The following is a 57,671-nucleotide window of genomic DNA, read 5'->3' on the forward strand; positions in this document are numbered from 1 at the left end:
ACTGCAAAAACTGACGATATGTTCTTTGGGTCGTTAGCTATATATCGCACAGTATTTGTACCCGTTAAATTGGTAATACTCGAATTTAAATTTACATTTTTAGTTATATTATATTGAGCACTCAAACCAAATATTGCATTTCCAATCGTATAATGAGATTGATCTTGCCCTATATAACCAAGACCTGCAAGACGGCTTAAATAATTACTTCTGTAAGATCCTGTAGCTCTAAATGTAAAACCATATTTTTGGTAATATAAAATTGCTTTTCCACTATATTTTGATGTTCCAGGCAAGCCTAGTGCTACATCTTCTCCTGTTGCTGATATAAATTCACTTTGTGTATACGTAAAGTTAGCAGAAAAACCGAAACCACTAGCAAAACCTGGTAAAAAAGTAAAATGTTGATTTAACCCAGCTTCAAACCCGTATACCTGCGCGTTAGATGCATTATTTACAGGTTGTCTAATATCAAACAAGCTATCTTCTAATCCTTCAGGTAATGAAATACCTATTTTTTCTATACCTGGAAATGGTTGCTGATACTGCCATATTACACCCGCATAATTTCTAAGGTCTCTATAAAACCCACCTACTGTAAAAATACCTCCATTTTTGCTATAATAACTTACAGCAGTATTAAAAGACCAAGCTGTTCTAGGCACTAAATCAGCGTTTCCAGATCTAATTGTGTTAAAATATTCACCTGGCGCATAGCTTTCAGAATCAGGGTTTAATACTTCTGATGATGGATCTATAAAACTAATTGTATTGTTAGGTAGTAAATTTCTAACTCTAGGTCTTGTCAATCTTTTACTAGCAGTTAATCGAAATTTTAAATTTTTTCTTAAATCTATTGTCCCATTAAAACTTGGTAAGAAATTTAGAGTAGTATTATCTGTTACAAGGTATTGAGAAAAACCAGTATCCTCAGTTTCCGTATCATCTATAGGGTCATAATATACAATGGTTGAAAATCCTGAAGATGCATTATTATATTTAACAAGTGATGACGAAAACCTTAAAACTGCTTTACGCCCGAAAATTTTAGTAGTTAACCTTACATCTAAATATGCTTTAAGGTTACTTTCTAAAACCTGATAAGATCTATTTGCATTAAACCCAACGTTATCCTCTTCTCCTGGAATTTCCGAAAGTGATTTGTCAAAATTAAAAATTTCACCTCCATTATAAGAAGAAAATTCTGGATCTGCATTCCAAAGTGCTAAACCCGAACTAGCTAGCCAATTATCTAAACCAGTACCTCCTTCTAAGAAAACTCCATCTGTTCTAGTACCTTGAGAAGAAAAGTTTTTATAAGCAATTAACTGTGCTGCAGTAAGGCCAACACTACCATTTTCTTTTACATAACTATTTGTGTTTATCCCAAATCGTCTAGACTGAGTATTGCTATAATCATAACTTAAACCTCCAGATACTCTAATTTTTTTACTCATTCTATAATCCGCATCTATTTTAGCCTGAAATTTATATCCTAAATTTTTTGTAACATTATTTCCTATATTCGGAGCAGCGGTAGCTAAGACCTCACTACTGTATATATTAGGAAATCCATAAGAAAAATTCCCGCTTCTTATATCTAAAGATAAATCTTGACGATTAAAATCTTCAAAATCCTGATTATAAACTATAGTTCCACTATTTACTGTCTGTCCAATAAAATTAATACTAGAATAAGAAACATCTCCTACTAAGTTTAATTTCTTATTTGCATTGTATCTAATGTTTAAACCACCTAAGCCACTTTTTGTAGTATTCTTAACCTGTGTATTTCTACTTCTTAAAGTATACCCAGCATCTGGAGCACCTTCTAGGTCGAAATATGTTAAATGCTGCCCATTAAAATCAAGAGAACCTGGCGCCCATAATGTGTGACTAGTAATACCTGTATTATTATTAGTAGTCGTATAAAGATTATAAGTTGTTTGCAAAACATCTCTTTGAGAATCAGCTACAAGACCAGTGAATGTATAATCCAGCATAATGTCTAATTTCTTATTCGGTTTGTATTGAATTCCTAAGGAGGTTGCCGTTCTTGTATTTATTCTTTTATTAATACTATTACTATTATTACCAGGCCCATAATGTGTACTATCAGTAGCAGCATAAAAAGTATCAATACCTTCATCATACACGCCATTTTCATTGTTATCTATTGTATAACCTCTAGGCAAGTGACCTCCTAGACCAGCTGAATTTTGAACCGTTAAATCTTTTGATTTTAAAAAAGTAACAAATGCCCCCAATTTATCATTAATTTTACCACCAAATGCCATTGAAGATCTACTTCCCAATTCTGGTTTTATACTATTGGCTGTAGTTCTAGAAGATACCACACCAAAATATTTTTTCCCTCCTTTGTAACGCATATTTAAAGGTCTTATAGTACTAAAGTTTACATTTCCTCCAATACCACCATTACTACCTGCACCCCCAGTTTTATTAATAGAAGCACCACTAATAATCTCTGTTGGTATAACATCTAAGTTAAACTGTCTTAAATCACTATACCCATCAGTTCCTGCAGAAAGTGGAGACCTACCATTAATGGTTACCTCTACAAATTCTGGTCCTAAACCTTGCACAGAAATTCTATCTCCAGTTGTACCATCTACATTTCTTTCTATTTGAACACCAGCAACTCGCTCTAAAGCATCTGCAGTATTATTATCTGAAAAGGCACCAATGTCTTCTGATGTAATAGACTCTATGATATCATCCGAGTCTCTTTTATCTTTAATAGACTTTAATTGAGCTGCCCTTAAACCCACAGTAAGAGTAATTTCCTCTAATTGGTTTGTACTTGGAGCCATTATTATATCTATAACTTCTTTATTTACAAGTACTGTTTTCTTTTGATAACCTATATAACTAAATTCTAACTGATTGCTACTTCCTTTTAATTTTATAGAATATTCACCATCAAAATTTGAAGTAGTTCCGTTCTTAGTTCCTTTTTCTATAATGCTTACACCAAATAACTCTACACCTTCATTATCAACAATTTTACCTGTTACGGTTTTTTGTTGCGCAAATGCAAAAAAAGTATTTAGAACTATCAAGATAAATAATGTGTTTGTTTTCATTTTTGATATATATTTAGTTTTAGTTAATTGTTTCGTATATAAAATACTTAATCCCAATGTTTTATTTGTATGATTAATTAGTTCAAAGATAGCACGGATGTGTTTTTTATCATTGCTGAAATAGCCCATTCAGTTGCTTAAATCTACTTTTTAATAAAAAATAATAGTTGAGATGTTTAGTTGATCTGAAGTTGGCAAACCGATAGAGGCTTTTAAAAAAAATAAGTGAAGAAAGAGTTCTGTATTAGACCTATTTGATAGATTATCTTTATCACATAAGACCTTAAATACTTCTCGAAAATTTCTAAGATATGGATTCGAAACTTTAACTATTCATTTTTTTTAATCTTCAATAAAAATAAAAGTTAATTATATCAATATACAACCATTAAATTTACTTAAACAAGTACAAGAACTCTTGCATACATCACAGCTCTCTTTTATACCTTGACTCAAAAACCTTCCTGGAAAAAATAAAAAAACTTCCAGGAAAGCATCACTTTTTATATAATTCTACTATGTATTCCCGTTTCTATCACTCGAAAATTAAATATTAATATTTAATTTTTAAAGCATAACCATTTGGGTCTACTACTTTTTTGTCTAAGGTTACTTCTAAGCCTTCTTTAGTCTGTTGCCAAGATAATGCTGAATCATCACCCAATAAAGTTACACTTTTTATTTCTGCTAAATTTTCTAGAGTTAAGCTTTGAATAATTACCTTTTCGTTTTCTTTAGGATACGCTAACGCTATAGCATATATTGTATTTTCTTTTTGAGTAAACCAAAAATCTTGTGGTGTAAACTCAAATTTTAAATCGGCTTTTTCTGCTCTATCATGAGTTCCGTTCATTTCTATTTTGGTAGGACCTTCTTGTGTTACTTTCCATTTTCTGGTATTGTAAATAGCTTCACCATTTACTGCTAAAAACTTCCCTACTTCTAATAAATTATTTGCAGATTCTACGGGAACTTCTCCTGATGCTTTAGGACCAATATTCAACATATAATTACCACCTTTACTAACAATTTCTGTTAACCAAAACAACAATTCTTTTACAGATTTCCAATCGTTATCATACGAATTATAGCCCCAAGAATTATTGGTAGTACCCACTGTTTGCCAAGGTTTGGTAATTGCTAAATGATCTTGTGGAATTTTATTATCACCAGGAATATCAAAATCGCCTAAATCGTTACCAACTCTTGAATTTACCAACATATTTGGTTGTAAATCATAGGCTATTTTGTAAAATTTATGACTTTGTTCTGGTGTTACATAATGTGGAAAATCATACCATAGCGTGGTTAAATTAGGAAATTTTGTTAGTATTTCTTTTACTTGTGGATACGACTTATTTTCTAAATACTCTGAAAAAGTATTTGGACTTGGATCCCAAGTATTCACTCCTGCTTTACGTTTTACTCTGTCATGCATTTCTCCTCTAGATGCAATATATTCAGAAAGACCACAATCATTTGCATCCATCCAATCAATATTATGTGAATAATACAAACCAAAATCTATTTCGTATTTTTGACAAGCATCGTATAATTCTTGCACAATATCTTTTGGATATGGACTTGCATCAGTAATATCATACTCACTTACTTTAGAATCATACATGGCAAAACCATCATGATGTTTAGAGGTAATTACCAAATATTTCATACCTGCATCTTTTGCTAATTTTGCAATAGCATCAGCATCAAATTTATCTGGGTTAAACTGATTTGCTAATGCTGCATATTCTGCTCTAGGTATTCTAGCACCAAACTGAATCCATTCTGCTACTTTTGGTCCTTTAAGTTCTTCCATTTTTTTACCTTTCCAAATTCCTCCTGGAATGGAGTACAATCCCCAATGAATGAACATACCATATTTAGCATCATTAAATGCTTCATTAGATTTTTCTTTGGATGAACTCATTTGTTCGTAAGTAAGAGCAGGTTCTTGTTTGCAACCTAAACTTATTGCAAAAAGTAGTGTTAAAAATATTTTAGTTATATGTTTCATTTTGTTTAAAATCTATTTTTAGAAAGCCACAATTTTGTAGCAATTTAATTATAAGGTCTATATCTTTTTTAATGGGCTAAATAATTTAAATTTATAACTTTCCCGTACAGTTTGTCACTCCGTAGTGAGTCTTTTTATTATTAAGCCAATCAAACTTAATACTCCTATGGCGTGACAAACAAGGTGGTAAAGAAACTGAACTGTTCATGGAAAAATTATTATTCCTATAAACACTCTTTTTTCAAAAAAAGTTGCCTTACCATTATAAATAACTTTGGTTAAATTTTATTTATTAACCTTCTTTTTCTTTTTAACTTTTTTACCCTTTTTCTTAGTAGTCTTTCCTTTTTGTCTAACAGAAGATAAAGTACTTGCTTTTGGTTCGGTTGGTAATGTTGCTTTCCATTCTTTTACCATTACTAATAATTTAGCCGCTTTTTCTGGATTATTTTTTGCTAGATCATTTTCCTCTTTCCAATCTTCTTTAATGTTATACAACTCATATTTATCACCGGTTACATCCACAACAAGTTTCCAATCTCCTTCTCTAACTCCAAGCGAAGGCCATGTATAATCATGACTAGCTCCACCTCTCCATTCCCAAAAAATTGGCTTACTTCTTTCCAATCCTTTTCCTGTAAAGGCAGACATCATACTTTCTCCATCTGGTTGAAAATCATTTGGCATTTTAATACCTGCTGCTTCAAAAAATGTAGGCAATAAATCTACTGCTGTTACCACAGACGTTTTATCTTCTACACCTGCTGGTATTACTTTTGGCCATTTAGCAACAAATGGTACACGAATTCCACCTGCAAACAAAGATCTTTTTTGACCTTTTAACCCTCCTGTTTCTCCTACAGAATAATATTTACCAAGACCCGCTACTCCGTCTTCTTCATTACCTTTATGCAGTTTTTCTTTTTCTGAACCTTCCCATTCTGGACCATTATCGGTAGAAAAAACCACTAAAGTGTTTTCATCTAAGTTTAATTCTTTTAATAACTTTGCGATTCTACCAACTGCTTCATCTCCTTCAGCAATTATAGAAGCATATACTTGTTTTTGTGCATCTAGCTTACCAAATTTATCCATGAATTTTTTTAATGGATAATGTGCTGTATGTGCTTCATGCAACCATAGATTTATAAAAAATGGTTTGTCTTTATTTTTTTTGATAAATTTTTCAGCATAATCTACACCTACAGAACCACCTTTAGGGATACTTATTGTACCTGAACCATTAAATGTGGCATACTCATCATAACCATAATCGCTTTCTATTGGCCCATCTTTTGCTTTCCATCCTAAATGCCATTTACCAAAATGTCCTGTTACGTATCCTGCTTTTTGAAATTCTTTAGGAAAAGACATCCCATTAGGATCCATCCAATCTGGCATGCCTCTTTTTTGATGTGCTTTCCATCCTTGAAAGTGCTGATGAATAGATTGTCTTGCAGGAAACTGACCAGACATAACAGCTACTCTACTTGGTGAACAAACAGGGCTATTTACTGTAAAATTAGCGAAGTCCATTCCTTCAGAAATCATTTTATCAATGTTTGGGGTTTCTACCCAAGTACTTCCATGGTCACTAATATCTCCATAACCCCAATCATCAGCAAAAATGAAAATGATATTTGGTTTTTGTGCTTTGGTTTGATCTTTGGTTTGTGCTTTTGTAAATCCTGCACAAGATGTCATCAAGTATAGGAAGCATAATATTGTTATTCTATTTGCCATTTTTAAAAATTTAATTTTCATATTAGATATTATAAAATCTTAAGTTATATTTATTCTTTTATTATTTTATTGAAGAAGATATCACCTTCTTCGGTTTGCACTCTAACGATGTATATTCCGTTTTTTAACGTTGAAATATCAATTGTTTTTTTTCTTGTAATATCAATTTTTACCAATTTTCCTGTAACATTAAAAACTTGTGTCTTTACTGAATAGCCATTAAACGTAATTTGATTTTTTGTTGGATTAGGAAAAACAACAAAAGATTTTCCTGACTTTTCAATAATTTCATCAGTACCTAAAGTTAAGGTTGATACATCTACACGCGCTTGCACAGATATATTTTCTACAGACCATTTATCATTTGTTGCAGTTGATCCGTTTTTAATGGTAAACGACAGAATATTTGTATCTGTTGCTTCTGCTACTAAATCTACTATTTTTGTACCTTCTCCATTAAATCTTCCTAATTCAAAATCTGTAGATCCATCCGCAGAAAATGTAAATCTATCACCCACATTATGTGCATTTACTATAGTTATAGACTTAAAAGTGTCTATAGTAATATCTTCTGATGTTAAACCGCTTGTTCCTGTAATATTTCCAACCGTTGCATTTGAAATGGTTGCAGAAAATCCTTGATCTCCTTGAAAAATTCTATCTCCGTAAACATTGTTTGCGCCATCATCACTTATTGCCCAACTTTTTGAAGTTGATGTATTATTACCATCACTAACTCCAGATACAATTACGGCATTCGGATATGTTTCTGCATTAAAACTAGGTGTAACTGTAATGTTTATTTCAAACGTTGCATCAGACCCTTCTATGTTTCCTACACCTGTCATAGTAACTGCTCCTGAACTATACGTAGTATTTTCTGTTGCTTTAATATGAACTTCTGTTGTAGTACTAGAAGTATCTATTACTTCTTCCATTGTACTGCTATACATGCGCTCTTCACTATTAAATACATTAATGTAAAAATATTTTGTTCCCTCTGGCAATGTTGCGGTAATTGTATTTGTTGCTTCTGCCACTTGCGCATCTATCACTAACCAATCGTAAGAATCTTGTTCCCAACTTGCTACTTCACCTGTGTAATATAATACAGCACTTTTTACATCACCTTCAAAAGAAGCTGTAACTGAATCTTCAGAAACATCGTTAACAACTACCTTTAAAGGAGCTGTTCCGTTTTTGGTAATATAATCTGCAAAATCATATATTTCTTCTGGTCTGTATCCTGCAACTGTACTATGAGACATTAAGTGTTGAAAACGCACATATTTTTCACTATTGATAAGATTGTAACTTTTAGAAGCAATATTCATTGCAAACTGCTTGTCATTATCACCGTTAACATAAAAAACTGGTAAATTTTGCAAAGGCATATAAAGAGAAGGTTCCCAATTGGCAAAATAAAATTCTTTTTCAGCTTCCGTATTTACTAGCATGTCTACACTATACTTAGGACTTTCGTATAAATAACCACAACCGTAAACCGGAACTGAAAATGAAAAACGATCATCAATACCAGTAATTACATTGGTTAAAACACCTCCCCAAGAAATACCGTTTATTCCAATATTAGAAGCATCAACTTCAGGAAAACTTCTTAATAAGCTGTTGGCCAAAATAGCATCTGCCGTTGCATGATAAAACCATTGTTCATCTAAATTTTCATCAGCATCTCTAAAAAAACCAGCCCTTCTTGGCCCAGAATATTCCCATGTTTGATACCAACCATTTTCTTTTTCTCCTGGTAACTGTCCTTCATGTGCAATTGCAATTGCAATATACCCACGGCTTGTCCATTGGTTTACCCAGTTAGGAAAAGCTGTTCCACCACCACCGTGAACTAAAACAACGGCTGGAGCTTTTTCTCCTTCTGCTAAATTTTCCGGAACTCCATACCAAGCAAATACTTTTGATGGGTTTTCACCATAATCTAGTGCATCAATAAACATTCCTTGTATGTTATCGTACTCTCTATAAGCATCATAATCTGTGGTAAGATTATAATTTGGCGTATTAAAAACACCTGCGTCTGTCAAAGTATTTTTGATAAACTGAGGACCTTCTGTCTGAGCTCTAACAACAGTTATAGCTGTCATAAAACAAACTATAAAAACTATGTTAAGCTTTATGGTTTTAATGTGATTATATGAAATATCGATTATATTCATTTATTCTATTAATAATTTTTTGAAGTAAATATTACCTTTTTCAGTTTGTACTTTAACAATGTAAATTCCATTCTGTAGCGTTGAAATATCTATTGTATTCTTTCTATTATTTTCAACTTTCACCAATTTTCCAGTTAGATCAAAAACTTGCGTCTTTACTGAATAACGATTAAATGAAATTTGATTTTTTGCTGGATTTGGAAATACACTAAAAGGCTCAATTTTATTTTGATTTATATCTGAAGTTGATAACCTATTCTCTTCAAATTTAATAATAACATTAATTCCTTCTATAGCCCATTTATTAGTAGCTTCTGAATTTCCAACGCCTATAGCAAACTCATTAATAGAATCTGTATTTAAAATAGTTTCTAAATCAATTTCTTGTGTTTGATTTTCTAATCTACCTACATCAATATTAGTGTCATTATATTTTAATGAAACAAAATCGTTTGTAGATTGTGCATTAACAATAACAAGAGATTTAAAATTGACGATTATATTATCTGAAGTAAAAGATCCACCATTGGCATTAAAATCTACAATTTGAATATTATTAATACTTTCTACCCATTCGTTATCACTACCTGTAAAAATATCATCACTATTACTGTTTGTTCCATCTCCTAAACCCCAAGAATTTTCTGTTGCTGTGCCTCCTGAAATACCAGAAATTACGGCTTTATCACTGGAAGGTGTAACATCTATTGAAATTCTATAGGTTGCTAATCCATCTGGTGCTGTTTGAACATCAGAATACATTACAGCCTTGGTATTGATACTATAATTTGTACTTGCCGTTGCTTTTATTTGAACAGCTGTTGAGGCAATTTCTGAAAAAACATTTAATGTTACTTTTCTATCAGTTCCTCCGGAAGCATCATTCACTTGTAAATTAAATTCATACTCGGTATCTGTTGTTTCTGTTGGAGTTCCGGTTAAAGTCCATTCACCAGATGCTGTTTCTGTAATAGTTAACCATGACGGAAAACTGCCAGTAGCAATCAATGATGTAATTACATCTCCTTCCGGATCCCAAAAGTCAATACCTTCTTTTAATGTATGTGTGTATAAGAAACCTTTGTAAGCCGATGGTAAAATAGTATGAGCTCTTGCCCAATTTGGTGGTCCTGGATTTTCGTATTCTGCAAGGTAATTATCCATACCCTCCAATAGCACATATACCCAATCATAAATTGTAGTTTCTGCTCTATTAAAAGATCCTCCCCATGTCATAGAGCCACCTGCATGCATTGCCTCTAAGTTCCATTGATTAAAATCTTCTTGTTCCCATGCTTGTGTAGGTCCATATTTCCATGCTGTTGTTGATAATTTTGAATGAAAATTCCCAACAATCTTATCATCCCAATCCCAACTTCCACCTGAATGTACAAACCCATTGGTTTCTGTCATACGGGTTACATATTGGTAATTAAGGTTGAATTGATTTCCATTTTCTTTTTCTGCATGATTATTATTTCCTCCAAAAGCATGTCCAAAGGTAAAGTCTTCAAATCTAACGGGATGTGCATAAGGATAGGCATTATAGCTTGTTGTACTCCTTCCATTATTAAAAGCAATTGGAATATCAGGATTACCTGCATGCACAGCATTTGCAAAAGCTTGATATATTCTTTGTTCTTCTACAATACCACTTGTGGCATTATCTCCATTTTGTCCCATAGTACTGCCGTCATCAAAAATCCATGAATCTAAGTATTTACCATAACGTAATGCATAATCTTTCAGAAAATATTCTGCATAACAAAACATATATTTTCTCATAGGAAAATTATCAGTGGCATCTTCATAGGTTTCAGTATCTCTATTCCATATACCAGTATGGTAGGGTTTACTATTAATAAAGGCCTGTACTTCTGGGTCTGTATCGCAATATGCTATCCAACTATCTACAAATGGTTGAAGATAGTCTGCATTTGGACCCACAAAATTTTCAGAATTTGTGTAGGTTTTTACATAAAAACCAGCAGCTTTAATTTTTAAAATATCCGCTAGCATTTTATCATTATCAGGTGTATCTGAATTTAAATCTCCCCAAGCCGGGGCAGCTGCATCTCCACCAGCTAACATATCAAACAATTTATGAGGCACTTTGTGTTCTGCTGATAATACAGCGCCGTTTGTAAAACTTACACCTAAACGATCTAATGTTTTAAGGTTCTTGATCCTGTCATCTACTAAATCTACTAGAATTTCTGAATTCCAAGTTCCTCGTAATTTTACTGCGCGTTCTCCTAAAGCATATCTTTTTTCTAATGTTATAGACTGAATTGATTTTCCATCACCATTATCACTTTGCCCATACACTGCAACATGGTAATTTTTATTGAAATCAAAACCTTCAAGTAATACACCAGATTCTTCATAAACATCATTAATACGATAAGACCAATAACCACCAATACCTATTTCTATAGTAACTTTTGTGGTTTCATCTGTGGCAAACTGTACGCTGGTTCCAGATTCATCTAAAGTAACCCTTTCTGTAGTGTTGGTAAAATTTAATCCTCTTGCTGTTGCGTCTTCATTAGTTGTTAGATTAGCTCCAACACTATATACTGATGTTTCTGCTCTAAAAGGATTAAAACCTGAATACGTTGCTAAATCAGTTTCATCACTTATTAAACCAAAAGAAAAATTATGCCCAGCAACATCCTCAATAGATCCTGTGGTATATTCTATTGTTAGCTTAAAACCATCTTCAGATTGATAGGCTGATGTAGAATACAACAATGCTCTATTTTGAACATTGGTACCATTATTATTGTATTCAAAACCTCCATTTGATGGGCTAGCCCAAGTAGCACCGCCTTCTATAGACAATAACTCATTTGATGATGTTTCATCGTAAAATACTTGAGATTGTATGTTATACATTCCAAATAACAAACAAAAAAGTATGACTAAGAAATTACGCTTACCCACATTTATCAATATTTTTTCTTTGTTATTCATTCTTTAATTAGATTAGTTTGAAGTTTGTTTTATAAATTTTTTTATAATAGTTTTTCCCTCGGAATTAATTCCTTTTAGGATGTATATACCCGACATAAAATCTGAGATATCTATATTTTTTGTTTCTTTTGAAAAAGTTTTCAATTCTTTTCCGGTTACATCTATAATTTTAACCGTATGCAATGGCATGTTAAATGAAATTTGATTATTTGCAGGACTTGGAAATAAAACAAATGGGACTATTTCTTCTTGATTTATTTCAGAAGTAGATAAACTACTATCATTAATTTCAATAGCTATATTTATTCCTTCAACTGACCATTTATTAGTTGCTGAATCATTTCCTGTTCCAATAGCAAAATCAGTAATATTAGTAGTTGAAGTTTCTAATTCTAAATCTAGGGTTTCTAATTTGTTTGCTAAACGTCCTGGATTGTACGTTGTAGCATCAACTATTAAGGAAACAAAATCATTTACGGATTGAGCATTCACAATAGTAATAGATTTAAAAAAACCTGAAAAGTTGTCTACAGTAAGAGATCCTCCATTGGCATTAAAATCAACAATTTGAATATTATTAATACTTTCTACCCACTCGTTATCACTACCTGTAAAAATATCATCGCTATTACTGTTTGTTCCATCTCCTAATCCCCAAGAATTTTCTGTTGCATCACCTCCTGAAACCCCAGAAATTACGGCTTTATCACTTGTAGGTGTAACATCTATTGAAATTCTATAGGTTGCCAATCCATCTGGTGCGGTTTGAACATCAGAATACATAACAGCCTTTGTATTTATTCCATAATTAGTACTTGCTGTTGCTTTTACTTGAACCTCTGTTGAAGCAAATTCTGATAAAACGTTTAATGTTACTTGTCTATTAGTCCCGCCAGTTGCATCGTTTGCTTGTAGATTAAAATTATAATCTGTATCTACTGTTTCTGTAGGAGTTCCGCTTAATGTCCAAACTCCAGGATCTGTTTCTGTAATGGTTAACCAAGAAGGAAAACTACCTGAAGCTATAAGTGATGTAATAACATCTCCTTCTGGATCCCAAAAATCAAACCCTTCTATTAATTTATGTGAGTATAAAGAACCTTTATGAGCAGGTGGTAAAATAGTATATTGTCTGGACCAATTTGGTGCTCCGGGAGACTGAAATTCTTTTAAATACGTATCCGTAAGCTCAAACTGAGTTAAAGCATAAGGTTGTAATGTTAGAACTGGCGAATTTTCTAAATTTGTTCTCACTAAAGGAGTTCCCCAAGTAATTGCTCCTCCACTTATAAGACCTTTGGTAGTCCATTCTACAAATTCTTCGTCTGTTAAACAAGGAGTATTGCCTGCATTCCATGATGTAGAACTTTGTTTTGGAAAAAAATGCGAAACAACATTATCATTCCAATCTCTTGAATCATCTCTAAAAGCATATCCATTATAAGCTATCATCCATTCAATAATTCCAAAATTATAGAAATATAAAGGATCTCTTGGTTCCACCATGTTTCCTGCTCCTCCAAAAGGATGTCCAAAAGTATAGTCATCAAAAAGAGTGGCTGTTGTAAACGGGTTTCCTTCTCTATCACCAACACTATTATTAAATGAAATTGCTGCGTTTGGATTTCCTGAACGACAAGCTTCAGCAAAAGCTTGATAAACTCTTTGTTCATTTACATCATCAGATGCAGGATCGTCTCCACACTCATTTTCCATAATATTATCTGCAGAATCAAAACACCATGCATCAATTAAATCTCCATAACGTTCTGCATAATCTTTCAAAATAAATTCAGCATAGCAAAACATGTATTTTCGTCTGCCATCTCCATTATGGTAGGTTTGACTGTTTATAAAAGTTTGCGCTTCTGCATTGGTATCACACCATTCTTTCCATCGATTTGAAACGTCTGGATAATTAGTTTGCGTATCATCTGGATTACGAGCTAATAAATTATATGAATTTACATATATTTCCGTTTTTAATCCTGCTGCTCTTAATGCTTTTAACCAGCTTAAAAGAGGATCATCTACTGCTTCTCTAGGAACTGCCAAATTAATTATATCACCATTTGTATCAGTATCTCCTTGCCATAAACTTTCTATTATAGGATGAGGTCCAACATGTATTGGAGAAAAAATATTTGGACTCGTTAATGGAAGTTGTACATAATCAATGGTTCTAAGGTCTTTTATTTGAGTAATAAAATCATCAATTCTAATACCTTCAATATTACCATTGTAATTGCGCTCAGGCAACCATAACAAACCTAAAGCACCTTTCATCCAATCTGCTCTTAATCCTTGATCTGGATCTGGAATCTGAGCTTCTGCCTTTGGCAAAATAATTAGGGTGCATAAAAAAGTAAATAGAATAACTATTTTTCTGTTTTTTATAAATTTCGGTTGTGAGCTCATCATCTATATAATTTATTTTACAAACTTTTTAATCATTTTTATTCCATCTGTACTAAGCCCTTTCAAAATATAAATACCAGATTGTAAATTGGAAACATCTAACTTTTTTATTTCTGAATCATAGGTTTTAACCACCTTACCTGTTAGATCTATAATTTTTGCTGAATGAATTGGAATGTTTAATGAAATAGTATTATTTACAGGATTAGGAAATAAATTAAAGGATTCCTTATCTAATTCTTTGGTATCGGTAGCAAGTACTCCACCATTAACTTTCAAATTAACCCATCTATTATTTCCACCAGTTGCGTCTTCTACTCTTAATCTAAAATCATAATCTGCCAATGCTGTTTCTGTTGGTGTTCCGCTCAAGGTCCAAACACCAGCTTGTGTTTCTAGGATGGTTAACCAAGACGGAAAAGTATCTGTTTCTACAGCAAAAAGTTTAGTTATTATATCTCCTTCAGAGTCCCAAAAATCAACTCCATCAATCAAGTTATGCAAATAAGGTTCTCCTACAGTAGCATCAGGTAAAACGGTATGTTGTCTTGCCCAATTTGGTGCACCAGGAAATTGATGTACACTTAAATAATCTTCTAATAATTCTAATTGAACCATTGCCCAATCTTGACTTAATAATTTATTTTCAAAATTATATCTGCCATTCAAAGGTATACCGAAGGATACGGCACCATTGCCTAACATCATTTTACCATAATACTCTGCAAACACATCATTAGAAACACCAGGTTCTGAACCAGCATTCCATTTTGTGCTGCTCATTGGTGGGTCATAATGTCCTACTACCTTATCATCCCAAGTTCTGGTTTTACCATCATTTATATGAGCATAACCATTTCTGTCTGCTGTCCATTTAATGATAAATTCATTCGCTGGATTGTCTCCTACGTTTTTTCCTCCGTTAAACGGATGTCCAAACATATAATCACAAAAAAGTGTAGCAGGCGTAAACGGATTGTCTACCAAATTATTACTACCAGGTGAATTTTGAAAAGAAACTGCTGCTTCCGGATTACCTGCATGACAGGCATCTGCAAAGGCTTGATAAATTCTTTGTTCGTTCACATCATCACTATCTTGATTATCTCCACCATATTGCCACATATAGCGTCCTGAATCAAAACACCAAGCATCAATTAAATCTCCATATCTAATGGCATAATCCTTTAGAATATATTCTGCATAGCAAAACATATACGGACGATTTTCATTATCACCATCTGTATGATAAGACTTGCTATTTAAAAAAGCTTGAGCTGTTGCGTCTGTATCGCACCAATTCATCCATCTATTAGTTACATCCGGAAAATCATCTGGTGACGAGTTACCTACTCTTCTAAGCATATTTGAACTATTCACATACACTTGCACTTTTAGTCCTGCAGCTTTTACCGCTTTAATTACCTCTAAAAAAGGGTCTCTACCTATAGATGCTCTAGGAACAACTAAATTTATTGGATTTCCACTACTAGTATCACCTTCCCAAAATGATTCTATTAATGCATGCGTACCCGCATGAACAGGTGAATATATACTTGATTCATTTAAATGAACCTGAATATAATCAACTGTTTTAAGATGTTTAATTTGATCTAAAAAATGTTCAATCGTATAATCTCTGCCTTCATATACACCATTAGCACCTCTACCAGGTTTCCAATTTAAACCATAGGTTCCTCGCAACCAATCTGCTCTCAGACCTAATTCTGGGTCTAGAACTTGTGCTTCAAAACTTATGTTAATTGAAAACGAACATAAAAGAAACACCAATATATGAATTGTATTTTTTTTCATCTTTTGATAAAAAATTGCAGATTAAAAAGTTTCATAATTTAAGTAAACCGAAATTTTATCCTTTTTACTTAAATTATGAAATGGTTTTTATGATTATTTAACGATTAATTTACCTGTAGAAATTGCACCAACTTCCGATTGAATTTTAACAATATAAAGTCCAGAACCAATTCCTGATACTTCTAAAGCATCAGAAGATTTAAATGTTTTAACAGCTTTACCCGTTAGGTCAAAAAGTTGTAAAGTTTCAAAGGCTTTGTTTACAGAAAAAGCTCCATCTGTAACTGTTGGAAAAATAGTTAAAGCATCATCTTTTTTATTAATAGTATTTACTCCAAGAGTGGTATCTTTAGTAAAAGTAAGAGCCCAATTAGTACCAATAATTTGGTAAGAATCATTCGCCTCTGTAGAACCATTACCAAGTGTAAAAGCAGTTACCCCAGTAGTACTTCCTACTGTTGTTTCTACTGCTGGATCTGCTCCATTTGTATAAGGAGTCCCAAATGTAATCGTTCCAGATCTTGCTGCTCCCTGTCCTATGTTAAAAGTACCAGGATTAGTTCCTCCAACAATCGTAAATAAAGGTTGATCATTAGCACCATTCATATTAAAAAGAGTAACTCCCGTAAAATGTATATCTGAGATAGCATCTACTGTATAAGATGTTTCACCTGGATTAAAATCAATAACTGTTAAATTACTAGTGGTAATAGTTTCAACCAAGTCTCCGTCAATTGAAGCCCCATCAACTCCATATCTATTATTACCATTACTCTCAATATAAGCACCGCTACCTGATGCAGTTGAATTAGGAGTAAGAGTGACTTGAATTTTAAATGTTGTCCCTTCTACTGTTTGTTCAGATGTTACAATATCAATTGCTCCTCCTGCATATACAGTAGTACCCACAGTTCTAATATTGCTACTTATAAGTACCTCTTCCGTTTGTGCGTTTGCATTTGCAAAGCTAAATACCATCGCAAAAATAGCTAAGCCTGTTTTAATTGTTTTAAATGTGTAATTTTTTTTCATGATAAATTTATTTTAATTATTAATATTTACTGTTTATACTTTAAAAAGAAGTCCACAGTTTTTTGTGTGATTACTTCTAATGTTGGCTCAATGTTACCTCCTGCTTTTCGCCAATTATGTTCTGCATTTTTTATGGTAAATACATCAACATTAGCTTCTATTGTGCATGTCAAAGAAGGTTTTAAATCTACTTAACAATCATTTTGCTAGTAGATGTAGCACCTGTAGCAGATTTTAACGTTACTATATACAAACCTTGTACAATACCAGATACTTCTAAAACATCAGAGCTTTCAAATGATTTTACTGTTTTACCTGTTAAATCAATGATTTTTAAAGTTTTAAATTCTTTGTTTACAGAAAAAGTGTTTTCAACTATAGTTGGAAAAATAGAAAAAGCATCTTTTTTTACATTATCATCTACAGAAGCAGTTGCGCTTGTTGTAAATGTATACCCTACATTCAAGCCTAATAATTGAAAATTACTTACTCCGTCTGTTGCTCCATTAGTAGCAGTAACAGTAGTTATATCTCCCTCTTGTGATCCAATAGTAAAAGGAGTACTTGCTTGGTTGGTATATTCTACACCAAATTCTAAAACTTCATTTATAGTTGCTAATTGTCCTAACTCAAAGGTACCAGCATTGGTAGCTCCATCAACAGTAATACTAGCATTATCTGCAGCTCCATGACCACTTCTAATCGTTATTGCTCTAAAATTTAATTTTGAAATGGCAGCTTCCGTATACCCTGTTCCATTATCATTAAAGTCGATAACTTCTAAAGTATTAAACGTTATCACATCACCAAAATCTGAGTTAAGGAAATTGGGAGTATTAGTAGCATCTGTACTATCACCAACACCAAATCTTCTATTTGTTGCATTCCCAATAAATGCATTGTCATTTCCTGAGGGAGTTGCAGTAAGTTGTAGTTTAAAAGTTGCTCCTTCATGGGTTATTTCACCTGAAATAAAGTTAGCTGCACCGTTAGGATATGTTAAAATAGTAGCATCAGGTCTTATACTAGTAGCATATTCAGTTTCAGTTTGCGCATTTACCTGTGTAAACCCTGCTAAAATAGCCATAATCACTATTCCTTTTTTAATTGTTTTTAAGGTGTAATTTTTTTTCATGATATATTTATTTTAATTGTTAATATTATTGTTTATACTTTAAAAAGAAGTCCACAGTTTTTTGAGTGATTACTTCTAATGTTGGGTCAATGTTTCCTCCTGCTTTTCGCCAATTATGTCCTGCATTTTTTACAATAAACATATCTACATTGGCATTAATTTTATCTGCTTTTTCTTTTATATGATAAGCATGCCCTACAGGTATGGTGGTGTCATTATCAGCAGCCATCATGTACAAAGGAGGACTATTTTTTGTTAAATAAAATATAGGACTCATCTCTTTATACATTGTTAACATTTTAGAAGGGTTTGTTTCTTTTTTTGTAATTCTAGAACTAAACCTATCTGGATTTTTACTGGTATCTGTTGTTTCAAATAATTTTTTAATGGTAAAATCTGAAGGACCATACCAAGACACACCAGCAATAACTTTATATGAGTTACCAAAAAGCTTTTTATCACCTTTAAAATCATTTGGATTTGCAAGTGTTATCATTTGAGCTATATGACCTCCTGCAGAATCTCCTATGGGATAAACGCAGTTTGTGTCTAATGCAAATGCATCGCTATTTTTTGATAAAAAACGCAAAGCATCCATAGCATCTATAACACAATCGCGCATTAATACAGATTTTCTTCTTGTCAATCTATAGTTAATAGAAACTACTGCAAAACCTTGTTCCAACAACTTATAAAAAGGAGCTGCCACAGGATTTCTTGTAATATTTTCTTTACTTCCATTAAACCAACCTCCACCATGGGTATAAAATACAATTGGCAATTTTTTATTACCTATATTTTGTGTCGGATAATATATGTCTAAATACAAATCTTCTGCTTCTGTAGTTTTGTATTTTATATTTAGATTTTTCTTCCCTCTGGTTTTTAAATAAGGAATTTCAAATTTTGAAAATTCTTCTAATGATAGCTTTTTGTTATTGTCAGTATCATATTTTCTTAACTGTTTCCAAATCTGAAAGACTTCAGTTATATCTAGTTCTCCATTAGAATTACCATCTAATTTTTGGAATTCAGTTTTTGAATTTACTTCTGTATAACCTACTATTTCTTGCGCAACAGTTGTTGGAAGAATTAGTAAGTTTAAAACAAGTAGTATTAAAACTTGATGAATTTTTGAATTGAAAAATATGATTTTCATAATTTGAAAATATTATTGTTTATCTATTAATTATTTTTTTTCTTCTTCTTTTTCTTCTTATTATTATTTTTACACTTATCTCCAACTTCTTTAACAAAAGTCATTACCTCTTTTTTAGACTTCCCTGTTAATTTGCCTAAATCAGCAAAATATTTACGATTAATTCCTTTCGTTTTTCCTTTCACTTGATCTTTAGCAATTTCTCCAGCTTTAACGCCTTTTTTAATTTCAGCACGATCTTCTGAAGCCTTTACTAAAAGGTCATTTAGTTCACTTTTTTTATCATCAGATAGGTCAAATGTTTTGGCTGCTTCTGTTAAATAACAATCGTTATTTGCAGGTTTTCCTTTTTTCTTTTGTGCTGATAATGATATTGTAATAAACATTACAAATACTAAAGTTGCGATTTTCTTCATTTTTACTGGTTTTTAAATTATTAATTATTATTACTATTTATTATTACTATTTATATTAGTTGATACTATTTTCTACATTAATATAGAAGGCATTACTTAAGGTTCCATCTTCCATTTCAAACCAAGCTAACAGCTCTGTTTTTCCTGCTTCAACTGTAAATTGAAGATCTGCAGATTGCGCTGTATTGTCTACCTTTACAGATATTTCTTTGTCTCCAATTTTTAGAAAGGCTTTTTTAAATTTCATTGATTGTCCTTTGACACGTATATCTGTACTAGCAGTTTCTGGTCTTTCATCATCAATTTCAGCCCCTAATGCTACTCCACTTTCCATTGGCCAACGTCTTAATTTAAAATTATAATTTCCTGGTTTTACAAAATTCACAAAAAACGGAGCTGGTTTCATTGGTTCTCCTGTTCTTATCATTCTTTGGTTCCATGGTGGAAAATAATCTACTGTTCTTGCATCATGACAGGTAATAACTTCCATCTCATCTACACCTAAATCTATGGTAGAATACTTAGTTTCTTTGATTACACTTGTCCACCAAGATTCATAAAAAGCATTCATTTTTGCTACTCTTTCTGGATGTTGAGCCGCCAAATTATTTGTTTGTCCTGGATCGTCACTTAAATTATACAACTCACTTCCATTTACCAAACGCCAGTTTCCATCCATTACTGAACTTTGTTTTCCTTTTACAGGCCAAGAAATACGTTGTGTATCTGTAACTAAATAACGATCTTTAATTTTAGATTCTCCTTTTAAATACGCACCTATATTTGTTCCGTCCATTACTTTATCAGACGTAAAATTAATTCCCGCTAAAGACGTTAATGTTGGTAAAAGATCTACATGTGCAGTTAAATCTGAAAGTGATTTTCCTCCTTCTAATTTTCCATTTGGCCATCTAATAATAAAAGGCACTCTATGTCCGCCTTCATACTCACTTGCCTTAGTACCACGCATTTCTGCATTATACCCATGTATTTCGCCTGTTTTTTCATCAACTTTATAACCTCCAGAAGTACCATTATCCGTAGTAAAAATTACAATGGTATTTTCTGCTATTTTTAACTCATCTAATTTTTGTAATAGTCTCGAAAAATTCTCATCTGCATTCGTAATCATTCCGTAAAAACGCTTTTGGCTTTCTAATAAACTGTCTTCGTTTTTATACAAATCATAATATTTTTGAGGAACATTGTATGGCGAATGAGGTGCATTTAAACTTAAATAACATAAAAATTGATCATCTTTTTTGCTCTCTATAAACTTAATTGCTTCATCAAACCAAACATCTGTACAATAACCTTCTACTTTTTCTGGAACTCCATTTCTGTGGTATGTGTCATCAAAATAATCATTATTCCAATAATCTGGAGTTTGACCTACACCACCACCACCATGGTAAAAAGTTTCATCAAACCCGCGGTCTTCTGGTAAAAATGGATGATTGTCTCCTAAATGCCATTTACCAAACATTGCTGTTTTGTAACCATTCTCTTTAAAAACGTCTGCCATTGTTACTTCTTCTCTATTTAATATAGAAGCTCCCATAATGGTATGCCATACGCCATTTCTGTTACAATTTCTACCAGTAAGTATTCCTGCACGAGTTGGTGCACAAGTTGTACCTACATGATAGTTTGTTAAGCTAATACCTTGCGTTGCAAATTTATCTATGGTAGGTGTTTTTATTATTTTGTTACCAGTATGCCCTAGATCTCCATACCCTTGATCATCTGTAATTACAATAATTACATTCGGTTTTTTCTTAACTTCTTCGCTTTTTTCAGATTTTTCAGTTTTACATGAAAAGCCTACGATTAAGAAGGTTACTAAAACTATAAATTTGTTAAATTTTATCATTCTTTTATTATTGTTAATTATTCAACTAGCTTTGATTTTACAGTAGTGTCTATAACCAGTTTAATCTTTAATATCCCATTGAATAAAACTAAGTATTTTAAATCTTATTCAATGGGTCTTTAAATTTAAACAATTAAAAACAAACTACAAATCAAATTATTCCCATAATGGGTTTTGCTTTAAAGCGCCACCAATAGCTTCACTTTGTAAAATATCTACAAGTGGTACTGGATATTGTGTATATCTTCCTGCTGGAGCATTTGAAATAAAATCTGCCTCATCTTGTGCGCGTTCAATAGCCACTGTAGATGCTCCTGCAGCCGTTTCAGCAGCTGGTAAACCAATTACTGTAGCATCTAGTATTCCCCAACGAATAAGATCTCTTTTTCTACCCCAGAAACCTTCACCACACAACTCCCAAGCACGTTCATTACGTATGTCTTGCATTGTAATTGAAGTATAATCTGGCAAACCTACTCTCTCAGTTCTTTTGTAATTAATGGCTGCAAGTGCTGCTGAAGAGGAACCTCCTATCATAAACTCTACTTCTGCAAGCAATAAATAAGCATCTGATAATAAAAAGATACGTTCTGGAGCACTTGAGTTATTTTGTGCTTCATGTTCTAGCATTAAAGGATCACTTGGTGGTACAAGCCCACGCATTAACTTAGGAATATAAATCTTTGCAAATTTATAATTAGTAGAGGAAATTGTATCTTTAGTTACCTCATCAATTTGGTATATTGTATGATTGTCCCATACATTATAAAGTTTTCTTTTATCATCATCATCATACGTATCAGCAAAACTTTTTCTTAAGGTAAAAGGTGCAGAACCATTGGTCATTCCTACATCTTTAAAAGCATTATTCTTTACACTGCTACTCTCTGCTGCTAAATTCGGACGGGCTGTTGTATTATTAGTACTTAATACATCTGTAAGGTATTCTTTCCCAAAAATAATCTCTGAATGAATTTCATTACCTTCTCTATACATATCTGCATAATCATCATTCAACGTCTGTGGAGAATTCGTAGTTACCTCTATAAGTTCTGTACGAGCTGCAGCCCATTCTTTTAACCAAACATGTGCATACGCTTTTAACATGCGTGCTGCCCAAACAGTTGGTCTTCCTTCATTATCTCCCCAAGTATCTGTAGATAAATATCCAGATTTAATTGCAGAATCTAAATCTGCAATCATATCTTGAAGAATTAATGTAGCATCTGTTTGCCCAATTAAGGAAAGTTCTTCAAGATTGGTTAATTCATCTCTCCAATAAGGAACATCTCCATACGTAGTTGCAAGATTTATATATTGAAATGCTCTAAAGAAATATGACTGAGCAACTACATTTCCTATTACGGCATCTGATAAATCAGACTTCACAATACTTGCCAAAGCTAAATTAGCATCTTTAATGTTAGAATATTGAGTTAACCATTTAAGTCTATTATCACTCACATCAAAATCGTAAGCACCAAACTTGTGTGATGCTGCTAAACTTATTCTACCTGAAACACCAACATCGGTTCCCAAGAAGAAAAGAAATCCTGAAGAACCAACACCTTCATTTAACTTGTTTAAGGCTAAAGTTGCTTCAGCTTCATTTTTGAAGAATGTTTCTGGGGTTAACAAACCTTTTGCATCTTCATCTAAAAAATTACTACAACTGATGAATATACCTAAAAAGGCAAACATCAAAACTTTAATTATATTTATATTTTTCATTTTAAGTGTTTTAATGGTTTAAATTTGAGTTAAAAGCTAACATTAATTCCCAAAAGAAGAGACCTGTTTTGTGGATACCCAATGGCATCAAAACCACGTTGAAGTTTACCATCGGCACCTGTACTTACATCTGGGTCAAAACCTACATAATCATTAGATTTTAATAAGAAAAGATTATTACCTGTTGCATAAACTCTAAACTTGGCCAATCCTTTAATTAAATCTTCTGGAAAATTATAGCCTATTTGTAAAGTACTTAATCTTAAATAACTAGCATCTTGTACATACAAACTACTAGAAAGATCATAGTTTTGACTACCAAACGCTGGATACAATGCGTTTTCCGTATTGTTTACAGAGTACATATTATTACGGATGGAAGCAAAACTATTCACCGAAATTTCATTTACTCTAAAAAACTCTTCACTATAGCTCTCATTACCAACACTAAACGCAAAGAATGCTGATATATCGAAGTTTTTGTAGCTAAAATTGGTTTGCAGTCCTCCAAAAAAGTCAGGGTTTGCATTTCCAATTACTTGATCGTCATATTCTTCACTATAAATACCATCTGGCTCACCATTTGGTCCACTTATATCTTCAAAAATAGCATCACCTGTAGTAGGATCAAAGCCTAAATATTTTGCTCCCCAAAATATTCCAACAGGTTGCCCAACCATTAATCTACTATTTTCATCAGTAGCTGGCGCACCTAGATTATTTGTAGAAAGAAATGTACTCTGCCCTAAATCTAACACTTTATTTTTAAACGTAGAAATATTTAAGGTTGCATCCCATTTAAAATTGTCTGTTTCAATTATTTTTCCTATTAAAGTGATATCTAGACCTTTGTTCTCAACCTCTCCAACATTAGTTAATAGCGTTCCTTCACCTGTAAATTCACTTACTTTTTCAGCCAATAATAAATCTGTAGTATTTTTATAGTAAACGTCTACCTCTGCAGAAAGTCTTCTATTAAATAATGAAATTTCAAGACCAGCATCAAATTGATCTGTTACCTCCCAACCAAGATCTGGCTTTGCAATTTGTCCTTGGGTTACCCCAGGTACTGTTACGCCATTTACAAGAATTGTAGTACCATCAATACCATAGTTTGCAATGGTGTTGAATGCCGCTACACCAGAATTTCCTGTTCTTCCGTAATTTACTCTAAATTTAAGATCATCTATAGTTTCTATATTCTGCATAAATGACTCTTCTTTTACTTTCCATGCAATAGATGCTGATGGAAAGTTTCTGTACCTTTGATTAACGCCTAAACTAGACTTACCATCTCTTCTAAGTGATGCATTAAAAATGTATTTGTCTTTATAGATGTAATTAATTCTACCAAAAACACCTAGTTGATGAATTTCACTATAACCAGAAGAAATAGAAACACCTTCTGCTGGTGCCAATTGAATAGCATTTACACCTACTCCATCACTTGGTATATCGTTTGCAGATATTTGAACATTTTCACTACTTTGAGTCTGAAACGAAGCACCTGCTAAAATATTTATAGCATGATCACCATACGTTTCTGAAAAGTTAAGCGTATTTTCATTTAAAAATTCTTCATTATTAGATCTATTAATAATTGCTCGTGCCAATCTATTGCTATTCATAATATAACTAGGATTGGTTGAAGGTGTAAAACGATGACGTTTATTGTTAATAAAATCTGCTCCTATAGTAGATTTCCAAATTAACTTATTGTCGTAGAAACCTCCTTGAATATACGTATTGATAAAAATCTTATCTAAAGTGGTATTATCATCATCTAATAAAGCATCCGCTAACAAGTGACCTGTTTCACTTGCTAATATAGGATTTGTACCTATAAAATAGTTACCCTCATCATCATAAACAGGTTTTGATGGATCTTCTCTTAGTAACTGCGTAAAACTTATGGTATTATTTTCTCTTTCTGTTCTTGAAAGTGAGAAATTAATCCCTGCTTTAAATTTATCTGATAGCTTAAAATCAATATTAGAACGTAAACTATATCTGTCAAAACCAGATCCAAGTATGATACCTTCTTGAGAAAGGTAACCACCAGACACGTAATATTTCACAGACTCACTACCACCACTAACAGATAATTGATAATCAGACAAAGTAGCCGCTCTTGTCAATTCTTTCTGCCAATTAGTTTCCGTTGTTGGAAGGTTGTTTAAATCAAAAGGCAAGTTGGTTTGATCTGTAGCAATGTCATTAAACCATGTTGCTAATTCTCTTGACGATTGCACATTAATTTCATTTGGTAAAGTTTGCATACCAGAAGACATTCTAAAGTTTACAACGGGCTTACCAATTTTCCCCTTTTTTGTAGTAATGATTATTACACCATTTGTTCCTCTAGCACCGTAAATTGCAGTTTGAGATGCATCTTTTAATATTTGCATAGACTCTATATCATTAGGGTTCAATGATGATATATTATCTGCTCCTACAAAGCCATCTACCACATATAAAGGGCTATTCCCTCCTGTTATTGAGTTACCCCCACGAATAACAATTACTGGTGCACTACCAGGAGCTCCACTAGAAGAGGTAACTTGAACACCTGCTGCCCTTCCTTGAAGTCCATTATCTAAATTTGCCGTTGGCGCCAAATACGCTTTTTCAGCATCAACCGTTGCTACAGCACCTACTAAGTTTTTTTTCTTAACGGCTCCATAACCAATTATTACTATTTCATCTAAGCTAGCAGCGTCTTCTTCTAAAACCACTATTATCTTAGTTTGATTTCCTACAAGTATTTCTTTTTTAGAAAAACCTATATAAGAAATCTCCAATATGGATTTTTCACTACTAACACTAATAGAAAAATTTCCATCAAAATCTGTCTGTATACCATTAGAAGTACCTTTTTCAAGGATACTTGCACCTGGAAGCGGCAGACCTGTACCATCTGTTACATTACCAGTAATTGCTTTTTTTTGAGAAAACATGGTTATGGATAAAGTAACCATAAAAGCAAATAAAATTTTCTTCATAATTTGTTTGAGTTAATTTAAATTAAATTGAGTTAATTGAATGTTTACTACTGCTATAAATACCTAAACTACAAGTACTTAATTCTTTAATAATTATTATTTTATTGGTTTAATAATTATTGATTTTAAACTTGATGTGTGCGGATCACCTTCTACCAATGAAACAGAAATGGTATGTTTTCCTGCTGTCTTAAATTCTAAAATACCCATTGGATATGGCTGATACTTTTCTGTTGCCGCTTGTTGATTTTGAACTACAATGCCTTCATCTGTACTTGTATTCCAAACCAATCTACCTTCACCGTTATAATTAAGGTCTAAATAATAATATCCAGGCTCTAATACATTTACAGTAAAAGTGGCTTTGCTATCTTTTTTCCAATCACTTACTTGATTTGTTTTTTTCCATTCTCCAAATTTTTCCATCCATCTTACGTGTTTTTTGGTTGCATTTTGCACTTCTGCAAACTCAACTAAACACTCAGTTTCAATATTTGGATAAATTCCTAATGCACTTTCTACTTTTACATTTTTTACATTATCTTTTAATACAACCTCAATTACAGAAACAGGGTTATCAGGAACTTGGAAAGGAACATCAAAAACAAACCATCCGTTCTTTTTAGTGAATTTTAAATTTTCAGATGTATCTGTACCTAAAATTTTTGCTGAAACAATTTCGTTTTCTAATCCTGGTAAGTAAATTTTACCATCTTGTGGCCAATCAAAAACAGAAAGAAATAATGATTTTTCTTTTGTAGTAACATCTCCCCAAGGAAATGCATGCCCCCAAGGAGAACTACCTGCACCATAAACAACTTGTGGATATTTTTTTATCCATTTTCCTGCTCCTTCTAAAAATTCTACACCAATTGCTGGCACTTCGCCTTTTCCATTCGGACCAACATTAAACAAATAAGTTCCTCCACGGCCAACAGTAGAAATTAGTCTATGTAAAATTTCTCTTGGGCTTTTAAAATTATTATCATACCAAGCGTAAGACCAAGAATCGTTGTTAGTATCGCAACTTTCCCATAAAACATCTAAATTTTTTGCTGGTACTTCCATATCACCATGACTTACATAATCTCCTAAACCATGACCAACTCTACTAGACATTAAAGCATTAGGTTGTAATTCTCTTACCATTTCTGCTAATTCTACTACATATTCTTTTTTCATACCACCAGGGGTATCAAACCAAACAAAGTCTATATCGCCATAATTTGTACAAATTTCTCTTACTTGAGGCTTACATTTATTGTAGAAATATTCTTTAAAAGTTGCCTCAGATCCATCATCATGTACTTGAGGGCCATTTCCACCTCCTGGCGTAGTCCAATCTTGATTATGAGAATAGTAAAAACCAAAACCAAGACCTAAATCATGACATGCTTTAGACAACTCTTTCATAGGATCTCTAGCAAAAGGCGTAGCATCTACAATATCAAAGTCACTTACTTTAGAATCAAACATTGCAAAACCTTCATGATGCTTGCTGGTAATAATAATATATTTCATCCCGGCATCTTTTGCTAATTGAGCAATTGCTTTGGCATCGAAGTTCGCAGGATTAAAATCTTTTGCAACTTCCATATATTCTTTTGGTGGAATATCTGCCACTCTTGGGTTCATTAACCACTCACCAATACCATAATAAGTTTTGTCTTTCCACTTACCTCCTAAATTAGAAAACAATCCCCAATGAATAAACATTCCAAAATTACTTTCATCAAAAAATTTACCCCTACCTTCTCTTATATTTCCATCAATAACAGAAGTTTCTCCCCACATTTTATCCATACTTTCTTGCGTATCCTTTTTATCCTGTAAATGGACAGTTTGGCTAATTAAGAGAAAAATGAATAGTAAAGGAAAGCGGTATGTTTTTTTCACCATGATTTTGAGGTTTTAATATGTTTATTTATAAATGTTGTGACTTATTCTATACCAAAATTAGTTAAGAAATATTTTTAGACATTGCTCAATTAACCCATAAGATTGCTTAAATCTACTTTTTCCCATAAAACCTAGTGATTTGAGCATTTTTTTTTGCACTATGGAGTTAAAATATCCTGTATTTATTTGAATGTAAATGAAAAATAAGAAGCTAATTAGATAAGAGAACTTTCTAAAACAACCTATTTTACAAACTCACTTCCACCACTAAAAAACACCTAAAAATCAAACAAAAAGGAGGCTCTTTTTTATCCTAAAACGAATTGGAAATTAAGGAGCTGTGCAACCCAAAATACAACAGAGATTTACAAGAATTATAAACCTCATTTATTACTTATATGCTGAACAAAAACCAAATATACAAGCAAAAAAATCTAAATAATAAGCAAAAAAAAAGGTAGTGATAAAAATCACTACCTTTTATATATGTATTCTGTAACCCTATATAAAGGATGCCACAATATTTATTTAATTGATTTAAAAATCAAGTCCTGGAGCTGCAGGGCTTGAAGCTTGCGCTTTTTGTGGATTAAGAATTAAATAGGTTCCTAACGCAGTTAAAGCTGCATATTTACCGTAATTACCAATCTTTTTAAGAGCCTCTTTACGAGAAATATCTTGGGTATTTTTTACTTGTTTTTTCATCTTTCTATGTTTTTAGAAGTCTTATTAATTATTCTAAAATTATTTTTTTGTTTACAGTACCTGATGTTGCTTTTAAACTTACAATGTAAACACCAGTTGCTAACTTTGGTAAAGAAATATCCTGTACGTTAGCTGCATCAAAAGAACTTGTCATTACTTTTTTACCTAAAAGGTTATATAAAGATACTGAAGCTTTTCCTTCACTTAAACCTGTAATTCTTAATGTAGATGTTCCTGTTTTAAAAATACTAACGCTATTTAAGATAGCATCATCAGAAACACTTAAAGCACTTTGTGCTGTATGTAAGTAAAATCTTCCTGCACCATCTAAAGCTTCTGTTAAAGTTATTTTTAAACTACTATTTGCTTCATCTAAACGTGTAAACGTATTTGCAACTCTATCTTCTAAAAACACTTTTATTCCATCTGGTAAGTTTAATGCTTCCGCAGTAAAAGAAAGTTCTTTACCGGCTGCTGCTTTAACACCAACAGGCACAATCATGTTTTCGTAATCTGAATTAGGTAATGCTTGTTTTTCAAATTTTACACTTTGGTTATCTTCAACTAAATTTGTATATAAACTAAACTCAGATGCAATTCCATCAAACATTCCAACATCAAAACCTGGGTCTAAACCATTTGTTTTATTTTCTAAATAAGAAACTTTAGTTGTTTTAACAGTACTTCCATCAGAAACAGAAACATTTAAAGAAACATCAGTAGAATTTTCTCTATAAAAAGCAGTCCCTGTTTGATGACTTTGTAAATTTTCTGAAAATGTAAAATTACCATTTACTACATTAGAGTTCACAAAAAATGCTTGTCCTGGATGAATATAATCTGTAGCAGTTGTACTTGTGTAACTAGTTCCATTCCAAACATAAATTGCTTGATGACTAGTACTTAGTTTACTTGCATTATGGGCAATTAACTCTGATATTGTTACATAAGAAGAAAAAGGATTACCTACTAAATTCCAATTACTTACATCCTGTGTTATTGCAGGATAAACACTACTAGTTCCTACAGTACCTGTAAAAGCATAATCACCTGCAACTGTTCTTTTTAAACTATACCCAACACCTGAACCAAAAGTTACAGCTGCACCATTTTCTTGAAAGTATGTCCAGTTAGCCGTAGTTGGATCTGGAGTACCATTACTATAGGTTGCTATACCTCTATTAGTTGAGTTATTACTACCGGTAGCTATGGAGTTAAGACTAACCCAATCATTACCAGCATTATCATCATTATATTGTTCTCCAATTACTGGAGAAGAAACCAAATGCCAATTTGTATCTGCTACATTTACATTATATGTAATTTCTCCTGATGAAGTACCATTTACAATTAAAGAACCACCTGAGTCTACAGTTAAAGAACCACCTGCATCTACATCAAGACTATATGCCTCTGCACCAGTAGCTGAACCGACAACAGGGTTTTGACCACTTGGAATTGTCACAACAGAATTACCTGTAGGCAAACCATTTGACCAGTTTCCAGCATCACTCCAAACTGTTCCTACTGCACCTGTCCAATCTGTTTCTGTAACAGCTGTAACACCTACATTAATATATACAAGTTGTAAAGCATTTCCAGGATCAGTATCTGCAAGTTTCACCGTAAAACTAGTTATATCATTACTACCAACAATATTTGTTTCACCTGCAGCATTTATAACAGGAGTACCAAATGTTTGATCAAATTGTGTGGATGCCCCTTGTCCTAAATCAAAAGTACCAGCATTAACGCCGTTATGCACAACAATTCTAGGGTTATCAGCTACACCATTGGTACCTCTAAGTGCAAGTCCAATAAAACGTATATTTTTCAAAGAAGCTAGCGTGTACCCTGAAGCGTTAGCTACAAAATTTACAATTTGTAAATTATCAAAAAGCACTTCTTCATTATCACTTCCATCTATTGTAGAACCATTAACACCCCATCGTGCTCTATTAGCACTTTCAATAAAATGCCCTGACCCAGGATCTGTATCTGCGGAAGGTGTAGCATCAAAACTGATATTAAAGGTTGCACCATTAATATCAAATTGTGGAGATTCAATAGTTACTGTACCTGCGGGATATATTGTATTAGCCGAAACTCTCCCCCCCAAACTTTTTTCATCTTGTGCAGATGTTGCTGCAGTAATTAAAGCTATCGCCATAATTGCTATGCCTTTTGTAACTCGGTTTAAATAAATAAGTAATTTTAATTTCATGATTAATTTTGTTTTAGTTAATATTTCCCCAAAAATAGTATTGAAGCAGTTTTCACCCTTGCTCATTTAGCCCATATAGTTGCTTAAATCTACTTTTCCCCTTAAAACCTAGTGATTTGAGTGCTTTTTAAGGTACTCTGAAGGTGATATTCCATGCAATTTTTTGAATGAAGAGGAGAAATAAGAGGTAGATTCGATACCTATTTGATACATCACTTGAACCACATTAAACCCTTTATTGCTTGCTAAAAGTTTTGCAGCACGTTGCAATCTAAAGTTTCTAATATACACATTTGGCACTTGCCCAGTTAATTGTTTTAATCTTCTATAAAAGTGCGAGGTACTTAAGCCAATTTCTTTGGATAACTCTTCTACTCCAAAATTAGAATTCGAGATATTTTTTTCTATAATTTTAATTATATTTTCCATAAAATCTTTGTCTTTGATAGACAATTCTATGGTGTTTTTTTCTTGCGGTAGGTCACTGTTTTTTGCAAAGTATTCTTTTAATTGTATACTATTTTTAATTAGTTTACTTACCCTAAGCTCTAAATGCTTAATCGAAAATGGTTTACTAAGATACTCATCTGCGCCATATTCTAGGCCTTTAACTATATCTTCATTAGCACCCAATGCCGTTAAAAGCATTACCGGAATATGACATGTTTTTGAATCTGATTTTATTTTATTACAAAGTTCAAAACCATCCATCTCTGGCATCATTACATCACTAATAACTAAATCTGGTTTTTTTAAAAGTAATTTTTCTAAACCTTCTACTCCATTATTAGCAATTGCAATATCATATTTTTCAGATAGCGTACTAAATAAAAAATGCTGCACATCAACTTCATTTTCTACAATAAGGATAGAATGCTCCTTTTTAACATTAGAAAAAGACAATTGTACATCTTCATTAATAATTTCATTTGTTAAAGGAACCCAATTTTTAATAAAAGATTTTTTAGATTCCTGATTTGTTTTTATATCGTAATCTTCTACCTCTTTTGATGGTATTATAACAGTAAAACGAGTTTCTACACCCGGTGTACTTTTTGCAGATATTTCTCCGTGTAACAGATTTACCAGAGATTTACAAAACGCCAATCCAATACCGCCACCACTTACTTCACTTTCTGAATTACCCAGCTGATAAAAGCGCTCAAAGATATTTTTTAAATTTTCTTTTGGAATTCCCTTGCCAGAGTCTACCACACTTATTTCCATCATTTTTTCTTTGCCAACATAATGTATACCTGCCTCTATACTTATAGTTCCATGCGGTGGTGTATTTTTAAATGCGTTTGATAATAAATTAAAAATAATACGTTCAACTTTTTCTACATCAATAATAATTTCTTCATTGGGTTGCGTTACTTTATAAAAGAAATTAATATTTTTTTCTAAAGCATAGTTTTCAAAAGCTTCTGTTGTTGGATATATAAAATCTCCCAAAGTGTATTTTACCAGGTTTAAATCTATAAAACCTTGTTCTGCTTGACGAAACGTAATTAATTGATCTACCAGACTTAAAAGTCTTTTTGTGTTTTTTTGAATAATTGCTAAATACTTATTGTTTGAGGTGTCTGAATTTTGCTCCATTACGCGTTCTAACGGCCCTGCAATTAACGTTAAAGGTGTTCTAAATTCGTGTGATAAATTGGTAAAATATCTAAATTTTCCTTGATTTACAATTTCAACTCTTTGCTTATCTAATTCTTCATATTTTAACCTTTCTTTTAATTTTTGATGCTTTAAAAAGTAAAACATTATATAAATTATTATGGAAACAATAATTACTAAAAACAACATAAAACTCCAAACAGTCTTATACCAAGGTGGTAATACATGTAACCGTAACGTTTTACTTTCTCCCCAAATACCATCACCATTACTTGCTTTTAGTACAAATTTGTAGCTCCCAGAAGCAAGGTTTGTATACGTTATTTCTGCTTTACCTTCTTCTGTTTCAATCCATTGATTGTTAAAACCTTCTAATTTATAGGCTAGTTTGTTTTTTGAAGGTGTAGAAGTGTGTTTTGTAACTACATTAAAAGATATTATTTGTGCTTTCTCACTGATAGAAAACTCTTCTATTTCTAAAATAGATTTTTCAAGCACTACTTTATTATTAAATTTTTCACCAATTTTAATAGGTTTATTATTAATAGAAAACCCTGAAATTAAAATCTTAGGTGGCTGCTTATTCACTAATATTTCTTCGGGTTTAAAAACTGTTAATCCGTTTAATCCTCCAAAATAAAAATAGCCAGATTTTCCTTTAAAATAGGCACCTTGCCTAAAGTTATTCTGAGACAAACCATCTCTAACATCATAAACATTTACTGCCTCTGTAAACATATTAAATTTCACCAAACCCATATCTGTACTTAGCCAAAGCACAGAATCTTTAGATTTTAAGATACCATAAATAGCATCATCTGGCAACACATCATTCTTTCTAAAATATTTTACATTAGAAGGTTTTTTATTTTTATTGATTAAAAACTTATTTAGTCCTCCACCAAATGTTCCTACCCAAAGTGTAGTATCATTTTTATATAATGAAAACACATTATTATAACTTAAATTATACGGTTTACTATTGATTGTAAGTTCATCGGTTATAATGAATTTATCTCCAGTATAGGTTGTTTTTAGAATTCCTTCGTTGGTACCAAACCAATAAACATTATCTATATCTTTTAAAATTGTTTTAGCTCTATTTGAGCCCAAATTTAAAATTGTTTTTATGGGTAAATTAATAGACGATTTGTTAAATTCTTTCCATGGGTTTTCTACAGTTAAAATATTGTTTCCAGAAATAATAATTTCATTTGTATCGGTTTCTGTAATTGCCCTAATGGAAACGTCTGAATATGGTAGTTTATGATGAAGAAAATTTACCTTTTTTAGTTTTTCTAATTTAGGATTGTACACCAATAAAGAAAAATCAGAACCAATCCATATATATCCTTTTTTATCTTGATATAAACATCTTACAAAATCGTTTTCTTTTAAAAATTTTTCAACTCCTAAGTTTTCAAATTTAAGATTGTTTACTGTTTTTTCTGATACGGTTGTTGTACTTCTATACAATGGCGCATTGTAAGAAGACAACCACAATACACCTTTATTGTCTTCTAAAATTGCGGTAATAAGGTTACCAGACAAAGATTTAGTATCGTATGGGTTTTGATTGTAATTAATAAATTTCTTTTGATGTATGTCTAATTTATTAATACCTCCTTGTGCTGTTCCAATCCATAAAACATCAAAATCATCTTTATATAAGGCGTTTATTTGATTACTACTTATACCTAGTTTGTTTTTAGGATTGTAAATAAAATGTTGTAAAATATCTTTCTCTTCATTATACTTATATAATCCATTACTTTTTGTAGCAATCCAAATAACACCTAAATTATCATATAAAATATCGTTTACATTCAGTATCCCTTTAGGCTGTGTATTTTTTAATTGACCAAAGTCTTTTATTATATGTACATCCTTATCATATATGGCAATTTTAAAAGCACCATTTTCAGCACCAATCAAGAAAAAATCTTTTATCTTTAAAATACTCTTTAAAGTTTTACCTTGAAATTTCTTAAAATTTGAAATAGATTTTATTTTTGACTCTGTATCATCTAAAACAATTTTGGTTAAACCGTTGTCTGTTGCAAGAATTATTGTTTCTTGATCCTTAAATGTAAAATCAATTATTTTATTTTCGAAATCAACTGGTAAAAGATTTTTAGAAACATCTAATAATCCTTTTTTACTATCTATAACCTTACATTTATACAATTGATTATTTCCGGAAAACCAAATATTTCCAATAGAATCTTGTGTTATTTTGGATATTAAAATATTTTGTTTTAAAGGTACTTTAATAAATTTTTCTAAAGAATGAATATAAAGATTAAGCCCTTGGTTAGTTCCAATCCATAAAACACCATTTTTACCGTTATAAAGTTTTGAAATAAAATTACTATTTAAAGCTTGGTTGGATTTGGATTGAGTGGTGTAAGTTTTAAACTCATAACCATTATATTTTATTAAACCATTGGGTGTACCATACCATAAAAAACCATATTCATCTTGTTCTATATCATAGATGGTATTTTGATTGAATCCTTCTTTATTAGAAATTCTTTCAAAATTTTGTCCAACAATTATAAGAGTATTGAAAAATATAATGCATAAAATGTATTGAAATTTAGAATATTTCATCATACTTTCAAATTTAATTCATTTTTTTGTTTTCTAAAAAAAATATATTCAACTTTTTTAACCTTTGTAGTTTTATAAAAATCAAAAAAAACTTTTTTATGTAGTTCAACTATTTTTAATTTTCTCAAAACACAGGCACGTAACCTATTAAATTTGGTAATAAAATATTTTAATGAAATAATTTAAGATAAAAAAAAGTGGGCATCCGAAAAACCAATTTCATCAAGATGCCCATTTCTTCAATTACCGTTAAGTTTAGTACTTACCCTAAGAAAAGTACTTTAAAATATAGTTTACACTTTATTATTAGCGTTTGTTATAAAAATGATTCCAATTTATCAACCATTTCTGAACTACCACAGAAAAATGGCACCCTTTGATGTATTTCTGTAGGTTTAATATCTAATATACGTTGTACACCGTTAGACGCTTTTCCACCAGCTTGTTCTGCTAGCATAGCAATAGGGTTTGCCTCGTAAAGTAACCTTAATTTACCATCTATGTTTTTAGTGCAATTTGGGTACATATAGATACCACCTTTTAGCATGTTTCTATGAAAATCTGAAACCATAGAACCAATATATCTCGCAGAATACGGGCGGTTTTCCTCTTCTTTCTGACAATACTTGATATAATCTTTTACACCTTGAGGAAAATGAGAATAGTTTCCTTCGTTTACAGAGTAAATATTTCCAGTTTTTGGTATTTGTATATTAGCATGCGATAAATAGAAAGAACCTATTGCTGGGTTTAGCGTAAAACCATTTACACCATCACCTGTTGTGTATACCAACATGGTAGAAGTACCATAAACAACATATCCTGCAGCTACCTGTAAACTTCCTGGTTGTAAAAAGTCTTCAAGTTGTACTGGTGTTCCAACTGGAGTAACTCTTCTGAAAATTGAAAAAATAGTACCAACAGATACATTTACATCAATATTTGAAGAACCGTCTAAAGGATCCATTAAAACAACATATTTACCTTTATTTGCTTTATCACTACCAGCTATAGATATAAATTCGTCCTCTTCTTCTGAAACAATTCCGCAAGCAATATCACGTTTTATAATAGAATGGATAAATTTGTCATTGGCAAACACATCAAGTAATTGTTGATCTTCACCTTGTACGTTTACCTCACCTGCACCACCAATAATATCAACTAATCCTGCCTTGTTTACTTCGTGATTTACCATTTTAGCAGCAAGCCTAAGGCCATTTAGCAATTTAGATAATTCACCCGATGAATATTGGAAGGCTGATTGGTTTTCAATAATAAATTCTCCTAAAGTCATGTGTTCATTCATAGTTTTGTGTTTTTTTCGATCTTTGATCGAAATTATTATTATAGATAATCCTTCATTAACATGGCAGCACCTAAAGCACTTTCATTTTCACAATTAGAAATCTTAATTTGGCAATTCTTCTTTAATAAAGATAAGTATTTGATAAATATTCTATTTTTATTAAAACCTCCAGAAATATAAATGCTTTTTATGTTAGTATTTTTATCTGTTATTAAATTGATACCGTTGATAACTTTTTTACAGATTTCAAATATTAATTGATAATAGGCAGTTTCGTAAGATCCATAATATTTAAACAATTTTTCATTTGCTTCAAATTCAGTATCAATACCATCTGCTAAAAAGATTTGCGCATTTTCTACAATTAATTCTTGGCAAAGGTCTTCGTTTAAGCCAAGATTTAAGTGTTTATTTTTATTAACATTATAATACTCACTTAATGGATCTACATATACTTCATGAATTCTTCCTAAAAACTGCATAGAAGATTTAACTTGCTGCTTTGCAGGGGTCATAAAACACAAGCAATTATTTGATAATTGGTGTTGTGTTAAAGTTTCCGTACTAAACGGATTCATTGCAATAATCCAGGTTCCGGTAGAAAGTAATATAAAATCTTGAGTTTTATTTTCTTCTAAAAGAGGTATTATTGAAGAAGAACTATCATGCAAACCAGAGCCAACTGCTACTTTTTCTCCATTTACAATTGCTGTAATAGCATTTTTACCGTTCGTAGGTTCTGGCAAATTAATATTTTCATTTTTTAACCATGGATGGTATTCCATATTGTCAAAATCCCAAGTAGCTGTATGCGCTCCAACGGATGTAAAATCTGAAGTGACTTTTTTTGTAAATAGATAGCTTAAATATTGAGGGTAATGTAAAATAGCATCTACTTTTTCCCATATTTCAGGCTTATCCTTTTTCATCCAAAGCATTTGCAACCCTGCATTTAACATACCATAAGCCGGAGAAGCTGTTCTTCTAGAGAATTCTTCAACGCCACCATTTGCTTCATGGAAACTCTTAAAATCTTCTATTTTTAAAGGTTTTAAATAGTTGTATAAAGGAGCAATTCTGTTGCCTTGTTTATCTAAATAAACAAGAGAAGCTCCATGAGTTGAAAAATTAATTGCTTTTAAATTATAAACTTCTTTGTCTTGAATTGATTTTATCTCATTCTTTATCCAATTTTCAATGGATTCTATATCATCACAAGGAAAATTATCTTCATCTAAAATTTCATCAAATTTAGTTGAGTTTTGAAAAACAATATCAAAATGTTCATCAAATAAAAATACCTTTTTATTTGTTTTACCTATGTCAATAACAGCAATTACACTCTTCATAATTTTTAACTTAAAAGAGGCATTTGATCCTAAAAAGAATCAAATGCCATATAGTTTATTCTTTAAACCCGTATAATGGGCCATAATTTTTACATGCTCTATAATCAGCTCCTTCTAATGCTTCTCCAAACGCAGACCAAGCACTTGGTCTAAATACGTCATCTTCACTAACATTATGCATATTTACAGGAATACGTAACATTGCTGCTAAAGATATTAAATCTGCACCAATATGTCCGTGAGAAATAGCACCGTGGTTTGCTCCCCATTTTGCCATTACCGTATATACATCTTTAAAACAACCTGTTCCTGTTAATCTTGGTACAAACCAAGTTGTTGGCCAAGTAGGATTAGTTCTTTCATCTAAAACTGTATGAATATCTTCTGGTAATTCAACACTCCATCCTTCTACAATTTGTAAAACTGGTCCAATTCCTTTTACCAAGTTTACTCTACACATTGTCATTGGTAATTCACCTCTAGTTTTAAACTGTGAAGAAAAACCACCACCTCTAAAATATTCTGCAATGGCTGCAGGCCATTTTGTATTGTCTAAACAACGTTGTGTATCTTCTTCTGTAATTTCCCAGAAAGGTTTCATTGTTGGGTTTCCATCTGCATCTTCTTGTTGTGCAGTTGCATCTAACGTTGTAGAACCAGAATTAATTAAGTGAATAATTCCTTCTTTAGCAATACCCGTTAATTTTTTACCTGTAACTCTTTCTACAGACTCAGGGCTCCAGTACGTACGTACATCTGAGAATAACTGAGCTTTGTTTGTTAACAAATGTCCAAACAACATAGAAATTGCATTTAAACAATCGTTCTCTGTTGCAAAAGTATATGCTTGTCTAATTCCGTTCCAATCAAAAGATGAATTTAAAATAGACTCTGTATAATCTGCATTTGGTTGGTAATCTGTCCACTGACGTTGACCTTGAAAACCTCCCATAATTGCATTTCTACCTTTAGCTTCTTCACCGAATCCCATTTCCTTTAACTTAGGATTTCCGTTCATTAAATCTTTACAGATCAAAGTCATTTTCACAACTTTTTCCCATTCGTCTGCTTTAACTTCTGCAGATTTTTGTGCTTCAGGGCTATTGTAATCTTTTCCTTCTTTACAGTTTTCTTTTGTCCAAGCTAATGCTTTTGCATATTCTTCTTGATCAAAAATACCTTCATCTATACGTCTTAAAATTTCTACAGACTCTACAAATTCTGCTCTAACACCTAAGTAATCTTGTAAAAAATTTACATCAACCATAGAACCAGCAATACCCATAGAACTATATCCTATAGATAAATAAGATTTACCGTTCATTTGAGCAACAGCCAAACCTCCTTTTATAAAACGAAGAATTTTTTCTGAAACGTCTTGAGGAATGGTTTGGTCTCCACCATCTTGCACTTCTTTACCATAGATACCAAAAGCTGGCAATCCTTTTTGAGAATATCCTGCCAAAGCCGCTGCTAAATACACAGCACCTGGTCTTTCTGTTCCATTAAAACCCCAAACTGCTTTTGGTGTTGATGGGTCTGTATCCATAACTTCTGTACCATAACACCAACATGGCGTTACTGTTAAAGAAACTTCTACTCCTTCTCTTTTAAATTTATCTGCACAAGCAGCTGCATCTGCAACACCACCAATAGTAGTATCTGCAATTACACATTCTACTTTTTCGCCACTTGGGAAACGTAATGTTTCTTCAATTAATTTTGCTGCGGCTTTCGCCATATCCATTGTTTGAACCTCTAAAGATTCTCTAACCCCTAATTCACGTCCATCAATCACAGGACGTATTCCTACTTTTGGTAATCTACCAATTAATCTACTCATGATTTATAATGTTTTTAAGTTTATAGAAATTGCTCTAATTCTACTAGCTGCTCATTAGACAAACCTGCTGGTTTAAAACCTGCTGCCCAACATGTTAATAATAATTTAGCTCCTTTGTTTGAAACATCTAAAAAGTCCCAAGCTTTCATTACATCTGGTGCAGTTGCAGTAGCTCCGTGCTTTTCCCATAAAGAAACATTTCTAGTTTTAAAAGCATCAATAGTTACATCTGCTAATTCTGCTGTACTAGATAAGGCATACGGTGTACAATGAACTCCTTTAGGTACAAATACTCTTACCTCTGGGCACATCATCCATAATTGTCTGTTTAATTCTTCTTCATCTTCAAATAAATCATGATGACTCATACAAATTAATTCAATTGGATGTGTGTGAACAACCGCTAAATTTTCTGGGTGATGAATAGAATTGAAAAGGTGAATACTTGCATGAGAAATTAACTCACAAGTTGGTCCAAAATTAGGTCTCTTTCCTCCCCAAATAATAGAATATGCTGTTGCAGTTTCATTAATATAAAGAATACACGAAACTTCTTCTAACATGTCTACTAAATCTCTTAAATAACAACCAGTTCCTGTAATATAAATTACAAATCCTGCTGCTCCTTTTGGAAAATCAAAAGGAATTTCTTCTCCAATTCCTTTAACTTCTTCTTTATCGAAAAAAGAGGTCAAATTCATTGATATGTTTCCAGCATTTCTTTCGGCCCACTCTCTCTGCCATAAATAACCTGCTACTTTAGATACTTGTTTTAATTCTATCTCTACCTCTAATGGAAGTTGTAATGTTTTCATATCTTTAAAATAATTATTGAGCTACAAAAGTAAATTGAATAAAAGTTTTATAAAATATTTAAAATATGTATATTTATATCTAATTTAAACATTTACAGAAAATTGAATTTAATAAAAGACATTAACCTTATAGATCCATCAGTAAATAACCAAAATTTTATAGATCTTAAACTAAAACTACTTTGTTGTAGATATTGGTTGCTTGAATTATGGGAATGTCCTGATATGGTGTTTCCTTTTTGGAGAATCTATTGGAATAAAAATGAAGGAGGAGAAATAATTCACTTGGATAAGTTGTACAAAATGACCCCTGATACACTATATATTATTCCTCCGTTTACTTCTTTTTCTTCAAGGTTTTCAAAAAAACCACTTTACACAAAAGGCATGAATGTAAAAGGAAGATATTTAACAAAAGATGTAAACGAAAATGATTTTATGGATCAATCATTATTTCACTTTTTCATACATTTTAACTTAGGAATCCCCTTTGACAATGTATATCCTGGTATTTTAAAAATTAAAGTAACCAATTATTTTAGTGAACGTTTAGAGTATCTAACAAATAGATTACAAATTGAAAACAAAGATTTTAAATTAACCTTTAACTTAAAATTACAAGCGTTTATAAAAGAAATTTTAACAAATGTAGCCCCTGAGTTATGGAAAGCTACCAATATAGATAGTAGGGTTTTAACAATTATTCGTTTTATAGAAGTTAATATCCACAAAAAATTAAGCAATACAGAAATCGCTTCTAAAATAAATATGGCACCCAATTCATTTGCAAGATTATTTAAAGAAGAAATGAATATAACACTCCACAATTTCATTCAAAACAGAAAAATATCTAAAGCATGTGATTTTTTTGAACTGACAAATAAAACAATAGAAGAGGTTGCTTTTGAATTAGGCTTTTCTGATCGATACCATTTTTCTAGAGTGTTTAAAACTATTACAGGCCAAACACCCGCTATTTATAAATCTAAAAGATATATCTAAACACCAAACCTTAATAAAAATACACCTAATCTACTTATATACAATATTTTATACACACAACATGAGAAAAGAAAAAGAAAATACAAACTTTTTGATAACGCAAAAGTAAATAACAATGTTTACATTATTCATACTATAGCTTATTATGGATAAACCTTATTGTGCATTCATATTATAGATTTGCATAATTCGTTTTACATCTGTTAAATATGTATGGCGTAAAAACTATTAAAGAAATCAAGACCTACTATACTTGTTTTCTTATAAATTTAATTCAATTAACTAAAACTATATTTTTTATGAAGCAATTTAATCAATACATTAACGGAAGATTCGTAAACTCCACTTCTACAAAAATGACAGAGGTATTAAATCCTTGTACAGAAGAAGTTTTATCATCCATACCACAAGGTTCGGTAGAAGACGCCAACAATGCCTTAGATGCTGCTCAAAATGCTCATCACGCATGGAAATCTCTAACAGCAATTGAAAGAGCCAATTATCTTAATAAAATGGCAATTGTTATTAGAGAAAATAGAGTTTTTTTAGCTGAAACATTAGCTGCAGAACAAGCTAAAGTAATAGGCTTAGCACAAGTAGAAATTGATGTTACCGCAGATTATTTTGATTATTATGCTGGTTTTGCAAGAAGAATAGAAGGAGAAATTATACAAAGTGATCGTAAAAAAGAACATATTTTTATACACAGAGCACCTATAGGAGTAGCTGTAGGAATTTTACCTTGGAATTTTCCATTTTTTGTAATGGCTCGTAAAGTGGCTGCTTCTTTAATTACGGGTAATACATGTGTTATTAAACCAAGTTGTGTTGCTCCCAATACAGTTTTAGAATGGGTTAAATTAATTCAAAAAATTGAATTACCAGCAGGTGTTTTAAATTTTGTCTGCGGCTCTGGACCTATCGTTGGAAATGCTTTAAGCAAAAGCCCAATAACAGGAATAATAAGTTTAACAGGTAGTGTTTTTGCAGGTCAACAAGTAATGCAAGCTGCCTCAGAAAATATCACAAAAGTTTCTTTAGAACTTGGAGGAAAAGCACCAGCTATTGTTTGTGCAGATGCAAATTTAGAATTGGCTGTGAATGCAGTAGTAGGTTCTAAAATTATTTTTAGTGGCCAAGTATGTAATTGTGCAGAAAGATTATATGTAGAAGATTCTATTTATGACCAATTTGTTGAAATGGTTACAAAGAAAATGAAAGAGGTAAAAGTAGAAGACGCTTTTTCTGCAAACAACCCAGATATGAGTAGTTTGGTTTCTAAAGATCAATTAGATAAAATTTCTGAAATGGTAGAATATGCTAAGAAAGAAGGAGCCGAAGTATTAGTTGGTGGTGAAAGATCTAGCAAATTTGATAAAGGTTATTTTTATCAACCAACCCTATTAGGAAATATTAAACAAGATATGCAAATTATACAGGAAGAAGTTTTTGGACCTGTTTTACCTGTAATGAAGTTTGGATCTCTAGATGAAGCAATTGCCTTATCAAATGATTGCGAGTTTGGTTTAACTTCTTCTATATTCTCTGAAAACTTTAACAAAGTAATGCATGCATCCGAAGAATTAAATTTTGGAGAAGTATACATTAATAGAGAGCATTTTGAAGCAATACAAGGTTTCCATGCAGGTTGGAAAAAATCTGGATTAGGTGGAGCTGATGGAAAACACGGTATGGAAGAATACTTACAAACCAAAGTTGTCTACGCTCAATATAAATAATATTAAAAAAGTGGAATTAATAAAATTTTAATTCCACTTTTATTTTAATCTAACAAGTGCGAAAGAAGTAATTTATGTCAAATACAAGTAAAATACCTGTAGTATCTAAAGAGATGCTAATTCCATTTATAATTATTACTTCATTATTTGCGCTTTGGGGCTTTGCAAATGATATTACAAACCCAATGGTTGCCGCATTTGGAACCGTTATGGAAATATCTACCGCAAAAGCAGCACTAGTACAACTAGCTTTTTATGGAGGATATGCAACAATGGCAATTCCTGCAGCTTTATTTGTTAGAAAATATAGCTACAAAAAAGGAATTCTATTAGGATTAACCTTATATGCTGTTGGAGCATTAATGTTTTATCCAGCTGCAGAATTTGAAATTTTTGGTTTCTTTTTAGGTTCCTTATATATTTTAACATTCGGATTGGCTTTTTTAGAAACAACAGCAAACCCATTTATTCTTTCTATGGGAGACCCAAAAACGGCAACACAACGTTTAAATTTAGCACAAGCATTTAACCCTATTGGTTCTTTATTTGGAATGTTTGTAGCTTCAAAATTTATTTTAGTCGCTTTAGATTCTGATAAAAGAAACGAAGCTGGAGAACTTATTTTTGCAACCTTAAGCGAAGCAAAAAAAGCAGTAATTAGAACACATGATTTAGAAATCATCAGAAACCCGTATGTTATTTTAGGTTTTGTTGTTATCTCTATGCTGGTATTAATTGCTCTTATGAAAATGCCAATAAGAAAAAAAGCTGAAAAACATTCAAGTGCAGCAGATTCTTTTAGAAGATTATTTAAAAACGGAAAATATAAAGAAGGTGTTTTAGCACAATTATTTTATGTAGCAGCACAAATTATGTGTTGGACATTTATTATTCAATATGCTGGTAATTTAGGCATCGCTAAATCAGATGCACAAAATTATAATATTGTTGCCATGTCTATTTTCTTAGCAAGTAGGTTTATAAGTACTTTTTTAATGAAATACATAAACTCTAAAAAATTACTAATGATTTTTGCGCTATGTGCAATGGTTACTGTTTCTGGAGTTATTTTAATTGAAGGAATGCTTGGTTTATATTTACTAGTTGCAACATCAGCATTTATGTCTTTAATGTTTCCAACAATTTACGGTATTGCATTAGATGGCCTTACAGAAGAAGATACTGCATTAGGTGCAGCAGGTTTAGTAATGGCAATTGTAGGTGGCGCATTAATGCCAATTTTACAAGGAACAATGATAGATATGGAATCTATAGGACCATTTTCTGGAGTAAACTTTTCATTTATTCTTCCTTTTACTTGTTTCTGTGTAATTGCGGTTTATGGTTATAGATCACATAAAATCTATAAATAAAACTAACATTTTATGAAAAGATATTGTTATGCTTTAGATTTGGTTGATGATAAACAATTAATTGAAGAATATATTGGTTATCACAATAAAGTTTGGCCAGAAATTCAAAAAAGTATTTTAGATGCTGGTATTCTTTTAATGGAGATCTATTGTGAAGGAAATCGTCTTTTTATGATTACTGATGTACATAAAGATTTTTCTTTAGAAAAGAGAGCTTCAAATGATGGCGTTAATGAAAAAGTACAAGAGTGGGAAAATCTAATGTGGAAATATCAACAAAAATTGCCTTTTGCAAAAGAAGGTGAAAAATGGATATTAATGGATCAAATTTATAAATTAAAATAACTTTTAAATGAAAGTAGGATTATTTATTCCTTGTTATGTAAATCAATTATACCCCCAAGTAGCAATAGCAACTTTGGAATTGCTAGAAAAGTTAAATGTTGATGTGTATTATCCTTCTACACAAACTTGCTGCGGACAACCTTTAGGAAATTCGGGATATGAAGATGACTCAAAAGGTGCATGTCAACTATTTGTAGAAAACTTTAAAGAGTATGACTACATTGTTGGCCCCTCTGGAAGTTGTATTTATCATGTTAAAAAACATTTTGACATTTTAGAACAAACACCAGATGTTATTAAAGTAAGAAACAATGCCTATGAATTGTGTGAGTTTATCACCAAAATATTAGGTAAAACTGATTTGGGCGCTAAATTTCCACACAAAGTAGGTTTACACAAAAGCTGTCATGGTTTACGTGGTTTGCATTTAGGTTCTTGCTCAGAAAGAATGGATCCACATTTTTCTACAGAAGAAGATTTATTAAATGCTGTTGAAGGATTAGAACTAATGTCTTTAAATAGAAAAGATGAATGTTGTGGTTTTGGTGGAACATTTTCTGTTTTTGAAGAAGCTATTTCTGTAAAAATGGGAAAAGATAGAATTCAAGATCATATAGATAGTGATGTAGAAGTAATTACAGGGGCAGATCACTCTTGTTTAATGCATTTAGAAGGTTTAATCAATAGACAAAAAAAACCTTTAAAAGTAATGCATATTGCAGAAATATTAAATAAAAGCATATAGAATACTATGGCTCACGCAGAAAAAGCAACAGAATTTAATAAAGACGAAGCTAAAGTAAATTGGCATGACAAAGCTTTGTGGTATGTTAGAGAAAAGAGAGATAAATCTGCACACGGCGTTGTAGGTTGGGAACATTTAAGAGATGTTGCCTCTGGCATTAAAGCCAATGTTTTATCTAACTTAGACAACTACTTAATAGAGTTTGAAAAGAATGCTCAGAATAACGGAATAAAAGTACATTGGGCTTCTGACGCAAAAGAACATAATGAAATTATTTCTAAAATATTAGCAGATAATAATGCAAAAAAAGTGGTAAAAAGTAAGTCGATGCTTACGGAAGAGTGCCATTTAAACCCGCATTTAGAAGCGCAAAATATTGAGGTTGTTGATACTGATTTAGGTGAATATATTGTACAAATTGCAAAAGAAACACCAAGTCATATTGTTTTACCTGCAATTCATAAAACAAAAGAAGAAGTTGATGAATTGTTTCAAGAACATTTAGGTACAAAACCAAGTGGGGGAAATCCTGAATACTTAACCAATGAAGCAAGAAAACATCTTAGAAATAAATTTTTAAATGCTGATGTTGCAATAACAGGTGTAAATTTTGCCATTGCAGATACTGGCGGAATTGTTGTTTGTACAAATGAAGGAAATGCAGATATGGGTGCTCATTTAGCAAAAGTTCATATTGCTTCTATGGGAATTGAAAAAATTATTCCAAAAGAAGAAAATTTAGGAGTCTTTTTAAGATTGCTTGCAAGAAGTGCAACTGGACAACCAATTACAACCTACTCTTCTCATTTTAACAAGCCTGCTAAAGGAAAAGAAATGCATATTGTTATTGTTGATAACGGAAGAACAGAACAATTAAGTAGAGAAGATTTTAGAGCATCATTACACTGTATTAGATGTGGTGCTTGTATGAATACCTGTCCTATTTACAGAAGAAGTGGTGGTCATAGTTATGATGCTACTATACCAGGACCAATTGGTTCAATTTTATCACCAGGAAAAGATTTAACCAAACATAGTTCTTTACCTTTTGCTTCAACTCTTTGTGGCTCTTGTTCTAATGTTTGTCCCGTAAAGATTAACATTCATGAACAGCTGTACAAATGGAGACAAGTAATTGTAAAAGATGTAAAACAACCGGTTGTTAAAAAATCTATTTTAAAAATTGCTGGTGTTGTTTTATCTAACAGAAAACTATATAATTTCGGAGGTAGAATGGCACGATTTGCATTAAAATATGCTCCTAGATTTATGGTGTATTCTAAACTAAATGCATGGGGTAAAGCACGTGATTTACCAGAAATAAAAAATGAGAATTTTGATGAATGGTACAAAATTAAAAGAAAAAAATAATGGGAAGAGAAGCTATATTAAAATCAATTAAAGAAAATAAACCAACAGGTCTTCCTTTTCCAATATTAGATCTTAATAATTTTAGAGAAGACATTAATTTATTAGAAGAATTTAAAGAGAAAGTACAAGTAGTTGGTGGTACAATTATAGAATTATCCACTTCTGAAACTCTAGAAAATGAAATTAAAAAATTATATCCGAAAGCAAAAGAAATAGTTGATTGCAGTAACAATGACCTTTCTTTAGCAACAATATCAATTTCTGAAGAAACAAATCCTAAAGATTTACAAAATATTGATTTAGCTATTATACAAGGAGAATTTGGCGTTGCTGAAAATGGTTCTGTATGGATTTCTGAAAATACGTATCCTGTAAGAGTTTTACCTTTTATCACAAATGATTTGGTTATTGTTTTAAAAAAAGAAAAAATATGCCAACACATGCATTCAGGGTTTAAAATAATTTCAGAAAGAGAAAGAACATTTGGAGTTTTTATTTCTGGCCCATCAAAGACTGCTGATATTGAGCAATGTTTAGTTGTAGGGGCTCAGGGAGCAATGAGTTTATCAATTATATTGATATAAAAAACGCTTACATATTAGGTAGTTTTTTATTGTGATAAATTTCAATTCAAAATAGTGGTAAAAAATTATGAAAACAAGAGACCGGTGAAATGGCCCTTATTAACTAAGTATTCATAAAATTATTCTGCCGCAAATACTGGGGCAATGCCTCCTAAATGTATTATAAAAAAACTGTTACTTTTTTACAAAAGTAACAGTTTTCTATTTATAAAATTTTAAATGAGTTCAAGTGCGAATTTGGTCAATGGAAAATACTTTTGCTCCGATTTCTAATCTTTATCTTTTGAAGATAACTTGAGAATGCTTTTAAGAAGAAAAGCAACTTCTGTATTTATGAGTGCTTTTATTAGTTCTAAAGTCTTATCAGAACCAAACTAACTACTTCTTTAAAAATTGTCTTGTATTTGTATTTTTGAGTAAAAAAAGAAGACATTGTATGAAAATTATGTTCATCAGTAAATTTGATAAAAAACATTTTAAAATTTTTACTGATTTTTATCATAAACCCTCATAAAACTAAGCTTTTACCCAAAATTTATAAACGTTATAAATTAACTATTTTACTTAAATTTAATGTTTTCATCATATAATTAATTAAGTAATTTCTTTACTTTTAATGCTTATTATTTAATCACATTATTTTATGGAACATATATATAGTACATGGCATCACCCATACAAACCAGCTGCAAAATACAAGAAAAAAGTAGCTTATTTTAGCATGGAGTTTGGTATAGATCAAACGTTTAATATTTACTCAGGTGGCTTAGGTTTCTTAGCTGGGTCTCACATGCGTTCTGGATTAGAGCTAAAGCAAAATATGATTGGTATTGGAATGCTCTGGAAATATGGTTATTATGACCAAGCTAGAAATGAAGACCAAACCTTAAAAACAGAATTTAACGAAAAACATTTCGATTTTTTAGAATATACTGGCATTGAAGTAGAAATTAAACTTCATGATAATCCGCATGTAAAAGTTAGAGCCTATGTTTTAAAACCAGAGGTTTTTGGCACAGTACCCATGTATTTTTTAAGCACAGATGTAGAAGGAAATGATCATCTGTCTAGAACCATTACAAACCATCTGTATGATCAAAACCCCGTAACAAGAATTTCTCAAAGTATTATTCTAGGAATTGCTGGTGCTAAAGTTGTAGAAGCATTAGGAGGCGCAGACACGTATCATTTAAATGAAGGGCATGCTTTGCCTGCTTTTTATTATTTAAGAGACAAAGGGGTTACTAAAAATCAAATGGTATTTACAACACATACTCCAGAAAAAGCAGGAAATGAAGAAAGAGATGCACGTCATTTAAACAGATGTGGCTTCTTTGGCAGAACATTATCTGAACAAGAGTTGCAAACCGAAATGGTAAACGGTGGTATGATTAATTACACCATTTCTGCTTTAAGAATGGCAAGAAAAGCAAACGGAGTATCTAAACTACACGCTATTGTAGCCAATGACATGTGGAAAGATTATGCTGGTATCTGTGAAATAATTCCGATAACGAACGCTCAAAATCAAAAATTTTGGCAAGATGAAGACATCAAAAAATCTTGGGAAAAACAGGATACAGATTCCTATAAAAATAGAAAAACACAATTAAAAAACGATCTTTTTCAAGAAGTGTACAAACAAACCGGCAAAAAATTTGATCCTAATGTATTAACCATTGTTTGGGCCAGACGTTTTGCAGGCTACAAAAGAGCCGATTTATTATTGCACGATTATGAACGTTTTCAGAAATTGATTCACAATGAAAAATATCCGGTGCAGATTATTTGGGCAGGTAAACCTTACCCTTTTGATTATGGTGCAATAGATACTTTTAACCATTTGGTACATCAATCTAAACAATCAGAAAACCTTGCAGTACTTATTGGCTACGAAATAAATGTCTCTAGAAAATTAAAATGCGGTTCAGATGTTTGGTTAAATACGCCTAGAATTACGCGTGAAGCTTCGGGTACAAGTGGTATGACAGCAGCAATGAATGGTTCTGTAAATGTTTCTACGGATGATGGTTGGATTCCAGAATTTAAAAAAGATGAAGAAAATTGCTTTGTATTACCAGCTCTAGATTATCGTTCACCTACTAATGATCAAGATAGAATGGATACTGATAATTTATATAATATTTTAGAAAACAAAGTGCTTCCTGCTTATTATGATGCTCCTGAAACTTGGCAAAAAATTGTATTTAAAGCAATGGATGATGTTATTCCTGCATTTACAACGCAAAGAATGGCAGATGAGTATTATAAAAAATTGTTTTAAATGAAGTTAAACAATTGAAAACATTTTAATTCATCAACCCTCAAATATTATAAAACCTTAGCATTTAATTGTTAAGGTTTTTGTTTTTAGCCTAAACCAATAAACCAACAGAATTAACAATTATTGTAATGCCTATAACCACATGTTTTTTAGCACTATAATTTTCAAAGAAAAAAAGTTATCACACAATTTTACCGTATTTGAAGTTTTAAAACCATAAAGTACATTTCTGTCTTTACGTGTCTATTTTAACTAAATACGAATCTGTCTATCTATTTGCTGTTCTAGAGAAATAAAAGTTTCTGTTCTTAAAACCTCCTTTATCGATTGAATTTTAGTGTTTAAAAGTCGCATTAAATCCTCATTATTTTTACAAATTATTTTTATAAAAATAGAATAATTTCCCGTTGTATAATGACTTTCTAAAATTTCTGGAATAGTATTTAATTTTTTCATTACTGCAGAAAGATGGCCAGAAGAATCTAAAAAAACACCAACAAAAGCTGTGGTAGTATACCCAAGTGCTTTGGAGTTAATTTTCATTTGATATCCTTCTATTAAATGAGAGCTCTCTAATTTTCTCAAACGTTGATGAATAGCTGCTCCTGAAATACCTACTTCTCTAGCAATGCTTAATATAGGTGTTCTAGCATCTTCTAACAATGTTTTAATTATTATTTTATCAATTCCGTCTATTTTCATGTTTAACTCTTAAAATCTAAAGATAAAAAAAATAGAGAACACATGTTGTATTCTCTATTTTTATATCAATTTAAAACTAAAAAGTAGGTTTTATTCCATTTTAAAATCTTCCATAAATTTGGTGGTATAGTTACCAGCAATATAATCTGGATGATCCATTAGTTGTCTGTGAAAAGGAATAGTAGTTTTTACACCTTCAATTACAAATTCATCTAATGCACGTCTCATTTTATTAATAGCCTCTTCTCTTGTTTGCGCAGTTGTAATTAACTTGGCAATCATAGAATCATAATTTGGCGGAATTGTATAACCTGCATACACATGCGTATCTATTCTAACTCCATGACCACCTGGCGCGTGCAATGTTGTTATCTTACCTGGCGATGGTCTAAAGTTATTATAAGGATCTTCTGCATTAATTCTACATTCTATAGAGTGCATTTTTGGGTAATAATTTCTACCGGAAATTGGCACACCTGCAGCTACTAAAATTTGTTCTCTAATTAAATCGTAATTTACTACTTCTTCAGTAATAGGGTGTTCTACTTGTATACGAGTATTCATCTCCATAAAGTAGAAATTTCTGTGTTTATCCACCAAAAACTCTACTGTTCCTGCCCCTTCGTATTTTATAAATTCTGATGCTTTTACAGCTGCATCTCCCATTTTTTCTCTCAATTCATCTGTCATAAAAGGAGAAGGAGTTTCTTCTGTTAACTTTTGGTGACGACGCTGAATAGAGCAATCTCTTTCTGATAAATGACATGCTTTTCCGAAAGCATCTCCAACAATTTGAATTTCAATATGTCTTGGTTCTTCAATCAATTTTTCCATGTACATATCATCATTTCCAAAAGCAGCTTTAGATTCATGTCTTGCAGAATCCCAAGCATCTCTAAGGTTTTCAGGCTTAAAAACACCACGCATTCCTTTACCTCCGCCACCGGCAGAAGCCTTTAGCATAACAGGATACCCGGTTTCTACAGCAAGTTTTTCGCACTGCTCAAAATCAACAATAACACCATCACTTCCAGGTACACAAGGCACGCCAGCGGCTTTCATTGTTTCTTTTGCATTGGCTTTGTCTCCCATTTGGTCAATCATTTCACCAGTTGCGCCAATAAACTTTATACCATGCTCTTCACAAAGTTTAGAAAATTTAGCGTTTTCTGATAAAAAACCATAACCTGGATGTATTGCATCTGCGTTTGTAATTTCTGCTGCAGATATAATATTAGACATTTTTAAATATGATTCTGCACTAGAAGGTGGTCCGATACAAACTGCTTCATCTGCAAACCTAACGTGCAGGCTTTCTGAATCTGCAGTAGAATACACTGCTACAGTTTTAATCCCCATTTCCCTACATGTTCTAATAACACGTAAAGCAATTTCGCCTCTATTGGCAATTAATATTTTTTTAAACATAATTTAAGAGTTAAAAGTTATTAGTTGTGAAGTATGAGTTAGAATATCTAAAATCTAAACTCAAAAATCTAAACTCTATCTATTACGATGGGTCTACTAAAAACAAAGGTTGATCAAATTCTACAGGAGAAGAATCATCTACTAAAACTTTCACAATTGTACCTGAAATTTCAGATTCAATTTCATTAAATAATTTCATTGCTTCAATTACACAAACAGTATCTCCTACTTTAACCTCTGCACCTACTTCTGTAAAGTTTGCTTTGTCTGGAGAAGGTTTTCTATAGAATGTTCCAATAATTGGAGATTTAATAGTAATATATTTAGAATTTTCACTTTCTGCTTTTACTACTGGTGCAGCAGTTTCTATTTTTGCTTCTACAGCTGCAGGTGATGTAAGTTGTTGCATAGGAGCCGCGGCTTGCACAAAAGTGGTTTCTGTTTTTCCAGAACCTGTTCTAATAGTAATTTTAATATCTTCCATTTCTAACTTTACCTCGCTTGCTCCGGATTTAGCTACAAATTTGATAAGATTTTGAATTTCTTTAATATCCATGCTTCTTATAGTTTAGTTGTTGATTATTTTTTATGAATTATATGCCCAAGTAAGGTATGCAGCTCCCCAAGTGAAACCACCACCAAATGCGGCAAAAATTAAATTATCTCCTTTTTTTAATTGACTTTCATAATCTGCTAATAAAAGTGGTAATGTTGCAGATGTAGTATTCCCATATTTCTGAATATTCATCATTACTTTCTCTGATGATACTCCTACTCTTTTTGCCGTAGCCTCTATAATTCTTTTATTTGCTTGATGCGCCACTAACCATTGTATATCTGGTTCTGTTAAGTTATTTCTAGTTAACATTTTTTCGGCAACATCTGCCATATTAGAAACTGCATATTTGAATACCGTTTTACCTTCTTGATACACAAAATGTCTTTTCTCTGCCACGGTTTTTGCTGTAGTGGGCATTACGGACCCACCTGCTTCTATTCTTAAAAAGTCTCTTCCAACACCATCACTTCTTAAATATTCATCTTGCAAACCAAAACCTTCTAAATTTGGCTCAAACAAAGCAGCTCCTGCTCCATCACCAAAAATGATACACGTAGCTCTGTCTTTATAATCTATAATAGAAGACATTTTATCGGCACCTATTAATAGTACTTTTTTATACCTACCAGATTCTATATAACTAGCTGCTGTAGACATACCATATAAAAAACTAGAACATGCCGCTTGCAAATCATAACCAAATGCATTTATAGCACCAATTTCTGTAGCTACATAAGCCGCTGTTGCTGCTACTTGTAAATCTGGTGTTGCGGTTGCAACAATAACCAAATCTATTTCCTTTGGATCTACATTAGATTTTTGCAATAAATCTTCGGCAGATTTTATTGCAAGGTAAGAAGTACCTAAGCCTTCGCCTTTTAAAATTCTTCTTTCTTTAATCCCTGTTCTTGATGTAATCCATTCATCATTCGTTTCAACATAAGATTCTAACTCTTTATTTGTTAGAACATAATCAGGAACATATTTTCCCACCGCTGTAATTGCTGCAGTTATTTTAGCCATATTTATTGTGTTATCTATAAGGTTAAAGAATTCCAAAAGTAATGAAATTTATGCCACTTTTTAAAGTACATCAAACAAAAACATTCACTTTTAGATTAAAAACGCAAAAAAACCCTCAATTTAGAGGGTTTTTCACTTTTAATAAAAAATATTTTTATGCTTCGGCTGCTGCAGATTCTAATACTACTTGACCTCTGTAGTATAATTTTCCTTCGTGCCAATGCGCTCTATGATATAAATGAGACTCACCTGTTGTTGGGTCTGTTGCTATCTGTTGAGAAGCTGCTTTATAATGCGTTCTCCTTTTATCTCTTCTAGTTTTAGATATTTTTCTTTTAGGATGTGCCATCTTTATGTCTTTTTTTCTGTTATTAAATTCTTTAATTTATCCCACCTTGGGTCTGTTTCTTCAACAGTTTTTACTTCTTTTATTTCTAATTCTTTTAATCTTCTTAATGCTTCAGATTCCATGGTTCCATCTATAACTTTCGGATGAATTCTTTTACTAGGAATTGCTAAAACAATCATTTCATAAATAAATTGAGCTACATTTAATTGAAAAGCTTCATGAGGTAATATTAAAATTTCCTCGTTTTCATCGTTATACTCTGGCCCAAATTTAACAACCAAAGGTAAAACAGAGCTTATTTCTTGATCATAATCTTCACTTGTGATATCACACGGCACATTTATGGTACCTGTTGCGCTAAAAGTGAGTTCAAATAATGTACTCTTTTTTACAAACGTTAACGTTACTTTTATTGATGAATTATTAAATTCATCAAAATTAAAAGTCTCAAAGAACTTATTATCAATATCGTATTCAAAGTTATGAGTTGCCTCCTTTAACCCTACAAATGGTATGTCGAATTCTTTTAAGTCTTTCATAACCAAACACAAATTGAGCGTGCAAAGATATAAAAAATTGTTTTATTCTAACTTTTATCTTGAAAAAAAGATTAAAATGATTTCTTTTCAGAAATTACCTCACTAAAAGTGGGCTTTTAGACAATTCATTATACTCTTTTCTTACTTTAAAAATTTTAATTCCTGTAAATAATGCTTCTATAAATGATGATGGATTTGCGAGGTTCTTACCTGCAATATCAAAGCCTGTTCCGTGGTCTGGCGAGGTTCTTATCTCACTTAGGCCTGCTGTGTAATTTACTCCGTTACCAAAAGACAATGCTTTAAAAGGTGCTAAACCTTGGTCATGATACGTGGCTAAAACTCCATCGAACTGTTTGTACGTTTCAGACCCAAAAAAACCATCTGCAGCATAAGGACCAAACACTAATTTGCCTGTTTCTTTAATTTCTGCTATCGTTGGTCTTATAATTTCATCATCTTCTGCGCCAATAACTCCATTATCTCCACAATGTGGATTTAAAGATAAAACGGCTATTTTAGGTTTATTAATTCCAAAATCCTTCACCAAAGAATCATACATTACACCTACTTTCTCTTTAATAAGTGCTGGTGTTATTGTTTCTGCTACTTTAGAAATGGGTATATGACCTGTAATTAAACCAATACGCAGTTTATCTGTCATTAAAATCATTAAACTTTTACCATCTAAATTAGCCTCTAAATATTCTGTATGACCAGGAAAGTTAAAACTTTCTGATTGAATAGTTTCTTTATTTATGGGCGCAGTAAGCAATACGTCTATCTTTTTTTCTTTCAGATGTGTTGTTGCTATTTCTAAAGATTTAGCGGCATATTCACCAGAAATTTTAGTTGCTTTTCCTAATTCAATAGGCACCTCCTCTTTCCAGATATTTAACAGATTTATTTTGTTATGATTTATTTGATTTATACTGGTGATTCCCTGAATAGGAACCTCTAATTTTAAAGCTTTCTTATGGTAAGAGATGGCTTTTGTTGCCCCAAATAAAACGGGAGTACAAAAATCTAACATTCTCTTGTCTTGAAAGGTTTTTAAAATTACTTCAATTCCTATTCCGTTTAAATCTCCTATAGAAATTCCTACGATTATTTTATCCTCTTTATCCATCCTAACTCTTGTAATATTCCTATTTTTGACATACTAAAAGCAAACAACTTTTAATAATAAGTACAAAAGTAACCAAAATTTAATAATATGTTTACCGGAATAATAGAAACACTTGGCATTGTTACCAAAATTGTAAAAGAACAAGAAAATATTCATTTTAGCATTAATAGTAACATTACTAATGAATTAAAAGTAGACCAAAGTGTTGCGCATAACGGTGTTTGCCTTACTGTTGTTAACATTAACAACAACAATTATACTGTAACTGCTATTAAAGAAACGCTTTCTAAAACTACTTTAGGTTCTTTAAAAGTTGATGATACCATAAATTTAGAACGTGGCATGAAGTTAGGAGACCGATTAGACGGCCACATTGTGCAAGGTCATGTAGATGAAACTGGAAAATGTATCAGCATAAAAAACGAAAACGGAAGTACTATTTTTACGTTTGAATATTATTCTGATAAAAATAACATCACCATAGAAAAAGGGTCTATTACAATAAACGGAGTTAGTTTAACTGTGGTAAATTCTAAAAAGAATGCCTTTAGCGTTGCTATAATTCCTTATACTTTAGAAAATACAACATTTAAAAACATAAAGTTGCAAGACAAAGTAAACCTAGAATTTGATGTGATTGGAAAATATGTAGCTAGATTAACTCTTTAGGTTTGTACTTAATTTAGTGAATAGCATACTAATTATAAATTCACAATTTCATTTTTATAAAATTCATGTACTATAATGTACATCGATTCAAATTAATTTACTGCCTTGTTTTACTTTAAAATAACAAAATTACACAGTTTCAAGTTAAAAATAGCAAACAGTAATAAATCTAAAAACTATACGTTCATTACCTTAAAACAGACTTATGAACTCGCTATTTGATATTTGTGTATCTATTTTACAATTTATAGGAAACGTAACAGGATTAGGATATAAAGCAGCAAATATTTGGATATTTGTGATTATCCATCCTGTTTTAACCCTCTATTTTTTCTATTTATATAGAAAATACAAAAGACGTTTTTTAAACCAGAATACCCTTTAATTACATAGTTATTTGAGGTCAGTACTTTTTACTGAGAATCCATACAACCTAAAAGACCTTCTTATAAAATTAATATCCAAATTTGGGCAACTTTTGATTATAATTATACCGATGGTTTCACAATCTAGGTAAGTTATCATCAACTTAACAACACAAAAAAACAAGATTAGAGATTATACAAACGACTTTTCTAAGGACCATAATTAAGTAGGTGAATAATACTAAGAGATTCACAGAGGCAATAATGTTAACCTATAGACATAAAACATCAGCAAAAACAACTTAGTTTTTACGCTTACACCTAGCCAGCAACTAAAAATAATTATATTTACACCTCATAATCTAAAAAAGATAAGAAATGAAAAAAAAAGCAGTCATGATTTTAACTTTATTTTGCGCCACTATTTTATTTGGACAAAAAATAAAAGTTACCAAAGGAGATTATAATTTTT

Annotated in this window: 40 protein-coding genes (1 of these 40 running past the window's edge); 10 read left to right on the forward strand and 30 right to left on the reverse strand. The window is 31.7% G+C overall.

Annotated elements, in window-relative coordinates; translation table 11 throughout:
- From ACSHW5_RS05935 to rhaD, 23 genes are all read right to left on the reverse strand, one after another.
- Positions 1–3,107 (reverse strand): TonB-dependent receptor (locus ACSHW5_RS05935; RefSeq protein ID WP_435675194.1); only part of this gene is annotated, 3,107 nt, incomplete at its 3' end.
- Positions 3,108–3,660: 553 nt separating this feature from the next.
- Complete coding sequence (locus ACSHW5_RS05940; RefSeq protein WP_435675195.1) at positions 3,661–5,124, reverse strand: alpha-L-fucosidase; 1,464 nt, start codon at positions 5,122–5,124, stop codon at positions 3,661–3,663.
- Positions 5,125–5,409: 285 nt separating this feature from the next.
- Positions 5,410–6,867 carry a sulfatase-like hydrolase/transferase gene (locus tag ACSHW5_RS05945; protein ID WP_435675196.1) on the reverse strand — a complete coding sequence of 486 codons (1,458 nt, stop codon included), beginning with the start codon at positions 6,865–6,867 and terminating at the stop codon, positions 5,410–5,412.
- Between the two features lie 50 nt (positions 6,868–6,917).
- Entirely contained in the window at positions 6,918–8,984 is a 2,067-nt protein-coding gene (locus ACSHW5_RS05950) for a T9SS type A sorting domain-containing protein (RefSeq protein WP_435675197.1), read from the reverse strand.
- 72 nt (positions 8,985–9,056) lie between these two features.
- A complete protein-coding gene (locus tag ACSHW5_RS05955; protein WP_435675198.1) occupies positions 9,057–12,032 on the reverse strand; it encodes a T9SS type A sorting domain-containing protein in 2,976 nt (991 codons plus the stop codon).
- 12 nt (positions 12,033–12,044) lie between these two features.
- Positions 12,045–14,450 carry a T9SS type A sorting domain-containing protein gene (locus ACSHW5_RS05960; protein WP_435675199.1) on the reverse strand — a complete coding sequence of 802 codons (2,406 nt, stop codon included), beginning with the start codon at positions 14,448–14,450 and terminating at the stop codon, positions 12,045–12,047.
- Positions 14,451–14,462: 12 nt separating this feature from the next.
- The gene (locus tag ACSHW5_RS05965; RefSeq protein WP_435675200.1) at positions 14,463–16,265 is read right to left on the reverse strand and encodes a T9SS type A sorting domain-containing protein; all 1,803 of its coding nucleotides are present in this window, start codon (positions 16,263–16,265) and stop codon (positions 14,463–14,465) included.
- Between the two features lie 93 nt (positions 16,266–16,358).
- Positions 16,359–17,297 carry a T9SS type A sorting domain-containing protein gene (locus ACSHW5_RS05970; protein ID WP_435675201.1) on the reverse strand — a complete coding sequence of 313 codons (939 nt, stop codon included), beginning with the start codon at positions 17,295–17,297 and terminating at the stop codon, positions 16,359–16,361.
- Between the two features lie 26 nt (positions 17,298–17,323).
- Positions 17,324–17,470: a hypothetical protein gene (locus ACSHW5_RS05975; RefSeq protein WP_435675202.1), complete on the reverse strand. Its 147-nt coding sequence runs from the start codon at positions 17,468–17,470 to the stop codon at positions 17,324–17,326.
- 14 nt (positions 17,471–17,484) lie between these two features.
- Positions 17,485–18,432, reverse strand: coding sequence for a T9SS type A sorting domain-containing protein (locus ACSHW5_RS05980; RefSeq protein ID WP_435675203.1), 948 nt, complete (start codon positions 18,430–18,432; stop codon positions 17,485–17,487).
- Positions 18,433–18,457: 25 nt separating this feature from the next.
- Positions 18,458–19,591, reverse strand: coding sequence for an alpha/beta hydrolase fold domain-containing protein (locus ACSHW5_RS05985; RefSeq protein WP_435675204.1), 1,134 nt, complete (start codon positions 19,589–19,591; stop codon positions 18,458–18,460).
- Between the two features lie 26 nt (positions 19,592–19,617).
- A complete protein-coding gene (locus ACSHW5_RS05990; RefSeq protein ID WP_435675205.1) occupies positions 19,618–20,007 on the reverse strand; it encodes a hypothetical protein in 390 nt (129 codons plus the stop codon).
- A 55-nt stretch (positions 20,008–20,062) separates the two neighbouring features.
- Complete coding sequence (locus ACSHW5_RS05995) at positions 20,063–21,880, reverse strand: arylsulfatase (RefSeq protein WP_435675206.1); 1,818 nt, start codon at positions 21,878–21,880, stop codon at positions 20,063–20,065.
- 156 nt (positions 21,881–22,036) lie between these two features.
- Positions 22,037–23,611, reverse strand: coding sequence for a RagB/SusD family nutrient uptake outer membrane protein (locus tag ACSHW5_RS06000; protein ID WP_435675207.1), 1,575 nt, complete (start codon positions 23,609–23,611; stop codon positions 22,037–22,039).
- A 29-nt stretch (positions 23,612–23,640) separates the two neighbouring features.
- Complete coding sequence (locus ACSHW5_RS06005; RefSeq protein ID WP_435675208.1) at positions 23,641–26,613, reverse strand: SusC/RagA family TonB-linked outer membrane protein; 2,973 nt, start codon at positions 26,611–26,613, stop codon at positions 23,641–23,643.
- Between the two features lie 96 nt (positions 26,614–26,709).
- Entirely contained in the window at positions 26,710–28,512 is a 1,803-nt protein-coding gene (locus ACSHW5_RS06010) for an alpha-L-fucosidase (protein ID WP_435675209.1), read from the reverse strand.
- Between the two features lie 537 nt (positions 28,513–29,049).
- A complete protein-coding gene (locus ACSHW5_RS06015; protein WP_435675210.1) occupies positions 29,050–29,217 on the reverse strand; it encodes a hypothetical protein in 168 nt (55 codons plus the stop codon).
- A 28-nt stretch (positions 29,218–29,245) separates the two neighbouring features.
- Entirely contained in the window at positions 29,246–31,441 is a 2,196-nt protein-coding gene (locus ACSHW5_RS06020; protein ID WP_435675211.1) for a T9SS type A sorting domain-containing protein, read from the reverse strand.
- Positions 31,442–31,549: 108 nt separating this feature from the next.
- Positions 31,550–35,677 carry a hybrid sensor histidine kinase/response regulator transcription factor gene (locus ACSHW5_RS06025; protein ID WP_435675212.1) on the reverse strand — a complete coding sequence of 1,376 codons (4,128 nt, stop codon included), beginning with the start codon at positions 35,675–35,677 and terminating at the stop codon, positions 31,550–31,552.
- A 316-nt stretch (positions 35,678–35,993) separates the two neighbouring features.
- Positions 35,994–36,986 (reverse strand): class 1 fructose-bisphosphatase, encoded by a 993-nt coding sequence (gene fbp / locus ACSHW5_RS06030; protein ID WP_435675213.1) that lies wholly within the window; start codon positions 36,984–36,986, stop codon positions 35,994–35,996.
- Between the two features lie 38 nt (positions 36,987–37,024).
- Positions 37,025–38,335 carry an FGGY family carbohydrate kinase gene (locus ACSHW5_RS06035; RefSeq protein WP_435675214.1) on the reverse strand — a complete coding sequence of 437 codons (1,311 nt, stop codon included), beginning with the start codon at positions 38,333–38,335 and terminating at the stop codon, positions 37,025–37,027.
- A 55-nt stretch (positions 38,336–38,390) separates the two neighbouring features.
- Entirely contained in the window at positions 38,391–40,178 is a 1,788-nt protein-coding gene (locus tag ACSHW5_RS06040) for an L-fucose isomerase (RefSeq protein WP_435675215.1), read from the reverse strand.
- Positions 40,179–40,198: 20 nt separating this feature from the next.
- Positions 40,199–40,993 (reverse strand): rhamnulose-1-phosphate aldolase, encoded by a 795-nt coding sequence (rhaD, locus tag ACSHW5_RS06045; protein ID WP_435675216.1) that lies wholly within the window; start codon positions 40,991–40,993, stop codon positions 40,199–40,201.
- A 102-nt stretch (positions 40,994–41,095) separates the two neighbouring features.
- On the opposite strand from rhaD, the gene ACSHW5_RS06050 reads away from it, so the two are divergent.
- The 8 genes from ACSHW5_RS06050 (at position 41,096) to glgP (ending at position 50,436) form a co-directional block, all read left to right on the forward strand.
- The gene (locus tag ACSHW5_RS06050) at positions 41,096–41,995 is read left to right on the forward strand and encodes a helix-turn-helix domain-containing protein (RefSeq protein WP_435675217.1); all 900 of its coding nucleotides are present in this window, start codon (positions 41,096–41,098) and stop codon (positions 41,993–41,995) included.
- A gap of 299 nt (positions 41,996–42,294) precedes the next feature.
- Positions 42,295–43,734 carry an aldehyde dehydrogenase gene (gene aldA, locus ACSHW5_RS06055; RefSeq protein WP_435675218.1) on the forward strand — a complete coding sequence of 480 codons (1,440 nt, stop codon included), beginning with the start codon at positions 42,295–42,297 and terminating at the stop codon, positions 43,732–43,734.
- Positions 43,735–43,808: 74 nt separating this feature from the next.
- Entirely contained in the window at positions 43,809–45,107 is a 1,299-nt protein-coding gene (gene fucP / locus ACSHW5_RS06060; RefSeq protein WP_435675219.1) for an L-fucose:H+ symporter permease, read from the forward strand.
- Positions 45,108–45,119: 12 nt separating this feature from the next.
- Positions 45,120–45,452: an L-rhamnose mutarotase gene (locus ACSHW5_RS06065; protein WP_435675220.1), complete on the forward strand. Its 333-nt coding sequence runs from the start codon at positions 45,120–45,122 to the stop codon at positions 45,450–45,452.
- A 7-nt stretch (positions 45,453–45,459) separates the two neighbouring features.
- Complete coding sequence (locus ACSHW5_RS06070) at positions 45,460–46,197, forward strand: (Fe-S)-binding protein (protein ID WP_435675221.1); 738 nt, start codon at positions 45,460–45,462, stop codon at positions 46,195–46,197.
- A 6-nt stretch (positions 46,198–46,203) separates the two neighbouring features.
- Positions 46,204–47,568 (forward strand): LutB/LldF family L-lactate oxidation iron-sulfur protein, encoded by a 1,365-nt coding sequence (locus ACSHW5_RS06075; RefSeq protein ID WP_435675222.1) that lies wholly within the window; start codon positions 46,204–46,206, stop codon positions 47,566–47,568.
- On the forward strand, positions 47,568–48,152 hold the full coding sequence (locus ACSHW5_RS06080; RefSeq protein WP_435675223.1) for a LutC/YkgG family protein: 585 nt from the start codon (positions 47,568–47,570) through the stop codon (positions 48,150–48,152). Before ACSHW5_RS06075 ends, ACSHW5_RS06080 begins: the two co-directional genes overlap by 1 nt.
- 643 nt (positions 48,153–48,795) lie before the next feature.
- On the forward strand, positions 48,796–50,436 hold the full coding sequence (glgP, locus tag ACSHW5_RS06085; RefSeq protein WP_435675224.1) for an alpha-glucan family phosphorylase: 1,641 nt from the start codon (positions 48,796–48,798) through the stop codon (positions 50,434–50,436).
- A 252-nt stretch (positions 50,437–50,688) separates the two neighbouring features.
- Here glgP and ACSHW5_RS06090 read toward each other — a convergent pair whose 3' ends face one another.
- From ACSHW5_RS06090 to pdxA, 7 genes are all read right to left on the reverse strand, one after another.
- On the reverse strand, positions 50,689–51,138 hold the full coding sequence (locus ACSHW5_RS06090) for an Lrp/AsnC ligand binding domain-containing protein (RefSeq protein ID WP_435675225.1): 450 nt from the start codon (positions 51,136–51,138) through the stop codon (positions 50,689–50,691).
- A gap of 90 nt (positions 51,139–51,228) precedes the next feature.
- Complete coding sequence (gene accC / locus ACSHW5_RS06095) at positions 51,229–52,566, reverse strand: acetyl-CoA carboxylase biotin carboxylase subunit (RefSeq protein ID WP_435675226.1); 1,338 nt, start codon at positions 52,564–52,566, stop codon at positions 51,229–51,231.
- 82 nt (positions 52,567–52,648) lie between these two features.
- Positions 52,649–53,122: an acetyl-CoA carboxylase biotin carboxyl carrier protein gene (gene accB / locus ACSHW5_RS06100; RefSeq protein WP_435675227.1), complete on the reverse strand. Its 474-nt coding sequence runs from the start codon at positions 53,120–53,122 to the stop codon at positions 52,649–52,651.
- 30 nt (positions 53,123–53,152) lie between these two features.
- Positions 53,153–54,148: a beta-ketoacyl-ACP synthase III gene (locus ACSHW5_RS06105; protein ID WP_435675228.1), complete on the reverse strand. Its 996-nt coding sequence runs from the start codon at positions 54,146–54,148 to the stop codon at positions 53,153–53,155.
- A 154-nt stretch (positions 54,149–54,302) separates the two neighbouring features.
- Positions 54,303–54,497 carry a 50S ribosomal protein L32 gene (gene rpmF, locus ACSHW5_RS06110; RefSeq protein ID WP_435675229.1) on the reverse strand — a complete coding sequence of 65 codons (195 nt, stop codon included), beginning with the start codon at positions 54,495–54,497 and terminating at the stop codon, positions 54,303–54,305.
- Positions 54,498–54,499: 2 nt separating this feature from the next.
- Entirely contained in the window at positions 54,500–55,036 is a 537-nt protein-coding gene (locus tag ACSHW5_RS06115; RefSeq protein WP_435675230.1) for a YceD family protein, read from the reverse strand.
- A gap of 94 nt (positions 55,037–55,130) precedes the next feature.
- A complete protein-coding gene (pdxA, locus tag ACSHW5_RS06120) occupies positions 55,131–56,165 on the reverse strand; it encodes a 4-hydroxythreonine-4-phosphate dehydrogenase PdxA (RefSeq protein ID WP_435675231.1) in 1,035 nt (344 codons plus the stop codon).
- A gap of 87 nt (positions 56,166–56,252) precedes the next feature.
- Between pdxA and ACSHW5_RS06125 the strand changes: the two genes are divergently transcribed.
- Positions 56,253–56,834 (forward strand): riboflavin synthase, encoded by a 582-nt coding sequence (locus ACSHW5_RS06125; RefSeq protein ID WP_435675232.1) that lies wholly within the window; start codon positions 56,253–56,255, stop codon positions 56,832–56,834.
- Positions 56,835–57,577: 743 nt separating this feature from the next.
- Positions 57,578–57,671 carry the beginning of a hypothetical protein gene (locus ACSHW5_RS06130; protein ID WP_435675233.1) on the forward strand. 260 nt of this gene lie beyond the right edge of the window, so only the first 94 of its 354 coding nucleotides appear in the window; its start codon is at positions 57,578–57,580; the stop codon falls past the right edge of the window.

It is taken from the genome of Polaribacter sp. (assembly GCF_051251875.1).
Taxonomy (GTDB): Bacteria; Bacteroidota; Bacteroidia; order Flavobacteriales; family Flavobacteriaceae; genus Polaribacter.

Coding starts and splice junctions, on each gene's coding strand:
- ACSHW5_RS05985 (WP_435675204.1), bottom strand. CDS start 19,591: ATGAAAATCATATTTTTCAATTCAAAAATTCATCAAGTTTTAATACTA.
- rpmF (WP_435675229.1), bottom strand. CDS start 54,497: ATGGCACATCCTAAAAGAAAAATATCTAAAACTAGAAGAGATAAAAGG.
- ACSHW5_RS06000 (WP_435675207.1), bottom strand. CDS start 23,611: ATGAAAAATATAAATATAATTAAAGTTTTGATGTTTGCCTTTTTAGGT.
- ACSHW5_RS06075 (WP_435675222.1), top strand. CDS start 46,204: ATGGCTCACGCAGAAAAAGCAACAGAATTTAATAAAGACGAAGCTAAA.
- ACSHW5_RS06090 (WP_435675225.1), bottom strand. CDS start 51,138: ATGAAAATAGACGGAATTGATAAAATAATAATTAAAACATTGTTAGAA.
- glgP (WP_435675224.1), top strand. CDS start 48,796: ATGGAACATATATATAGTACATGGCATCACCCATACAAACCAGCTGCA.
- ACSHW5_RS06125 (WP_435675232.1), top strand. CDS start 56,253: ATGTTTACCGGAATAATAGAAACACTTGGCATTGTTACCAAAATTGTA.
- ACSHW5_RS06010 (WP_435675209.1), bottom strand. CDS start 28,512: ATGGTGAAAAAAACATACCGCTTTCCTTTACTATTCATTTTTCTCTTA.
- aldA (WP_435675218.1), top strand. CDS start 42,295: ATGAAGCAATTTAATCAATACATTAACGGAAGATTCGTAAACTCCACT.
- ACSHW5_RS05995 (WP_435675206.1), bottom strand. CDS start 21,880: ATGATAAAATTTAACAAATTTATAGTTTTAGTAACCTTCTTAATCGTA.
- ACSHW5_RS05950 (WP_435675197.1), bottom strand. CDS start 8,984: ATGACAGCTATAACTGTTGTTAGAGCTCAGACAGAAGGTCCTCAGTTT.
- accC (WP_435675226.1), bottom strand. CDS start 52,566: ATGTTTAAAAAAATATTAATTGCCAATAGAGGCGAAATTGCTTTACGT.
- ACSHW5_RS06105 (WP_435675228.1), bottom strand. CDS start 54,148: ATGGCTAAAATAACTGCAGCAATTACAGCGGTGGGAAAATATGTTCCT.
- ACSHW5_RS06080 (WP_435675223.1), top strand. CDS start 47,568: ATGGGAAGAGAAGCTATATTAAAATCAATTAAAGAAAATAAACCAACA.
- ACSHW5_RS06115 (WP_435675230.1), bottom strand. CDS start 55,036: ATGAAAGACTTAAAAGAATTCGACATACCATTTGTAGGGTTAAAGGAG.
- ACSHW5_RS06025 (WP_435675212.1), bottom strand. CDS start 35,677: ATGAAATATTCTAAATTTCAATACATTTTATGCATTATATTTTTCAAT.
- ACSHW5_RS05965 (WP_435675200.1), bottom strand. CDS start 16,265: ATGAAAAAAAATACAATTCATATATTGGTGTTTCTTTTATGTTCGTTT.
- rhaD (WP_435675216.1), bottom strand. CDS start 40,993: ATGAAAACATTACAACTTCCATTAGAGGTAGAGATAGAATTAAAACAA.
- ACSHW5_RS05960 (WP_435675199.1), bottom strand. CDS start 14,450: ATGAGCTCACAACCGAAATTTATAAAAAACAGAAAAATAGTTATTCTA.
- ACSHW5_RS06070 (WP_435675221.1), top strand. CDS start 45,460: ATGAAAGTAGGATTATTTATTCCTTGTTATGTAAATCAATTATACCCC.
- ACSHW5_RS05945 (WP_435675196.1), bottom strand. CDS start 6,867: ATGGCAAATAGAATAACAATATTATGCTTCCTATACTTGATGACATCT.
- ACSHW5_RS05970 (WP_435675201.1), bottom strand. CDS start 17,297: ATGAAAAAAAATTACACATTTAAAACAATTAAAACAGGCTTAGCTATT.
- ACSHW5_RS06035 (WP_435675214.1), bottom strand. CDS start 38,335: ATGAAGAGTGTAATTGCTGTTATTGACATAGGTAAAACAAATAAAAAG.
- ACSHW5_RS05940 (WP_435675195.1), bottom strand. CDS start 5,124: ATGAAACATATAACTAAAATATTTTTAACACTACTTTTTGCAATAAGT.
- ACSHW5_RS05980 (WP_435675203.1), bottom strand. CDS start 18,432: ATGAAAAAAAATTACACCTTAAAAACAATTAAAAAAGGAATAGTGATT.
- fucP (WP_435675219.1), top strand. CDS start 43,809: ATGTCAAATACAAGTAAAATACCTGTAGTATCTAAAGAGATGCTAATT.
- ACSHW5_RS06065 (WP_435675220.1), top strand. CDS start 45,120: ATGAAAAGATATTGTTATGCTTTAGATTTGGTTGATGATAAACAATTA.
- ACSHW5_RS05955 (WP_435675198.1), bottom strand. CDS start 12,032: ATGAATAACAAAGAAAAAATATTGATAAATGTGGGTAAGCGTAATTTC.
- fbp (WP_435675213.1), bottom strand. CDS start 36,986: ATGAATGAACACATGACTTTAGGAGAATTTATTATTGAAAACCAATCA.
- ACSHW5_RS06040 (WP_435675215.1), bottom strand. CDS start 40,178: ATGAGTAGATTAATTGGTAGATTACCAAAAGTAGGAATACGTCCTGTG.
- pdxA (WP_435675231.1), bottom strand. CDS start 56,165: ATGGATAAAGAGGATAAAATAATCGTAGGAATTTCTATAGGAGATTTA.
- ACSHW5_RS06015 (WP_435675210.1), bottom strand. CDS start 29,217: ATGAAAAAACAAGTAAAAAATACCCAAGATATTTCTCGTAAAGAGGCT.
- ACSHW5_RS06005 (WP_435675208.1), bottom strand. CDS start 26,613: ATGAAGAAAATTTTATTTGCTTTTATGGTTACTTTATCCATAACCATG.
- accB (WP_435675227.1), bottom strand. CDS start 53,122: ATGGATATTAAAGAAATTCAAAATCTTATCAAATTTGTAGCTAAATCC.
- ACSHW5_RS06020 (WP_435675211.1), bottom strand. CDS start 31,441: ATGAAATTAAAATTACTTATTTATTTAAACCGAGTTACAAAAGGCATA.
- ACSHW5_RS05990 (WP_435675205.1), bottom strand. CDS start 20,007: ATGAAGAAAATCGCAACTTTAGTATTTGTAATGTTTATTACAATATCA.